The sequence below is a fragment of the Chryseobacterium gregarium DSM 19109 genome, from assembly GCF_000430845.1.
Lineage (GTDB): Bacteria > Bacteroidota > Bacteroidia > Flavobacteriales > Weeksellaceae > Chryseobacterium > Chryseobacterium gregarium.
In genome coordinates, this window is sequence record NZ_AUMU01000003.1 from 288,358 (window position 1) to 346,028 (window position 57,671).

Here is a 57,671-nt window from a genome sequence, read left to right on the forward strand (position 1 = left end):
CTCTGAACGTAAATACCTTTTCCGGAATGGAAGCATCTTCATTGGGAAGATCGTCCTGATCCTGATTGATATACGTTAATTCGTGCTCGTTTACTCTCTTGTGTAAATGAGGTTTTTTGTAAACAAATACCCAAAGTCCCATCCATACAAATCCCAGTGCGCCGATAATGATAAATGCCCACTCCCAACCCATTGATTTGGCAATGAACGGAATGGTGATGGGTGCTGCTAAAGCGCCTACCGTTGCTCCTGCATTCCATATACTGGTAGAAAACGCTCTGTCTTTTTTAGGGAAATATTCCGCCGTTGTTTTAATGGCGGCAGGGAAATTTCCTGCTTCACCGATTGCCAGTACGAAACGGGCAAAGATAAATAAGGTAACACTCGTGCTGATGATGGCAGAGGTATTGGAAACGGTTGCAATTAATTCTTTCGAACCGTGGAAGCCTGCCAGCCAGTTTCCGGTAAGGATTCCTGAGGTTGCCACTCCGCAGAATGCGTGCAAAACGGCACCGATCGACCAGACTCCGATGGCCCAAAGAAACCCTTTTTTGGTATCCATCCAGTCCACAAACTTTCCTGCGAAAAGCATTCCCACGGCATAGAATATGGAAAATAGTGCGGTGATGTTTCCGTAATCGTTGTTATTCCAGTGAAATTCGGGTGCGATAAAGTCTTTCCACGTCAGTGACAAAACCTGGCGATCCAGATAATTGATGGTGGTGGCAAGAAATAAAAGTAAACAGATTGTCCACCTGTATTGAGTCGGTTTAAGCGATTTAACTGAACTCATAGTTAATGTAAGAATTTAGTTATTATTTTAAAGCCTGAATGATGTCCAGTACTTTTTTGGTTTCATTTTCAATGGCGGCATAATCTTTTGCGGCCATGAGGTCTTTACTGACCAGCTTGCTTCCCATTCCTACGGCAGAAACACCGGCTTTGAACCAGCTTGCAATGCTTTCATTTGTGGTGTCCACACCACCGGTCGGCATAAATTTCAGATTCGGGAAAACATCTTTAATGGCATTCATAAATCCTGGTCCCAAAGCGTTTCCTGGGAATAACTTAATGAAAGTTACACCTGCAGTTTCAGCCGCAATAATTTCGGTTGGAGTCATACAGCCCGGGCTGTATAACAGATCTTTCGGAATTAAAAACGCAGCCACTTCTGCTACAAAACCCGGACTGATAAAGAAATCTGCGCCCGCTTTGTAATAATCTTCAGCTTGTTTTACATTTTTAATGGTTCCGATTCCGAGAAGCATTTCAGGCATTTCGGCGTTACGGATTTCTACCATTTTTGTGAAATTATGCAACGCAGCTTCTCCACGGCTGGTATATTCTACCGCACGGATTCCTGCTCTGTAAAGCGATTTTAATATTTCTAAAGTTACCGTTTCATCAGCATTGTAATACAGAGGCAAAGCTCCCTGATTGATAATGGTGTTGGTAACCAATTGAATTTTTGTCATTTTGTTTAATTATTTTGTTAAAATAATCTTTGATGAGGTTTTATCTATCCTTTAATATGCTGTACCTTCAAGGCCTTTATTAGCTTGATTTTTTTGAACTCAGAGTTCACTAAGGTTTTTTACTGCTAACTGTTTTTTTAGTTTCACAGAGCCGCTTCCCTTATAAAAGACCATTAAAATTTTAAATATGATGACTTGTTTTATTTTGAAAAACTTCTTAAGCCATTGCCAAAAGCTAACAGACAAAAGCTAAAATTACCTCTTGATGCGTCCTCCGGAATTTCCGGCCATGACTTCGAGAATATCTTCTGCACTGCAGTAATTGATGTCGCCTAGAATGGTGTGTTTAATGGCGCAGGCGGCGTTGGCGAAATTCAATGCTTTTTCGTTATCAAAATTTAATAAACCATAAATCAAACCTGCGGCAAAAGCATCTCCTGTTCCGATTCTGTCAACAACATTGTCTATTTCTAAAAATTTAGTTTCAAAATAATTTCCGTTAATCAAAGCTCTTCCCTGCGTTTGCTGGGAACTCGCCGTAACCCCTATTCTTATTTTGTCGAAAATTTTATGAATAGAAGGACACTGTTTTTTTAATTCTTCACAAGCTTCCATAAAACCTTGCTGATCTGATAAAAACTGAGTTCCCAAAATTTCATTGATCTCATTTACGCCGCCGATGAAAATTGTTGAGTAAGAAACCAGTTCTTTTAAAACTTCGTTTCCGTTTTTTCCATATTTCCAAAGGTTGGAACGGTAAGCCGGATCGGCAGTAACTTCAATTCCCATTTCACGGGCGGTCAACAAACCTTCTTTCAAAGTTTCGTAAGCACTTTCAGAAATTCCCGGACTGATGCCTGTCCAGTGGAAATATCCGCAGCCTTCCAGCGCTTTTTTCCAGTCTACCTGTTCGGGTTTGATGTTGGCAAAAGAACCGTTCAGCCTATTGTAAGCAATTCTGCTCGCACGCACTGAGGATCCTACTTCCAGGAAATACAGTCCCAGAGGATGTTCATTTTTATTGATAAAAGCAGTGTTGATCCCAAAACTTTTAATGAAAGACAATGCTGATTCTCCTACAAAATCATCAGAAACATTACTGACGTGGACAACATCGCAGCCCATGGTGGCCAGTGAAGAAGCAACGTTCAGCTCTGTTCCGCCAAAAAAGAATTCCATTTCGTGGCTCTGCTTCATGGTCCGGTTTCCCGGTGGTGAAAGCCTCATGATGACTTCGCCGAAAGTAAGTATTTTGCTTCCCATAAATTTCAGTTAAAAATCGAAATAATTTTTAGCATTGTGGTAACAGATATCGGAAATGGTTTTCCCGATCAGTTCCATATCGTCCGGCAGTTCTCCGTTTTTCATTTCTTCCCCGAAAAGGTTGCACAGCACCCTTCTGAAGTATTCATGCCTCGGGTAAGAAAGAAAGCTTCTGGAATCCGTCAACATGCCTACGAAACAGCTGATGAGACCCATGTTGGAAAGGGCATTCATCTGCCTGATCATGCCGTCTTTCTGATCCAGGAACCACCATCCTGAACCGAACTGCACTTTTCCTTTGATGCTGCCGTCATTGAAATTCCCGATCATGGTGGCGAAAATTTCATTGTCGGCAGGGTTTAAATTATATAGAATTGTTTTGGTCAGTTTGTCTTTTCCGTCTAAAGCATTTAATAATTTAGACAGCGTTTCAGCCTGCACGAAGTCACCGATAGAATCCCATCCGGTATCCGGGCCTAAAATTCTGTGCATTCTTTCGTTGTTGTTTCTCAATGCTCCCAGGTGGAACTGCTGCACCCATCCGAATGTATGGTAGGTTTCGCCCAGGAATAATAAAATAGCCGTTTTGAACTGGTTCACCTGTTTTTCGGCAATTACTTTTCCTGATAACTTATCCGTGAAAATGGTATTGACCTCTGCTTCCGAAGCTTCTTCAAAAGAAATATTGTTCAGTCCGTGGTCGCAGAGCCTGCATCCGTTTTCGTGGAAATATTCAATCCTTTTAAGTAAAGCGTCACATAAAGTCTGGTAAGAATTGATTTCAATTCCTGCCGATTCGCCTAATTTGGAAATATAATCTGCGAAATTGTGGTTTTCAATCAGGATCGCTTTATCCGGGCGGAATGCCGTGCTTACTTTAATCTCGAAATCACTTTTCGCCAGATCCTGGTGATAATTTAAAATATCAGTCGGATCTTCTGTGGTACACAGAGATTCCACATCCATCATTTTCAGCAAACCTCTGGTCGACTTTTCCGGGGTCTGAAGCTGTGCGGTGATGTTTTCATAGATTTCCGAGGCGTTGCTTTCATTCAGCAATTCGTCAATTCCGAAATATCTTTTCAGTTCCAGGTGGGTCCAGTGATATAAAGGATTTCTCAGCGTGTGGGGAACCGTTCCGGCCCAGGCCTGGAATTTTTCTTTGTCGGAAGCGTCTCCGGTAATGAACTTTTCGTTCACGCCCATCGTACGCATGGCTCTCCATTTGTAATGGTCACCGGCAATCCAGACCTTAGAGATATTTTCGAAAACGGTGTCTTCTGCAATATCTTTAGGGATGAGGTGATTATGGTAATCGATAATCGGCTGCTTTTCTGCGTAGTTGAAGTACAGTTCTTCAGCGTATTTATTCTGTAATAAAAATTGATCTGTTATAAAAGGTTTCATTCTTTTCTTGTTCTGTGGTTATTCATTAGCCGGTTTTCCGATGGTCGCCAGAATTCCTCCGTCAACGTAAATAATCTGTCCGTTAATGAACTTACTGGCATCGGAAGCTAAGAAAATAGCAGTCCCGGCAAGGTCTTCCGGGTTCCCCCATCTTCCTTCCGGCGTCCTGCTGATGATGAAATCATTGAACGGATGCCCGTCTACGCGGATAGGTTCCGTCTGGGAAGTGGCAAAATACCCGGGACCGATTCCGTTCACCTGAATGTTGTGTTTTGCCCATTCTGTTGCCAGGTTCTTGGTCAGCATTTTCAGTCCGCCTTTCGCAGAAGCGTAAGCCACTACATTATCCCGGCCCAGCTCGCTCATCATGGAGCAGATATTGATGATTTTTCCGGATCTCCTTTTGATCATGTGTTTGCCGACCAGCTTCGACATGATGAAAGGACCGGTTAGATCTACATCAATGACTTTTCTGAAGTCTTCTACTTCCATATCAATGGCCGGAACACGCTTGATGATTCCTGCATTGTTGACCAGGATGTCTATTTTTCCGTGGGTAGCTTCCATAAGCGCTACTTTCTGGATGGCTTCCAGCTCGTCTGTAACATCAAAAATATAACCTGTTGCACGGTATCCTTTACTCCGGTAATACTCCAGTGCGGCTTCTAATTTAGAAGGGGTTGTACTTGTGATGGCCAGTTCTGCCCCTGCTGCGGCCAGGCCTTCCGCCATGGCCATTCCCAAACCGTGGGTACCGCCTGTTACAACGGCTGTTTTGCCGGATAAATCAAATAAATTCATTGGGAAGTTACTTTAGTTCATTGGTTTTAACACCGTCCATATCGCCATAGTCCATATTTTCTCCGGCCATTCCCCAGATAAAGGTGTAGTTTGAAGTTCCGGCTCCTGAGTGGATTGACCATTCCGGAGACAGTACCGCCTGCCTGTTGGTCATAAAAATGTGGCGTGTTTCATCTGGCTGCCCCATAAAATGGCTTACCGTCTGCCCTTCTTCAAGATCGAAATAGAAATAGGCTTCCATTCTTCTGGCGTGGCTATGTGCCGGCATTGTATTCCAGATGCTTCCCGGCTGAAGTTCCGTCATTCCCATCTGAAGCTGGCAGGTTTCCAGTACGCTGTTGACGATTAGTTTATTGATAACGCGTCGGTTGGCGTATTTTTCTTCACCCAGCTCTACAATCTCAGCTTCGTTTTTGGTGATCTTCTTTGTAGGGTAAGTATGGTGCGCAGGTGCAGAGTTGATGTAAAAATAAGGCTGTTCATTGCCTGTTCTTTCAAAAATAACTTCTTTCGCTCCTTTACCGATGTATAAAGCTTCTTTATTTCCAAGCTCATATACTTCGCCGTCTACGCTTACTTTTCCGGCACCGCCGACGTTGATAATGCCCAATTCTCTCCTGTCCAGGAAATGTGCTGCTTTCAGATCATCGGTAGGTTCCAGTTTCAGAGCTTTTGAGGAAGGCATAATACCGCCTACAATAAGTCTATCATACATAGAATAAACCAGTTTTACCGTATCTTCATTAAATAAATCATGGATCAGAAATTCCCTTCTGAGATCTTCTGTAGTATACTTTTTAACATCTTCAGGATGATGGGCGTAACGAAATTCCGAATTTGTCATACTTTTTTTTACTTTCTTTATTGCGGTTTTATCAAAACCTGTTAAACATTGCGTAATCGATTGCATAAAATTACACTAAATTGAGCAGAAATACTTGTGGGATAAATATATAATTAATATTTAACCTGTTAACAAAAATTTAATTTTAATTTTCAATAAACTAAAAATCAATTATTTAAAACTAAAAACTAAAACAAACCAGGTAGAAATAATGCCTGAAAACATTATTTTCTTTTACCAAAATCGATATTAAGTTATGATACAGTTTTAAAATATGCATAATATTTTGCCATGGTATCGGACTGTTGATTTAGCAATAATAATATTATTTACATCATTATATAACTCATAATATACAATAAATTTAACAATCAGATAATCCTGAAGAAATTATTCAGAAAAAGATGATAAAAATCAGGAAAAAGTTAAAATACTTCCCTTTGAATGTTAATTTCGGGACATTATCAAAGCTAAAATCCATATCATTTTAAGGAAATTTTAATATGTTAAAAGTAAATTGATTGATTTTTATATTAGATTAAATAATATATTCATTATTAGTTTACGGTACATAATGTAATAAAAATCAATTATTTAAATATAATATTCAAACATTATTCTATCCGTTATGAAGTATCGAAAAAAATTATTTAATGAAAAAATAACATTTTTTTCTTTGCATATTGTAAAATAATATTAGTTTAGGAGGCATAATATTTACTGTGAAACATTACGCAATCGATTGCACTCTATGCGTGATTATTTTCCTGAAAATAAATACTACTAAAAAACAGCAGCATACTTAAAAAATCCACAACGAACAGAGATTGAAAAATCTTCAACCAAAAATTAAAACTATAAGGATACTTAAATGGATAAAAAAGTACATTCAATAAAATGGTTATATCTAACTGTTTTTCTACTTCCTGTCCTTGCCATGGCTCAAGAGAAAGGAACAAAGAAAGAAAAGGAAACCCAGATCGACGAAGTAGTTTTGGTAGGCTACACCAAGGTTTCTAAAAAAGATGTGACCAATGCCGTTTCTTCGGTGAAGGCGGAGGCAATTAAGGATATGCCGTCTACCAATGCGGCCGAAGCCATTCAGGGAAGAATGGCAGGGGTAAAAGTAGCATTAAGTGAAGGTGCCCCGGGCGCTGACGTAGATATCATCGTCAGGGGAGGAAACTCCATTACGGGGAGCAATGCACCGCTCTACATTGTAGACGGCATTCAGATGGATAATGCCCTGACGATTCTGTCACCGAAAGAAATCGAATCGATCGAAGTACTGAAAGATGCTTCTTCTACCAGCATCTTCGGAGCGAGAGGGGCCAACGGGGTGGTTTTGATTACCACTAAAGGAGGCCGTAAAAGAGCTAAAACATCCATTAATTACAATGGGTTTTTAGGCGTAAGAAAAATCCAGAATACGATTGATGTATTAGATCCGTATCAATATGTACTGTATCAGTATGAAGTGTACAACAAAGGAGGTGTACAAACTGATATTGATGCTTTTGTTACAAGATATGGCCCGTACGATCAGTTGGCAACGAAATACAGAGACATCAAGAAAAGAGACTGGCAGGATGAAGTTTTCGGCAGGGAAGCCTTCAACTTTACCCACAACGTTTCCGTTACCGGAGGATCTGACAATTCATCTTTTTCCTTATCACTAAACAATGTAAAGGAAGACGGGATTATGATCGGTTCCGGATTTAAAAGAAATATGGCCAACTTCAAATACGATTATGATCTTTCCAAGAAAGTAAGCATGACTTTGAATGCCAGATACAGCAGGCAGACGATCTTCGGAGCAGGGACCTCTTCTACCGGTTCCCAGAGTAACAACAGGCTGAGAAATGCAGTAAGGTACCAGCCTTTCGAAGGAGGTCCGGCTTCAAATATAGATGACTTCGACCCATTGTTTGCCAATGAAACCAATCTGGTAAACCCTATCCTTTTAGCGAATAACGAGGTGAGAGAAAACGGTAGAAACGATTTGCTCCTTAACGGAATCCTGGAATATAAAATCAGTAAAGACTTTACCTTCAGAAGTGTCATCGGATATGTACAGAGAGATGAAGAAATCAATCAGTTTTCAGGAACGATCACCAGCCTTGCAAGACAGAATAATGACCAGCCTGTCGTTTTCCTGAGCAAAACACAGTCTAGAAGAATCACCAATACCAATACCTTAAATTTCAGAAAGACACTGGGAAACCATAAATTAGATTTACTGGCAGGACAGGAAACGGTGAAAACAGATGCCGAGAGCTTAACAATGAATATCAAATGGCTTCCAAGATCAATAACTCCCCAGGAGGCGTTTGCCAACATCCAGTCGGTTAACGCACCATCAGGACTGGTTCAGGATGCTCCGCGAACCAACGTTTTACCAGACCGGATCGTATCATTTTTCGGGAGGGCCAATTATATCTATAAAAATAAATATATTGTAACCGCATCCATGAGAGTGGACGGATCCAGTGTATTCGGGCCCGGAAACAGATGGGGATATTTCCCTGCCGCTTCCGTAGCATGGAAAATCGGCGAAGAAAATTTCTTAAAAGACAGCAAAACGGTCAGTGACCTGAAGCTCCGTGCAGGATACGGTTTATCCGGAAACAACAGAATTCAGGCTTTTCTGTACAATACATTCTATACCACGTCATCTGATTACGGATATGCCTTCGGAAGTAATGTAACACCAGGTGCTACAACCGGAAATATTATGTCAAATCCAGCTGTAAAATGGGAATCGGCTTCTTCTAAAAATATCGGTTTGGATTTTGGTTTATTTAAAGGAAGAATATATGGCACGCTTGATCTCTATCAGACCGATACCAATGATTTATTGCTTTTGGCAAAAATCCCTCAGACTACCGGTTATGAATTCCAATTTCAAAATTCAGGAAGCACCACCAATAAAGGGATTGAATTCTCTGTAGGGGGCACCATCATCAATAAAGAGAACTTTAACTGGAAGATGGATGCGAATATATCCTCAAACAGAAACATTATCAAAAGTTTAGGAGCCAGCGGATCTGCAAGTGCTAATTTTTACTTTTATCCTTCAGGCTGGCAGAATAATTTAAATGACTTCCTGGTACAGGTAGGCAAACCGGTGGGTACGTACTGGGGCTATGTAACGGCCGGAAGATATGAGATCAGTGATTTCGATTATAATGCCACAACCCAGATATATACCCTTAAAGCTGGTGTACCGAATGCGTCAGCCGCTGCCAATGGGGCAAAGCCTATACAGCCGGGAGACCTTAAACTTCAGGACCTGAACGGCGACGGTGTTATCGACAATAATGACATGACCGATCTGGGAAGCGCTCAGCCTAAAGCCTACGGTGGTTTCAGCCAGACTTTCCGGTATAAAAACTGGGATATGAGCATGATGTTCAATTTCTCGATCGGGAATAAAGTATACAACGCCAACAAGATTGAATACTCCACCCAGTATTTATATCGGGACAACAACATGCTGGCTGAAGTGGCTGACCGATGGAAATGGTTTAACGATGCCGGGGAAAAAGTAAATGACCCGACAGCCTTAGCTGCATTAAATGCCAATACTACCGGATGGACTCCTCCGGCAGGTGCCTATTTCCTGCATTCTTATGCGATTGAGGACGGATCTTTCCTGAGATTAAACAACATTACGTTGGGATATTCCTTAGGGAAAGAATTTACCAAGCAGTTAGGCCTTTCAAATTTCAGGCTGTATTTTACCATGAACAACGTATTTACCATAACAGGATATTCCGGATATGACCCTGAAGCAAATACCAGAAGGAATCCTTTAACGCCCGGTGTAGATTATGCCGCATACCCACGCAGCCGGTTTATTTTATCCGGAGTTGATATCACTTTTTAAATTCTACTATTATGAAGAAAAATAAATTTTTAGCTATTCTATTTTCCGTTATCGGGCTGATATCTTTAAATTCATGTGAAGAATATCTGGATGTAGAAAGTTTATCCAATACCGCTGAGCAACAGCAATTCGACTCCGCATCCGATACGTTTTCAGCACTGGTGGGAGTTTACAACGCTACGATGGGTGACAACACCTACGGCCAGAGAATGAACCTGATCCTTACACAGTCCGGGGACGACTTCAGAACTTCCGGGGATTATAATGCCAATGACAGAAGAGGAATCAGCTGCTTCGGCGCGATACCTACCAATACAGAACTGATAAGACCGTTCTTAGATACCTATGCAGGGATTGAAAGAGCCAATCTTGTGATCAAGAACATTCCGCTTTCCCAAGTATACCAGACAGGTTCTGCAGCAGACAAAAAATTAATGGACCGTTATCTGGGGGAAGCTTTAACCCTGAGAGCCCATTTTTATTATGACCTGATTAAAAACTGGGGCGATGTCCCGTTTCAGGACATTCCGTCCGCAGACCTTCCTGATTTGTATCTTGCAAAAACGGACAGGGATATCATCTATGATAAAATTCTTGATGATTTATTAAAAGCAGAAAACCTTGTACCCTGGAGATCTGAAGGCGGAACGACCGCCCAAAGAATTTCAAAAGGCGCTGTAAAAGGTTTAAGAGCAAGGATCGCTTTATCAAGAGCAGGATATTCTTTAAGAAGAAACCCGCAGCAGATGTTACAGGGTTCCAATCCGCAGAAATATTATCAGATCGCTTACGATGAGTGCAAAGACATCATGACTTCCGGGCAGCACCAGCTGAACCCTAGCTATGAAGGATTATTCAGATCACTGCATACCAATACCCAGGATGCTACGAATGAAGTAATTTATGCCATCGGCGCCTTCGGAGGGAACTCAAGAACAGACAGTAAAATCGGGTATTACAACGGGGTGAGACATGATGATACCGACTGGAAATCTTCCGGCGGAATCAGTGCCATTCCTGTCTATTTCTATGAGTTTACCAAATATGATGTAAGAAGAGACGTAAATATCGCCATCTTCAGGGTGAACACCACAAAACAGGAAGAACTTCAGACCTCTATCAACTGGAATGACGGGAAATTCAGAAAATCCTGGTCATCGATTACCGGAACTTCACAGAACCTAGGAATCGACTGGCCATTGTTAAGATATTCTGATATCCTGTTGATGTTTGCCGAAGCCGATAACGAATTAAACAGCGGACCGTCTGCACAGGCAGTAAATGCCGTGTTGTCCGTAAGACAGAGAGCATATGCAGGAAACCTGGGCGAGGTGGGAACCATCCCTACAGATAAAACAGGATTCTTCAACTTTTTGGTAAAGGAAAGACAGCTGGAATTTGGCGGCGAAGGACTGAGAAAATATGACCTGATCCGTTGGAATCTTTTGGAAACCAAAATTAACGAAACAAAAACCAAGCTTACCCAGTTCATGAACGGTACCGGTGCTTATGCCAACGTTCCGGAATACATTTTCTATAAAAAAGTAGCGTATACGCCTACCAAAACAGCTCAGCAAAACGTTACGGATATCGATTTCTATACTGCAGCAGGCGTTGCAAAAACAGATATTTTCTACAGCCCTAACCAAAGTGTGGCAACGCCATCCGGATATACGAAGGTTAACTGGAGACTGGCGATGACGCAGCCCTACATCAGTGGAGATCCCGTAAAGAGTTATGCATATTATTTCCAGCCCAACAGGAAAGAACTGCTTCCGCTGGCTTTAGACGTTGTTAATTCCAACTATAATCTTACCCAGGATTACGGGTACTAGATAAAAATTACATTCATATTTATTTTAAGAAAATACAGGCTTTTCCTCTTTAAAAAGGATAAGTCTGTATTTTAACTAAAAAATCTTTCAATGAAAGCTTCCGGTTATATTAAAATTTTTAAAGTTATTTCAGCTTTTTCGATCGTGCTCATCAGCCCTCTTTCTTTTAAAACCAATGAGAAATTAATCGTGGTTTCAAAAGACGGAAAAAGCAATTTTACCACAGTACAGCAGGCCATCGATGCCGTTGAAAACGCTTCTTCCGCAAGAACGAAAATTTTTATCAAAGCAGGAATATATAAAGAGAAGATTATCATTCCCGAAACAAAAAGAGCCATTTTCCTGGAAGGAGAAGATCCTGAACACACCATCATTACTTACGATGATTTTGCTTCAAAAAAGAATCAGGAAGGCAAAGAAATCGGCACAACGGGTTCTTCAACCATTTTTATTTACTCAAATAATTTTACGGCAAAAAATATTTCATTTGAAAACAGTTCGGGAAGAGTCGGACAGGCCGTTGCGGTGCTGACTTCGGGCGACAGAATTTCTTTTGAAAACTGCAGGTTCCTGGGACATCAGGATACTTTATATTTAAAAGGTGTTCAGGATTCGCCGGATAAAACAAAACCTTCAAGGAATTATTTTAACAACTGCTACATCGAAGGCACCACCGATTATATTTTCGGAGCCGGAACAGCCGTTTTTGAAAACTGCACCATTTATTCCAAAGAAACCGCAAGCTATGTTACGGCCGCTTCCACTCCAAAGGAAAACGAATTTGGATTCGTTTTTATCAATTCAAAAATTACCGGAAATGCTAAAGAAAACTCCGTTTATTTAGGAAGACCATGGAGGCCTTTTGCCAAAACGGTGTATATTGACTGCGAAATTAATTCCACTATAAAGCCTGGAGGCTGGCACAACTGGAACAAGCCCGATACGGAAAAGACAACTTTCTATGCAGAATTCAATTCCAAAGGAGCCGGAGCCCATACTTCAGAAAGAGTTTCATGGTCACATCAATTAACCGAAGAAGAAAGAAAAAAATATACAGCAGACAATATTCTGAAAGGAAAAGACAACTGGAACGTAAAAAAGAGTTTAAAATAATCCATAAAAAACTTCAACACCAAAGAAATTTTTCAGGTATGAAAAAGCACTTCACAAATCTACTGACGATAGGGATTTTATGCGGAAGTCCGGCTTGTGCTGAAGCTCAGAATGTCCTGAGTTTTCCCGGCGCGGAAGGCTTTGGAAGATATACGACAGGCGGACGTGGCGGAAAGGTGTATATTATTGATAAACTGACAGACGACGGTTCCCAAGGTACTTTAAGATATGCTTTGGAACAAAAAGGCCCGAGATATATTGTTTTTAATACAGGTGGCACGATTTACTTAGAATCTCCGTTAAAGATAAAAGAAGGCAATGTCACGATTGCCGGGCAGACCGCTCCCGGAGACGGAATTACCGTTGCCAACTACGAAACTTTTGTAGCCGCAGACAATGTGGTGATCCGTTACATGCGGTTCCGGATGGGCGATCAGAAAAAGTTTGAAGGTGATGCGTTCGGAGCCCGTTTTATCAAAAACCTGATTGTTGATCATTGTTCGATGAGCTGGTCGACGGACGAAACCGTTTCGATTTATGTGAATGAAAATACCACCCTTCAGTGGTGCGTGATCGCAGAAAGCCTGAGAAATTCCGTTCATCAGAAAGGTGCTCACGGATACGGCGGAATTGCGGGAGGGAAATTCGCTACATTCCATCATAATATTTATGCGCACCATGACAGCAGAAATCCACGGTTGGGAGAATATGCGGGAAGTAAATTTGCACTGACCGATCTTACCGATTTCAGGAATAATGTCATTTACAATTGGGGACACAATAACATCTACGGCGGAGAAGGAATGAACGTCAATATCGTTAACAATTACTATAAACCCGGTCCTGCAACGATGACCAAACAACGCATCGTGGCCATTGATAAAAATGAAAAACCTGAAACCGAAGTCTACAATATCTGGGGTAAATATTACATCTCCGGAAATGTAATTGAAGGAAATCCGGAAATTACAAAAGACAATTGGACAGAAGGTGTTTTTGCTCAAATGAAATCTTCCTACAACCTGACGGATAAAGATAAAAACTCCATAAAAATCAATCAGCCGCATGATATTCAGAATAATGTAAAGATTCGATCGGCAAAAGAAGCATACGAAAACATTTTACAGATCGGAGGGGCAAGCCTGGTAAGGGATGCTGTTGATGAACATGTATTGAAAGATGTAAAAAACGGGAGCTTCACGTACAAAGGTTCAAAAGGAAGCACCAACGGAATTATTGATTCACAAAATGATGCCGGCGGATTTCCGGCATTGAACCAAGGCAAGGCATTACCCGATTCAGACAACGACGGAATGCCGGATGAATGGGAAATTAAGCATCAGTTAAACCCAAAATCAGCTGATGCCAACGGACGGGATTTAGATAAAAATTATGATAATATTGAAGTTTATTTTAATGATATTATTAAAAAAATAACCGAAAGACAATTCTGATAACTATGGAAATTCTTAATTCTACTATCTCATAAAGTATGATGAAATTCACTGTATTGAAAACAGCATTTGCAGGAGCACTTTTGAGTTCAACATTATATTGGGCACAGGCTTCTGTGATTGAAAAAATTAAGAAAAACCCCAAAGCTCCCTTTTCCTACGCGGAACTTTCCGTAAAGGAAGGCGGAAAATGGGAAGGCAACAAATACATCGGCGGGACATTTAAGAACATTCAGGAACTTGCCATTACGGCTTCGCACACCGACCACTCTTCTTACATCAGGTATGAAGGTGTCGGACTGGAAAACAACCAAATCGGCTACAGATTGTATCTGGACTGGAGAAATGCAACGGATATTTTCGGTAAGAAAGTTAATACTTTGGTTTTACCCGAAGTCGGACAGGACGGTTTTGAGTCTTACCATCATGACGCGCCCTGGGGGCAGGATATCCTGAAATCCGGACGCACCATCGGCATCGGTTCTTACGGAAGGTATGACGAGCAGAATGACTTTGTTGAGACCTTTAAAATCGTAAAAAGAACCTCCGTAAAAGTAGTTAAAGAAAAAGACCAGTCTTACGCTGCAATCGATTACATAGGCTGGAAAACCTGGGGCAATCCAATCGATCTGCAGTCTAAACTGACGATTTTCAATAAAGACCGTTTTGTGAAAGTAGATTTAAACCTGAGCAATACTATTTCTGGATTATGCACTGGAATTGTTGCCATTAAAAATATTCCGTTAAAACAGGGAATCAGCAAAAATAAAAAATGGGCGTATATAGCGACGTACGGCCAGCAGACATTAGCCAAAAAAGAGGACAACCTGGGAATGGCAGTCTTCTATCCTCTTGAAAACTTTGACAAATACGTACAGACAAAATCTACGCATACCGTAGTGTTTAAAAAGACAAAAACCGTTTCTTATTACTTTTTGGGAGCGTGGTCCCAGGAGCCCAACGGTTTGACGACGGAAGAATCTTTCTATCAGGATTTAGATAAAAAACTGGAAATTTTAGATAAAAATAATCAACTTTAAAATTTAAAACAATGAATATTATTAATCATACCATAAAAGCATATGCAGTGGCCGTTTTAGGTTCAGGAATGTTCTTAGCCTGTGCCCAGACAAAAACCGCAGCCGCCGCAAAATCCGCAACCGAAACTTCAGCATCAGAGAAAATAGTCCCTATTAACCTGAAATGGTCTGAAAGAATGATGCTTTCCGAAATGCAGCGTTTCCCGGAAGCGTGGATGCTTGATTTCAGCAAAAGCCCGAAGTGGACCTATCCTTCAGCCATTGTTCTGGACGGCGCCGAACAGCTTTACATCAAAACCGGTAAAAAAGAATATTACGATTACATCATCGGATTCGGTGAAAAACTGATCAAAGAAGACGGTACCATCCTTACCTACGATCTTTCCAAGTATAATATCGATATGCTGAACAGCGGAAATGTTCTTCTCTATCTGTATGAAAAAGAGAAAAAAGAGAAATACCTGAAAGCGCTCCAAACGTTGCGTTTACAGATCGACGGACAGCCCAGAACCCAGGAAGGATCTTTCTGGCATAAGAAAATATACCCTAATCAGGTCTGGCTGGATGGCTTGTATATGGGAATGCCTTTCTACACCCATTATACAAAGGACTTTACAAAAGGGGCCGATGCTGTAAAAGCGTATGATGATATTGTTTTCCAGTTTGATTCGGTTCAGAAAAATCTTTTAGATAAAAAAACCGGACTGTTGTATCACGCCTGGGATGAAAGTAAAAAAGAAGCCTGGGCCGATAAAGAAACCGGACTTTCACCCAATTTCTGGGGCAGGGCCATGGGCTGGTACGGAATGGCCATGGTAGACGTTCTGGACTATCTGCCTGAAGACCACCCGGGAAGAGCAAGATTAATTTCTTATATCAAATCGTATGCAGATGCTGTCATTAAAGTCCAGGATAAAAAATCCGGTCTTTGGTACCAGGTACTGGATAAGCCTCTGGCCAACGGCAATTATGAAGAAGCCACGGCATCAGCCATGTTTGTGTATACGATGATCAAATCGGTAAACAAAGGATATTTACCGGCATCTTACAAAGCGGCCGCTAAAAAAGGCTACGACGGAATCATTAAAAATTTAATTACCGTTGATGAAAACGGAGTGGTAAACTTAAATAAATGCTGTGCGGTCGCCGGTCTTGGCGGAAAACCTTACAGGGACGGTTCTTATGAATATTATGTAAATGAAGAGATCCGCTCCAACGACGGAAAAGGAACAGGACCGTTTATTCTGGCAAGTTTGGAATTTGAAAAATAAAGAGTAAACACTCTGTCATTCTGAACGGTGTGAAGAATCTCTTTTCATTAAATAGATTTTTCATAACGTCAATGCCAAGATTAATCTTTGCTGAGTATAACGTCTTTGCCTCAATTTATAAATTTATTTATTTGGACCGGCGAAACTTCGTTTTGCGAACTTAAAAACACCATAATTTAAAAAAATCTTTGCGCTCTTTGCGTTAAAATTACAACAGATTAAACATCTGATTATGAGGACAAAAATTTTAAATACAGCAGCCATTACCGCTTTATCGGTTGCTTCACTATATCTTAACGCACAGGAAAAAAACTACGTTTCCGAAGTCTGGACTTCCGATCAGAGAAAAAATTACAGAAACCCTATTCTGTATGCCGATTATTCAGATCCGGACGCCATCCGTGTCGGTGAAGATTATTATATGACGGCTTCAAGTTTCAATGAGGCACCGGGCTTGCCGATTCTTTATTCAAAAGATATGGTAAACTGGAAATTGGTGAATTATGCTCTTCCGGATGTTCTTCCAAATGAACATTTCTCCACGCCCAAAAGAGGTGACGGGGTTTGGGCACCGAGCATCAGATTCCATAAAGGCGAATTTTATATTTATTGGGGGGATCCCGATTTCGGAATTTACATGGTGAAAACCAAAGATCCGATGGGAGTCTGGGAAAAGCCTGTTTTGGTCATGGAAGGAAAAGGTTTGATTGATTCCTGTCCGTTTTGGGACGAAGACGGAAAAGCCTATCTGGTTCACGGTTGGGCCGGAAGCCGTGCCGGAGTGAAAAGTATTTTATCCATTAATAAAATGAATCCTGAGGGAACCAAAGTTCTGGATAAAGGCGTTCATGTTTTCGACGGTCATGATGCACATCCCACGGTTGAAGGTCCGAAAATGTATAAAAGAAACGGCTACTATTATATTTTCGCTCCTGCTGGCGGAGTTGCCACAGGTTGGCAATTGGTCTTGAGGTCAAAAAATATTTATGGTCCTTACGAAGAAAAAGTAGTGCTGGAACAGGGTTCAACAAAGATAAACGGACCTCATCAGGGTGCTTGGGTAGATACGTCTTCGGGTGAAGATTGGTTCTACCATTTCCAGGATATTGATGCAGGCGGAAGAGTTGTTCACCTGCAGCCGATGAAATGGGAAAAAGACTGGCCGGTCATCGGAATCGATAACAACAAAAACGGAATCGGGGAGCCGGTTTTAACATACAAAAAGCCAAACGTAGGTCAATCCTATCCTATTGTTACACCTCCGGAAACAGATGAATTTGACGGCGAAAAATTAGGCATTCAATGGCAATGGAGCGCCAACGAAAATATTGTGTGGTCTTCCAAACTTCCCGGACAGAAATTTTTAAGGTTATTTTCAATGAAAGTTCCTGAAGGCGAAAAAAACCTTTGGAACGTCCCGAATGTATTGACCCAGAAATTCCCGGCTCCCAATTTTGCAGCATCCACAAAAGTTAAATTAACACCGGAAGATGCCAAAGAAGGAAAAACTGCAGGACTTTTAGTCATGGGATTAGACCATGAATCCATCGTCATCACCAATAAACCGGACGGGTTTTATCTCCAGTTGAGAAGAGTCGAAAAAGCAGATAAAGGCGGTGAGGAAAAGGTTTTGTTTGAAACAAAATTAAAAGGAAACGAAGCGTATTTAAAAGTAAATGTGAACGAACCCAATGGTTTGTGCCAGTTCAGTTACAGCGAAAACGGAAAAAATTTCACAAAAGCGGGCGATGTTTTCCAGGCAAAACCCGGAAAATGGATTGGTGCCAAAGTGGGCTTATATTCTGTAAGTACACAGAAAGCAAGCCGTGGCGGCTATGCGGATTTTGATTGGTTCAGGATTACTAAAAATTAATTTCGTATAGAAACCTAACAGGTTTTAAAAATCTGTTAGGTTTGTTACAAAGAATAAATATTCCCACAGATTTTCACAGATGATATTACATAAACTTCTCTGTACTCTGCGGGAGAAAAATAAACATTAGGTTTTAAAATAAAATCAATGACAAAAAAAATAGAAAAGATCGTTTCCTTTTTATCCGTTGTTTTGCTGTTGTCTGCATGTCAGTCGCAGAATAATGTCCAAAATGCATCGGCAAAACACAATAAAAAAGTCACGCATATTTACCTTATCGGAGATTCCACGATGGCAGATTACACCGGAGATTACGAGCCCGGAAAAGATTATATGAAAGTCCGCTACCCGATTACAGGTTGGGGACAGGTTTTTCAGCCGTTTTTTGTGAAAGACAGCCTGGCTTCGTTGAAACCTGTGATCAAAACAGATTCTGTTGCCATTATCGACAGAGCGCATGGCGGAAGAAGCACCCGGACTTTTTTCCAGGAAGGAAGATGGCGATATGTCTACGAACATTTGCAGCCAAACGATTATGTCATGATGCAGTTCGGGCATAACGACGGCTCAGAAAAACATACAGAACGGTATGTAAATATTGAAGGATATAAAGAATTTTTACGGTTGTTCGTAACGCAGACAAGACAGAAAGGTGGAAATCCCATCATCCTTACACCGGTTGCCAGAAATTATCCATGGAAAGATGGAAAACTGGAGAATGTACACGGAGAATACGGACAGGCTCCGATTGATATTGCCAAAGAAATGAACGTTCCGTACATCGATTTAAATAAATTGTCCATGGAATATTTTACCAAAAAAGGACAGGATTTCACAACGAATCATTACTTCATGAATTTCCCTGAAAATGTATATGAAGCCTATCCCAAAGGACAAAAAGACAACACCCATTTCCAGCCGGAAGGGGCAAAAGCAGTGGCGTCGATGGTCTATCAGGAATTTAAAAAAATAATTAAAACTCAGCAAAAATAAAATGAAGAAGTCTCTTACAATAATAGGTTTAGCAGCAGCAATGATGTTTTCGGGACAGATGTATGCCCAGAATCTGGATATTTATAAAAATATTGAGTTTAAAATGCCTCAGGTTGCCGAAACTTCTTTTGCCGCCAATACGGTTTCCATTACACAATACGGCGGTGTTGCAGGTGGAAATGTAAAAAATACGGCAGCTTTCAAAAAAGCAATCGATGATCTTTCTAAAAAAGGCGGCGGAAAACTGGTTGTTCCAAGAGGAATGTGGTTGACAGGTCCAATTGAGTTGAAAAGCAACATCAACCTTCACGTAGAAGAAGGGGCTTTTATTGTCTTCAGTAAAGATAAAAATGATTATCCTCTGGTGGATGTCAGCTTTGAAGGGTTAAACACCATCCGCTGCCAGTCGCCGATTTCAGCAAGAAATGCAATCAATATTGCCATCACAGGAAAAGGCGTAATTGATGGAAGCGGTGATGCGTGGAGGGCCATTAAAAAAAGTAAAGTTTCAGAATCTGAATGGAAGGAAATCATAAAATCCGGCGGAATTGTATCGGCCGACGGTAAAAACTGGTATCCTTCAGAAAGCTATAAAAAAGGATTTGAAAGCAGTTCAAACTTCAATGTTCCTGACAAAATTTCTAAGGATGAACTGGCGACAGTAAAAGATTTCCTCCGCCCGGTAATGGTAAGCCTGGTAGGTTGTGATAAAGTATTGCTGGATGGACCGACTTTCCAGAATTCACCGGCCTGGAACCTTCACCCCTTGATGTGTACGAATGTCATTTTAAGGAATCTGACGGTTAGAAATCCATGGTTTTCACAAAACGGTGACGGCGTAGATCTGGAATCCTGTAAAAATGTTTTGATCTACGACAATACGTTTGATGTTGGCGACGATGCGATCTGTATTAAATCAGGAAAAGATAAAGACGGCAGAAACAGAAATATGCCGACAGAAAATGTGATCATCAAAAACAATGTCGTCTATCACGGTCACGGAGGTTTTGTCATTGGGAGCGAAATGTCCGGCGGAGCAAGAAATATCCACGTCTCCGACTGTACTTTTATCGGGACCGATATCGGTCTCCGTTTTAAAACAACCCGCGGAAGAGGCGGAATTGTAGAAAATATTTACATTAAAAATATTGATATGATTAATATTCCGACGCAGGTCATCGGGTTCAATATGTTCTACGAAGGGGCTTCACCGGTTTTGGAAGACGGACAGAAAAAAGAAGGCAACAAAGCTCCTGAAAAAGTATATCCAGTAACCGAAGAAACTCCGGTTTTCAGGAATATTTTCTTTAAAAACATCAATGCGGTTAATTCTTACGAAGCAATCACCCTATTCGGTTTAGTGGAGATGAACCTTAAAAATATCGTGATCGAAGATTCCCGGTTTGATACGAAAAAAGGAATGACCATCGTGGATGCAGACGGAATCCAACTGAAAAATGTAAAGCTGAAATATGCTGAAGGAACGGGAGCAACCGTTTACAACAGTAAAAACATCAATTTGTCAACGGTAAAATTTGAATCTGCAAACAAGCCGTTTGTAAAGGTTTTAGGAAACAAAACGGGATCGGTATTGTTGCCGAAAGAAGTAACGTCTGATAAAAATTCACTTTCTATGGGGACGGATGTTGCTAAAAATGCAGTTAAATAAAAATTCCATAAGCGAATGATTTTTAACAGAAAACGTACTTATATTTCTATTTTTTTTATGGGGACCATGGCATTCGGGCAGGTAAACCGACCGAATGCCACTCCTTATACAAATGAAGCAACGTATGAGAAATTAAAGAAAAAAAATCCTTTTATCACTCCGATAGACCGGCCGGTTCCGCAAAATATTAAGATTGATAAAAATGTTGAATATGCCAATATCAACGGACTCTCTTTAAAAGCCGATGTGTATTATCCTAGCGACCGGTCAAAAAAATATCCGGGCATTGCCATGGTTCACGGCGGTGGCTGGATTTCCGGAAGCAAGGAAAATGAAAAATTCATGGCCATGGAACTGGCTTCAAAAGGCTATGTTGCTATGGCAGTCGGTTACCGGCTGGCTGATGTGGCGAAATATCCTGCAGGCATTGAAGATATTGAAACTGCGGTTAACTGGTTAAGGAAAAACCATGCAACATATTCGCTGGATCAAAAGAAAATAGCTGTTTTGGGTGAGTCTGCGGGAGCACAGATGGCCACTTTGGTCGGTGTGAAGAAAAAGAATAAAATTAAGGCTATTGTTAATGTAGACGGAATTGTTTCGTTTATTCACCCCGAAGCTGAAGAAAGCACCTATGCTGCGTATTGGCTTGATGGCGACAGAACGGTCAATTTAAAAAGCTGGACGGAAGCTTCACCTCTTGAATATGTGGATAAAAATACACCTCCTACCCTTTTTATCAACAGTTCCCAGCCCCGTTTTCATGCCGGCAGAGACGATATGATGAAAAAATTAAAAAGCTATAATATTCAGACAGAGTTTCATGAAATCAAAGATACCCCGCATTCATTCTGGTCGGCAGAACCCTGGTTTACAGAAACATTGAATGATACAGTTGAGTTTTTAGATAAAGTTTTGAAAAAATAAATAATGATTTAAACGCAAAGATTTATAAATAATAATGTTGAAGTTTTAAGGAGGTAAAGAATGTGATAAGTTGATTTTAGGAAGTTGTTGTTATAGCTCCGCGAAGCAAATTTTATTTGCCTTTGCTTTCTAAAATTAGAAATTTCGTAAAATAAATCTTTGCTTCAAAAAATAAGAAATCAGTTTATGAAAAAAATATTTTTAGTTCTCTTCATTTCGATGGCTAATTTACTTCTGGCAGGAAATGATCCTTACATAAAAATTACCGTCGCCAAAGATGGAAGCGGAGATTTTACATCGGTTCAGAAAGCAATCAATTCGGTACGGGATTTAGGTCCGGCGGAAGCCTTGGTTTTTATTAAATCAGGTACGTATAATGAAAAAGTGATTATCCCATCTTCAAAACATAAAATTACGTTAGAAGGTGAAAATAAAGACAAAACCATCATCACCAACAGTGATTTTTCAGGAAAACCGGATGCTTTTAAGGAAAAAATGACGACCTTCAATTCCTACACGGTATTGGTGATGGGCGATGGTATTAAAATCAGCAATCTGACCATTCAAAACGCTTCCTGCAACGAAGGCCAGGCAGTTTCCCTGCATGTGGAAGGTGACCGTTTTGTGATTAAAAACTCGAAGATTCTGGGGTGTCAGGATACCGTTTATGCCGCCACCAATCACAGCAGGCAGTATTTTGAAAACTGCTATATTGAAGGAACAACCGATTTTATTTTCGGACAGGCAACCGTTGTTTTTAAAAACTGTACGATTAAAAGTTTAGCCGATTCCTACATTACCGCAGCGGCAACCGAAGCCGACAGGCCGTATGGTTTTGTCTTTTTTGACTGTAAACTCATTGCCAAAGAAGGCATCACAAAAGTATATTTGGGAAGACCGTGGAGACCTTATGCCAAAACAGTATTCGTCAATACTGAAATGGGAAAACACATCCTTCCCGAAGGCTGGAATCCATGGAAAGGCGACAAAATGTTCCCTGATAAAGAAAAGACCGCTTATTACGCAGAATCCGGAAGCAAAGGGGATGGCGGAAATACGTCAAAACGGGTAAGCTGGTCACATCAACTGACAAAAAAGGAATTGAAAAATTATACAATCGGGAAAATTTTTAATCACTGGAACCCGGATATAAGTAATTGGTAATAAGCAATTATAACCACAATAAAATCGACATAGGAAAATGGAGCGTTAAGAAAATTAGTTCTGTGAACGTTAAGAAAATTCTATTGTTTAAGCGCGGGATAGCTATTGAAATAAAACAGAAATATTCAATCCGCGCGAGTTTAGAATTTTTAGAGAAAAGAATTCATTTTTAGCGGAAGTTTCCAAGTCTTGAACTTTTGTTTCTTTTGTTTCAAGACAAAAGAATTTAATTAAAAAATTATATACAATGAATAAAAAACTTACTCTCCTATTTTTATTTTTATCAATAATCGTATTTGCCCAAAAAAAACCGACCCTGTTTTTAATCGGTGACTCCACTATGGCCAACAAGGAGAACCCCGATAAAAACCCGGAACACGGTTGGGGGCAGGTATTGCCTCAGTTTATGACATTGGACATCGAAATCCAGAATCACGCGATGAACGGGAGAAGCTCAAAAAGCTTCAGGACGGAAGGGAGATGGGATAAAGTGGAAAAGCAGCTTAAAAAAGGGGATTTCGTGATAATTCAATTCGGTCATAATGATCAGAAAGTCAATGATTCCACAAAATTTACCAATCCTTATACGCAATACAGAGCCAATCTGGAAAGATATGTGAATGAAGCGAGGGCAAAAGGGGCAACCCCCATTCTGATGACATCCATTGTCAGAAGAAACTTCAATGAAAAAGGTGTTCTGATCGATACGCACAAGGAATATCCTTTGGTGGTAAGAATGGTGGCCAATGACCTGAAAGTGCCTTTTGTGGATATGCAGTTGCTGACCGAACAAATGGAAATTGCGTACGGCCCGGAAAATTCCAAAAAGCTGCATCTGCATTTCAAGGAAGGGGAAGAACCCTATTATTCTAAAGCAAAAGATGACGACACGCATTTGTCGAGATTGGGTGCTGAAACCGTGGCGAAATTAGCCTTGAAAGATTTGAAGCGTTTGAAAATAGGATTGGAAAAATATATTAAATAATAATTCCGTGGTTCCCATAAATCATATGGATTTTCACAGATTCAAGAAAAAGATCTGCGAAATCTGCGGGAGAACATATTAATTTAAATACATCGTTTATATTCCTACGGAACGACAGTTATAAATAAAATTTAATTTAATAAAATTCAAAAAATAAAATATGAATTTCAAAAAAGAACCTTTCTTCGACGGCAATTCCGAATGGGAAGATTTAGGAGCCGGAGTTTCACGGCAATTCGTAGGATATAATTCACAGGTAATGATGGTGATTGTGAAATTTGAAAAAGATGCCATCGGAGCTTTGCATCAGCATTTTCATTCGCAGATTACGTATGTTGCTTCCGGAAAGTTTGAAGTAACGGTTGACGGTGAAGTTAAAATTTTACAGCAGGGCGACGGATTTTTCGCCCAGCCCAATATTTTCCACGGTGTAAAATGCCTGCAAGCAGGACAATTGATTGATGCGTTCACGCCGTTCAGGGAAGATTTCCTTAAAGATTAATTTCTTTTATTAAAACTTAATATTCTCAATTTTAAAAACCGGTTAGGTTGAGCCAATATACCTTCATGAAGAAATCCATTTTCATCTTAATCATTTTTCTTTTCACTCAGTTCCCTGCCCAGGAAAAAATCTCAGTCTGGCCAAAAGGCCAGATGCCGAACTCCAAAGGATTGCAGTTGAAAACCGAAGAAAAAGACGGCAGGATCGTACAGATCAAGGAAACCGAACTTTTTGCATTTTTGCCTCCCAAAGAAGACAGAAAACAGATGTCCGTCATTATCATTCCCGGTGGCGGATATTACAAGCTTACTTACGACCTGAACGGTTTCCAGATTGCAAAATGGTTCAATACGTTAGGGATTTCTGCTTTTGTTTTAAATTACAGGCTTCCGATTTCTCCTGATGTGAAGCAGAGTGAACTCGCGCCGTTACAGGATATTCAGGCGGCTATAAAATACCTCAGAAAAAATGCGGAACACTATGGCATTTCGCCCGATCAGGTCGGTGTTATAGGAACTTCGGCGGGCGGACATTTAGCCGCAATGGTGAGCAATATCCCTACAGATTATACCGGATTAAAAGGCGATTGGACAATGATTCCTACCATTCCGGATTTTGCGATTCTGGTTTCTCCGGTGATCGATATGGGGGAATTTGCACATGTGGGAAGCCGCAACAGTCTGCTGGGTGAAAATGCTTCTCCGGAAAAAATCAAAGAATATTCTATGCAGAACCGGGTGACGGAGAAAACTCCGCCTACCCTTTTGGTTCACGCACAAAACGACAAAACCGTTCCGGTAATGAACAGCATTTTGTACTATCAGTCCATGACAAAAAATAAAGTAAAAGGGGCCTTATTTATTTTCCCTGAAGGAGAACATAAAATCGGAATCATGAATAAAACCGAACTGACGGACAACTGGAAAACATTATGCTCAGATTGGCTTAAAACGATAATTAAATAGTAATTCTGAATTGGGTTAAAAAAAATTGTTGATATACAAGCGTCACTTCGATTTCTATGATATAAGCAAGCTATTTTCATACACAGAATTACTTTTTATCAAAGCATAAACTCTGTGTATATTTTATTTCTAATTGCATTTAAAACAGACATCTATATTATTGAAAGTTTTTCCTTGGGGAAAAACTTTTATTTTTTAACCTAAACCCCAAATGAAATCATTATATCATAAAATAAATAACATAATTTATAAATTGAATAATATGCAACCGATTTAACATATAAAATATTCAATATTATAATTATATAAATATAAACATGTTAAAATATAAAAGTTTTTAATAATTATTCTATAATTTCATGTATGACAAATAAAATAATACCATTATGAAAATTAACATCAAAGCTATTCTTTCTACGATGGCTCTAAGCACCGCTTTCGCATTTATTGGATGCGGACAGGAAGACCTTAAAAGTCAGCTTACCGAAAATCCTAATGAGGATAATCTCAGAAATTCACTGTCAGCCAGAACGGTTGTTCCGCTGGCCAACTGTGTGGCGCCGGGGTGGGCCTCATTAAACGGCGGAACGACCGGAGGCGGAACGGCTGCTGAAACAACGGTTACCAATTACGCCCAATTAAAAGCCGCGATTGAAAATACGGCTGTAAAAGTGATTAAAGTAACAGGAACCATCACTATTACTGCCCGTTTATCTCTTCAGGATCAAACCGGAAAAACGATTTACGGGACAAACGGGGCGAAATTGGTATCTGCCAATCAGACCAAAGACGGTTCGGGAATCATCAACATTAAAAGATGCAACAATATCGTTGTCAGAAACCTTATTTTTGAAGGTCCGGGAGCTTATGATACGGACGGTTGGGATAACGCAATCCTGGACGACTGTAAAAATGTCTGGATCGACCATTGTGAATTCAGGGACGGCGTAGACGGGAATTTTGACATTAAAAACAAATCCGATTATGTTACGGTTTCTTACACGAAATTCCATTACTTAAAAGCTCCAAAACCGGGAGGATCGGGTGGAACGGATGACCACCGATTTTCAAACCTCATCGGTTCCAGTGATGGTGCCACGGCTGATGCCGGGAAACTGAACGTCACTTTTGTCCGTTGCTGGTGGGCTCCGGGATGTAAAGAGCGTATGCCGAGAGTAAGATACGGGAAAATTCATATCCTGAACAGCTACTTCAACAGCTCTGCAAGCAATAAATGTATCGCAGCGGGAGTACAGGCTAATATTCTTGTGGAAAGAAACGTATTTGAAAACGTAAAAGAACCGATCAATCTGATGAGTGGCTTTACCGCTGTAACCCAGACAGGAAATAGTTTCATCAACGTAACCGGTAACACGGCAGGAAGCGGTACGGCATTCACCCCTTCCTACACCATTGTAAAACTGGCCGTAGGTGACGTGAAAGCAGAGGTGACGGCAAATGCAGGCGCAACATTAACGGGAAATATCTGTAACACCCTTTAAATCAATTTAAATATATTAAAATAAACAGGAAAGACTGAGAAATTCTCAGTCTTTTTTATGCAGATGCCTAATTTATTCAATATCATTTAACATTTCTGTCAATCTGAATGATCTATTAATCAGCAAGTTTATTCTTTTCCAGCCACTTCGGATATTCTTTATTAATCAGCTTGCCGGCAAAATCGCCGTACCAGCTGTATCCGTTTCTCCGTTCTTCGGAAACCTCGTAATAATTATATTTTACACTTCCGTCACGGTCGCCGAAAAGCGGTTTATTGGTTACTATATCATAAAACCTTGCCCAGATGACAGAATTTTTGTCTTCCGCCAATACCCTTATCGTTTTACCATTCTGTTTGGCCACATTGTAGCTGTACCCTTCGATATCATTTGCCGAAAACCATCGTATAGCCGATTTTACAGACTTTTCAATTTCAGGAGTCACGACAGGCTGCATCATCAGAAATCTTACAATGCCCACTGATTCTGCAGTGGCCAGTGAAACAGGCTCAAAAGCTCGGGCTTTATCGGGCTGCAGGGTAATTTCATTGTATTGGTCAGCCCAGATCGACGGAACCCCTTTCTGTAAAACCTGAGTCTTTAAGATGCATTCGATCCCTTTTTGGACGGCAATTTTTGATTTTTCTTTCAATTTAGGATCAATAATATCAAAACCATTTTTCCCTTCCGCAACATTATAGAGAACCGTCAGTGCGTTGATCATGGCATTGTCATTATACGTCACCTGTTTTCTGTACAGTCCTGTATTCGGGTAATACTGTGGGAAACCTCCGTTTTTATACTGCATCAGCAGAAGATAGCGGATTCCTTTTTCGGCAGACTTCAGATAATCCGGATTTTTTGTGGCAGCGTACGCTTTTATTAAAGCATTGATTTCTCTTGAAGTCGCATTGTTGTCAATCGTTGCATGATCGTCGCCCGTAGATTTTATCTTCTTCAGGAGCATTTTATCAACCGGCAGGTCATAATTCACTACCGATTTATCTTCAAGCTGCTTTCCCCAGCCTCCGACCGGAAGCTGATACAGAAGCATTTTTTCAGCCAGCGTATCTTTCTTTATCTGGGCGGAAAGATTAACGGCTATCAATCCTAAAGTCAGGGTATAGAGTTTAAATTTCATGATGATTTGATTATTTAATTTTTACCGATAAAGGGTTTGCCATGATCTGAGCCTGTTTCTGCAGCATCTTTTCCCAGTCTTCCTGTGTCTGAACCTCACCTGCTTTCTGCCATGCAAATCCTGCGTAATAGGTCAGCTTTTTCTGAGGTTTTGTTACAATCAGCAGGTTACTCTGGTCCGGAGTTTCAGATTTAAAAGCAACAGACTTTTCAATAATTCCGGGACTTACAACCACACCTTCCCCTACAAAAGCATCATCAATTTTCTCCCAGTGCAGGTAGTATCCGCTTCTGTCATTTAGTTTCGTAAGACCTTCATTTTTATGCAAACTGATGCCTACCGTGTAATTCGGGACCGGTTTCTGAGATTCAAATTGAGATTCAAACTTAGAAAAATGAGAACCCAAATCCAATGAAATCCGTTTCGTTTCTTTCACTCCAAATTCACTCCACGGACTGTAAGTTAATTCAAAAACTGTTCGCAGAGGACCTTCGGCAATAGTTTTGGAAGTGACAAAATTTTGGGAAACCTGCAGTTTATCATTCATCCAGATCCCGACTCCGCCTGTTCCACGGCTGTCTCCCACGTAATATGGGTCGTAGCCCTCGCCTCTCGTATCTTTGTGATAATACATAGGATCGGTAAGATATCCTCTGTACCATTTGTTGATAACCGGCTGGTCTGTTCTTTTAAGCCAGATATCAACCCCGCTGGAAAGTGTGCTTCCTTTCACGCCTGCCAGAGCTTCTTTCTGACCTTTCGGGCCGTATACCCTGAACGCCACTCTATCATTTTCCCAGGTATAATCGTCCGCTCTTTCCGGAACCAATCTTGAAAAGGTTGAAATCCTGCTTTCGGGGACCGGGTTTTTTACATCTGCAAATAAGGTATAGGTACTTGTCTTTTTAGCATCAATAATGGCCTGGAACAGCAGCTCATCATTTCTGCCGTCGCCGTCATAATCGATCCACTGCACAGGAAGTGAATTTCCGTTGCTGTCTTTTATCCTAAGGTCAGCTTCTTTGTTTTTATTTAAAAAGGATTTTAAATCTGAAACGGGAACGGCAACCACTTCATTCCGTGGAAAACCCAGATTATTTTTCACCTGAATTGAAGTCTGCCCATATAACACGCTAATATTCATGCAACCGATTGCACAAATACCAGTAATTATTAACTTTTTAACGATAACCATAGTTTGTTTCATTAATTGATCTATCAAAAATATAAATAATATGATAAGTATATCCATTAATTTTTATAAAATAAACCTGATAAATAATACATTAAACACTTTATGAATATTTATCAGTATTTAATATAAAACTCGAAACAGTATCCTCACTAAAAATATAACATATTTAATATCTTTGGAATTATGCAATCGATTAACTTTAATATACTGATAAATGACAGTACCGACAGTGCAGGATAATTTTTTATTCCAATTGATTTAGATTGCGATGAATAAAGGAATTAATTAAAGACAGACTCTTTTAAATCAAACCATTTGCAGACCTTATGAAAAAGCTTACCTTATTTCTCCTCGTATTTTTACTATCCATACCGCTATCGGCTCAATATCAACCGTGGACTTCCGCAAAGCAGCCTTTAAAAGAAATCAAAGCTTTAAAAAAGCAAATCAAAAAACCGAAATTCAGAAAAGTGGATTATCTGGTGACCGATTTTGGAGCAGTAGGTGACGGAAAAACCAAAAATACGGAAGCTTTCAAAAAAGCGATTGAAAAGTGCAGCGCTGAAGGCGGCGGAAGAGTTGTCGTTCCAAATGGTGTTTTCTTAACGGGAGCTATTTATCTGGAATCCAACGTCAATCTTCATTTAAGCGACGGCTCAACCATTTTATTTAGCCAGGCCAGCAATGACTACCCTATTGTTTTCACGCGTTGGGAAGGAATGGAATGTATGAACTATTCATCCTTAATTTACGCTTACGAAGAAGAAAATATCGCCGTAACCGGAAAAGGAACGTTGGACGGAAATTCTGACAACGACCACTGGTGGTTCTGGTGTGGTGCCACAAAATACGGCTACAATGAATCGCGTCCGGGAAGACAGAATCCTGCCCGTGCCAAGCTTCACGAATATATGGCGCAGAGAAAACCTGCCAGAGAAAGGATTTTCGGTGACGGGTATTATTTGAGACCCAATTTCGTTCAGCCTTACAAGTCTAAAAATTTCTATATGGCGGATGTTTTGGTGAAAAATTCACCGATGTGGAACCTGAATCCTGTTTTGTGTGAAAATGTTTTGATTGAAAGGGTAAAAGTTATCAGCCACGGCCCCAACAACGACGGTTTCGACCCTGAAGCCTGCAAAAATGTGTGGATTAAAGACTCCTATTTTGATACCGGAGACGACTGTATCGCCATCAAATCAGGCAGAGACGAAGACGGAAGAGACATCGGAAGACCTGCCGAAAACCACATCATCGAAAACTGTGAAATGAAAGACGGTCACGGCGGTGTCGTGATTGGAAGTGAAATCGCAGGCGGCGCGAAAAATATTTATGCCATCGGAAACGTAATGGACAGCAAGAATCTTGACCGTGCTTTGAGAATTAAAACCAGCTCAAGCCGTGGCGGAATCATCGAAAATGTGTTTTTCTACAACACAAAAGTAGGAGCTTACAAGGAAGCAGCGGTTCGTTTCAATATGCATTACGAAAAGCCTGGAAATCATATTCCGACCATCAGAAATATCTGGGTGGAGAATTTAACTGTGGACAAAGGCGGAAAGTATGCCGTATTTTCTGATGCCTACGAATCTTCTCCGGTAACGGATTTCACAATGATTAATGCTAAAATGACCGGCGTTGAAATTCCTTATAAAGTAGATTACTTAAAAAATGTAACTCTTAAAAATGTAACCGTTAACGGACAGCCATTAACCGAGTTAAAACCGTAAAATGCGAAGAAAAACCATTTTCGCCGGACTTCTGGTTTTATCGGCATTCTCACTCTCCTATTCCCAGTCGAAACACTGGCAGAATAACGAGCGTGAGTTGCATTACAAAGAAGACAGAGGCGATTTTTTATTGGTCAACGGAAAGTACAGATTCAACCGTGCTTTGTACGGAGATAACCGTGCTTCAAGAGTTGAAACCGGAGATTTGCCGGAATTTGCACTCTATCTTCCGGGAATGGGCGGCAATCTTCAGTTTGTGATTCAGAAAGGAAATTCGATTAAGAAATTAATTCAGGCTGATCAAATTGAAACACGTTACCGACCGGGTTCGATGCTGTATGAAATTAAAGACCCGATTCTTGGAACCGGAACTTTAAAACTGACCGTTTTGGCGCAGGCCAAGGAAGAAGGTTTGGTTTTAAAAATGGAAACTGTGAACGTAGATTCTTCAACAAAAATTTACGCAGTTTACGGTGGCGCTAGTGGAACAACTTTCAGCAGAAACGGCGACATCGGCGCAGACCCGGAATCCGGATTTTATCTGTTGCCCGAATATTGTCTGAACAATCAGTTTCAGTTGAATAAAAATCAGTTTCAACTCAATTATTTAAATAAGAAAAAAGAAACTCAAACCGTTTACGGAAGTTTTTCAAATGTCAGTTCATTACAGCAAACCGATGCGACGACTTTAGAAAAATTAGCTGAGTTTACTCAAAATAAAACAGACAAATATCCGATTGTCTACGCTTTGTATTCTTCACAAAAGCAACCGGTTCATATTCAGGTTGCCAAAGGAAAATCAGATAAAAATTTTTCGGATGAAGATTTGAAAAACATTTTCAATGAAGCGAAACAATCCCGTTTGACATTAACGAATAGAATTCAGCTGAGAACTCCGGATGCCGATCTGACTCAGTTCGGAGCCAATTTAGCCGTTGCTGCGGACGGAATCTGGGAAAGCCCAACCTTTCTTCACGGTGCTGTTGCCTGGAGAATGCGACTGAATGCGTGGCGTGGTGCGTACACAGCCGATGCGTTGAACTGGCACGACAGAGCGAAAGAACACTTCGAAAGCTATGCCAATTCGCAGGTTTTAAAACCCGATTTTGCACCGGTAGAAATGGATACGATGCGTCATCTTGCCCGACACGAGGAAAAAATGGGAACTTCCGTTTTTTCAAGCGGCTATATTTCCAGAAATCCGAATGACAACACAAAACCGCATCATTACGATATGAACCTTGTGTTTTTTGACCAGATGTTTTCGCATTTCAATTACACCGGCGACAAAGAATTTTTGAAAAAAATGTGGCCGACGATGGTTCGCCATATGGATTGGGAAAAACGAAATTTCAAGCGCGGTGATTTGTATGACGCCTATGCTGCAATTTGGGCGAGTGATGCACTGCAATATTCGGGTGGAAAAGTAACGCATACTTCAGCCTATAATTACAGAGCCAACCGTGAAATGGCAAAACTGGCAAAAATTATTGGCGAAAATCCACAGCCTTATGAAAAGGAAGCTGATGTTATTTTAAAGGCAATGAAAAACCAACTTTGGATTAAAGATAAAGGTTATTTTTCTGAATACAAAGATGCCTTGGGCAATCAAATTGTTCACGACAAACCGGGAATCTGGTCGATTTATCACGTTTCCGATGCATTTATTCTGAATGAATTTGAGGATTATCAAAACTTACAGTACATTAATAATTATACGCCTAAAATTCCGGTGACTGTAAAAGGAGAGAAAGATAAAAACTATTATACACTCTCCACAACCAATTGGCAACCATACGATTGGTCGATTAACAATGTGGCTTTGGCGGAAAATTTACAGACCGCTTTAGCGTATTGGCAAGCAGGAAGAAACGAAGATGCCTACCGACTTTGGAAGGGAAATCTGGTGGAGTCGATGTATTACGGCATCAGTCCGGGGAATTTTGAGCAGCTTTCTTATTACGATGCGTTTCGAGGAGAATTGTACAGGGATTTTGCCGACCCGATTGGTGTGGCATCAAGAACTTTGACAGAAGGACTTTTTGGCGTTAATCCTAATTTGTTGGAGAATAAAATCAGCATCAAACCGGGTTTCCCTAAGGACTGGAATTCTGCCAAACTGAAACTTCCGGATTGGGAATATCAGTTTACGAGAACTTCAAAAAAGACCGAGTATTTATTTACATCAAACTATCAAAATCCGGTGGTACTGGAAATGCAGATTCCTGTGAATGAGTCCAAAATCAAATCGGTGAAAGTAAACGGTAAAAAAGTGGATTGGAAGATTAAGCCCAATTCCATTCTGCAACCATTTGTTCAGTTTGAAACACCGAAAGGAAAAGATTTTAAAATTGAAATCTTTTATTCCGGAGAAGAATTAAAAAACGAAAAAACCGATTACATCAATTATATTTCTGAAAATCTTCAATTAAATTTCGATTCAAAAAAGAGAATTAAAAATATTTACGACCCACAAGGACTAATTAAAAATTCCCCTCCTCTGGAAATCGAGGAACGAGATTCGCCGAAACAAAACAAACAATCAATAAATAGTGAGGCACTGATGGAAAAGCGACCGAAGGGAGAAGACGGGGTGGTTAATCACAAGTTTGAACTTAACCAACAAGAAAGAAAAGGAACTTTCTTTGTTCAGTTTGAACAAAACGGAACAACCTGGTGGCAGCCTGTGAATGTGGATATCCGTTTTCCTTTGGAGGCAAAATGGGTAAATAAAAAATTGCAGATTCAATCCAAATCTTCCAATGTAATTAATGGAAAACTAACTGTTAATGGTTTAACTCAAACTTTTTCAGTTCAAAAAAATCAGAATACATCGATTGAAATTCCAACCAATATTTTAAGCAAAGGAACCAATTCAATTGAACTTGATTACAACGGAATCAAACAGAATATTGAAATCACCGACTGGAACATTGAGAATCAGGGACAATTTAACACCGTTTCATTAGCATCAAAATACAACGAAAAAGTGACTGAGATTTTCAATCAGAAATACCTTTCGCCAAGGATGGAAGTTCCGACTTTACAGCTTCCGTGGCAGGGAATCGGAAACTGGTGTTATCCGTTAATCACGGCTCAAATTAATGACAGCGGATTGATGAACAAAAGGAAAAACGGCAAAGTGGATTTCCTCGGCATTCCTTTTTTAATCGATAAAACCGACAAAAATATCACATTTGTGAGTCAGTGGGACAACTATCCGGTTTCTGTTGAAATCCCGGTTTCGGGTAAAGGAAAGAAAATCTATTTCCTGATGGCGGGTTCTACCAATCCGATGCAGTCGCAGATGGTAAACGGAACAATCACCGTTGAATATGCGGACGGTTCCACAACAAAACTGGAACTGAAAAACCCAACCAATTGGTGGCCGATTGAGCAGGATCTGTTTGATGACAATTTTGCATTTGAAATTCCGGATGATAAAATCCCGTACCGGGTACAACTAAAGACGGGAGAACTGTACAAAGGCGGAACTTTGAGCAAATATTCGAGTATCAAAGGGTTTACAGACCGACAGGTAGATGGCGGTGCCGCAACAATCCTGGATGTACCGATTGATCCGAATAAAGAATTGAAAACCATAAAACTAACGGCAGTGAGCAACGATGTGGTCATCGGAATAATGAGTGCCACTGTTCTTAAATAAATTTAAAAATGAAGAAAATTGCAATATATCTGAGTCTTTTCTGCATGGGATTTTCATCCTTACATGCCCAGAAGATTGACCGTAAAAAAGTGGTTCAGCGCCATAATGTGTTGAACACCAAAGCCGATACGCTTTCCACTTTGACGGTCGGGAACGGAAAATTTGCGTACACGGTGGATATCACCGGAATGCAGTCTTTTCCTGAATATTACAAAAATGGGGTTTCACTGGGAACCCAGTCTGAATGGGGATGGAACAGTTTTCCGAACAAAGAAAATTATAAGTTTGAGGAGACGCTAAAATCTTACGATTTTAATAATGACGGGCGTAAGGCCTTATACAGTGTGCAGTTGAAAGAGCCGGAACGGAATAAAGGAGCCGTTGAATATTATCGGGTGAATCAGTACCGCCTGCAGTTGGGGAACATCGGGATTGAATTAGTTAAAAAAGACGGTCAGAAAGCGAAAATTTCAGACCTGACCAACATCAATCAGAAAATTGATTTGTGGACCGGAATTATTACAAGCGAATTTTCATTGGAAGGAACTCCGGTAAAAGTCTCAACGGCTTCTTTCCAGAATTCAGATAAAATCGGAGTGAAAATTGAATCTGATTTAAATTCTCAAAACAGGTTAAAAGTTTTCGCCCGCTACCCTTCTCCGACCGGACAGTTTCTGGATGATGCCGCTTTTTACGGAAATGAAAATGATCACACTACAAAAATTATTTCCTCACAACCGACGCAGGGACTGATTCAGCATACGCTGCAAAGCACGGATTATTATACGCAGTTTAATTTTACGGAAGGAAAACTTCGTGAGGCCGGAAAACATTACTTTGTTTATGAGCCGTCTTCTAAAAACAAAACCATAGAGTTGAGCGTTGAATTTTCGGCAAAGCAACCGAAAAGCAGCAGAACTTTATTTGCCGATGCAGAGAAAGAAAGCATTTCAGGCTGGAAAAACTTTTGGGAAAGCGGTGCGGCCGTTGATTTTGAAGGAAGTACAGACCCGAGAGCCAATGAGCTTGAACGAAGAGTTGTGTTATCAGAATATTTAACCAAAGTACAGTGCGGCGGAAGCAATCCGCCTCAGGAAACAGGTTTAACTTTTAACAGCTGGTACGGAAAACCACACACCGAAATGCATTGGTGGCACGGCGTTCACTACGCTTTGTGGGGAAGGCCGGAAATTCTGGAGAAGCAGCTGGATTATTATTTCAGGACCTATGACAAAGCTAAAAAATTAGCCGAAAGACAAGGCTACAAAGGCGTACGCTGGATTAAAATGTCGGATAATGAAGGCAATGAAAGCCCGTCTTCCGTTGCTGCCTTCCTGATCTGGGAACAGCCGCATATCATTTATATGACCGAACTTCTGTACCGCAACAGCAAAGACAAAAAAGTGTTGGAGAAATATAAGGATTTGATTTTCGCAACGGCCGATTTTATGGCTGATTTTGCAACGTATGATAAAGAGAAAAACCGTTACAATTTAGGGAAAGGAGTCATTCCGGCACAGGAAGTTTTTCCTGCAAAAGATACGTACAATCCGACTTACGAAGTGGCATACTGGGACTGGGCACTGAAGACGGCTCAGCAGTGGAAAGAAAGACTGGGACAGCCGAGGAATAAAAAATGGGATGAGATAATCAATAAACTGGCTCCGCTTCCGGTTCAGAATGGCGTTTATTTATCGACAGAATCGGCAAAAGATTCTTTTACCTATCCGAAATGGATGACCGACCACCCGGCTGTATTGGGCGCATTGGGGATGGTCCCGGAATCTCCGAAACTGGACAAAAAAATAATGAAAAACACATTGGATATCGTTTGGGAACGATGGAACTGGGAGCATACCTGGGGCTGGGACTTCCCGATGACCGCGATGAATGCAGCAAGATTGGGGCTTCCGAATAAAGCTTTGGATGCTTTGTTTATGAATATCCAAACCAACACCTATCTGAAAAACGGTCATAATTTCCAGGACAAACGTCTTCGTATTTACCTTCCCGGAAACGGCGGCGTTCTGACGACCGTTGCGATGATGTTGGAAGGCTGGGACAATTCAACAGGACAGTTCCCCGGTTTCCCGAAAGACGGAAGCTGGAAAATAAAAGCGGAAGGATTTAAAAAAATGCCTTAAACAATTTCACATTCATATAGTTTTTTTTTAAGTCTGTCCTGAAAAGGGCAGGCTTTTTTGTTTGGGATTCCGGGATCGGGACCATCATTTATGCTTACCGGTAAAATGATGAATTAGCCATTGATACCATTTTCGTGAATTTTAAATAACTATTTAATATGGATATACGAAACCGTAAGAATGCAGCGTTTATATGAGAATAACATCCTGAATTTCCGGCTTCACTTTCAAAACCGGCATTTTCTGAACCTTAAGCACACATCAACACAAAAATATAATCTATTTAAAATGAATAACTTACCTCTATAATTTGATTTAATCAGGGTTATGTATCACATAACATAAATTTTTGTAACTTGTCTTCACTCATCATACGGTCTTGTTAACAGATTTTTTTAACTGAAACAATATCTTCTATCTAAAATATCATGTCAGATACACTTGAAATCAACATCAACGAAAACTCCAGGGTTCCGAAATACAAACAGATTGTAGATTCTATTCTGAACGGAATTGACGGAGGACAAATAAAAATCGGGGAAAAAATACCTTCCATCAATGAACTGAGCGAATCCTGTTTCCTCTCCAGGGATACGGTGGAAAAAGCCTACAAAGAACTTCGGAGAAGGCAGATCATTGAATCTGTAAAAGGTAAAGGATATTATATTTCCCGCATCAATAAAAACGATATCATCAATATTTTCTTTCTGATCAATAAGCCGAGTACATACAAAATGATGATCTACAATTATTTTGTCAATGCAATCGGGACCAAAGGTAATGTTGAGATGTACATTTACCACTGTGATGAAACGCTTTTCATCAACGCACTGAAAAAAAATCTTGGCGGCTTCGATTATTATGTCGTGATGCCGCATTTTCGGGACGAGCAGTCTAAGCATACAAGCTCTACCCAGGAAGTCCTGGACATGATTGAGCAGATCCCTAAAAACAAATTGCTGTTGCTGGACAATACCAAGCCCAACATTTCAGGGGAATACGGTTCTATTTTTCAGGATTTCGAACATGATATCTACAATGCTTTGGAAGAAGGCCTGGAGAAAATAAAGAAATATGAAAAAATCATTCTGGTGTATCCGGATAAATCCATTCATCCCTACCCTTTCCGTATTGTGCGGGGCTTTGAAAAATTCTGCGAGGATTTTAAGCTCGATTATGAAATTCTTGATGAAATTTATCCCGACATGGAGTTACAGGACAAGGATATTTTCATCACCATCCGCGAACGTGACCTGGTGAACCTGGTGAAACAGATCAGGCAGAAGAACCTGGTACTGGGGCAAGACATCGGAATCATTTCCTATAACGAAACGCCGCTTAAGGAACTGCTTGGAATTACAGTAATTACAACGGATTTCAAGGCGATGGGAGAATCTGCCGCCTATATGATTTTAAAGAACAAAAAAGAACAGGTAAACAATGTATTTAAATTTATCCAAAGAGATTCTTTATAAATTATTTTTTTAAATTTATTGAGCAATCGATTGCACTAAGTAACCGACCTTACTGTATGCTATTACTTAAGATCAATGTTACAAACTGAACATTTAAAATATATAAAGCTTAAAAAATATTTCATTATGATTAAAAAATTAATTTTTGCCATGGGTTTTCTGATGGTCATTATGGTATCCGGGCAGAAAAAGAATGACCGAGATGCGGTAACGGAGGCTGCTGAAAAGCTGAGATCCGCGATGATCAGCGGTGAAAAGTCAGCGTTGGAATCTTTGATTTTACCGGAGTTAACGTACGGACATTCCGGTGGGCATATCGATGACGCTACGGAATTTGTTGAAAAACTAGTCAGTAAAAAGTCAGATTTTCTGACCATTGATATTACCAACCAAAACATACAAATTGTTGGGAATACTGCGATTGTCCGCCACCATTTTTATGCGACGACTGCTGATTTGGGAAAAGCACCGGGCGATGTGACGCTGGATATCGTATTGGTTTGGGTAAAGGTCAAAAAAGACTGGAAGTTGCTGGCGAGACAGGCGGTAAAATCGGAGAAGAAAAAGTAAGTCATATTAAATTCGCAAATTTAGGTTTGCGAATTTTTTATTTTAAAACTTTATTCAATCATGGTTTTTAAAGTTAACGACAACCCGAATTGTAAGTTTTTCCAAAGTCTATCCTCTGAAATACAACAACTAACATTTGAACGAATAAATGAACGAAGAATATCCATTATACTTATTCTGAGATTCTTCCTTCGTCAGAATGACAAGCTGACTAAAATTGGTTTTAAAAAGCTACTTCACCCTAAAATTCTGCAGTTCCTCCGGTTTTTCACAGCAAACCTGCTCCATCACCTGTCTGAACTGCATTTTAAGCATTTCGATAATATGATCGCCGCCTTTGTCGCCCAAAGCTCCGACGGCATACATAAAGGTACGTCCCATAAAGGTAAATTCGGCACCGCAGCTTAAGGCACGGGCAATATCCGGACCGGTCCTTACGCCGCTGTCCATCATGATCTTGATCTGGCCTTTGTACTTTTCGCTGATTTCTTTGACCACGGCAATTGTGGATTCTCCGGCATCCAGCTGTCTTCCGCCGTGATTGGAGATGATCATTCCGTCAAATCCCAAGCGTACCGCTTCTGCGGCATCTTCATCGGAAGCAACACCTTTGATGACCAGTTTCCCTTTCCACTGGTCGCGGATAGCTTTGATCCTGTCTGAATTTAACCTGCCGGAAAACGTAGAGTTCATAAACTGTCCCAATTGCTTCACGTTCATGTTTTTATCCATGTATTTTTCCATCGTTTTAAAACTTGGAACGCCGTGTTTCAATATTTCCAGGCACCATTCGGGTCTTGCCAACGCTTGGGAAACATTCCTGAAATTCAGTTGCGGAGGCATAGCCAGGCCGTTCCTGATTTCTTTTGCCCGGTATCCGAAAGTCGGAACATCAGCCAAAACAACGAGGACATCATAACCCGAAGCTTCGCAGCGGTGGAGAATATCGTCACGAAGCCATTCTTCTCTCGGATGGTACAGCTGGTACCAGGCTTTTCCTTCGGTCAGTTCAGCAATTCTTTCCAGGCTGCTGGTCGTCACGGTGCTTAAAATAAAAGGAATATTGTGTTTAAAAGCTGCTTTTGCCAGAATTTCAGGTGCATTGGGCCACATCAACCCCTGCAGTCCGACAGGAGAAATCCCGAACGGGGCGGAATATTTTACCCCGAATAATTCCGTTTCCATATTGGCTTCCGCATAATGGTTGTTGAGGTAACGCGGACGGAGCAGAACTTCCCTCAGTTCGTTGGTATTCCGGTCCCTGTTGATGTTTTCGTTACAGCCGCCATCCAGATATTCGAAAGCGAAACGGGGCATTCTTTTTTTTGCTTTTTCGATCAGCAGTTCGAGGGAAGCATAGTTGGTATCAAATGGAAATGCCATGTTTTATAAATTAAGGATTAAGGGTTGGAGCACTTTCATCTGATAATGCTGCTGTAAAAAAGTTTCGTCTATTTTCTTGTTGGAAATCACCATCGACGCGCCCAATGCCGATCCCAGCGGAGAATGGGTTGACATCACATGGTAGTGCTGGAAATGGTGGGACATCAGTTTCATAAAGACATCGTTGTCCGTGAAACCACCGTCGATATAGATGTTTTTGATTTCTGAATTTCCGATGGCATTGGTAATCGTGTGAATCTGGAGATCCATCAATTCAATCATCAGTTGATGGTAGGCTTCTTCAAAGGTGGTGAATGAATTTAAGTCGGTTGCGGTAATCATTTTCCGCTTTAAGATAATCCCTTCAAAACGGAAATAGATATTTTTGTTTTTCATTAAACGCAGATACAGATCCTGGTCAAACTGTACTTCCCTGTGGAAACCGTATTCTTTTCCATAATAGGCACACAGCTTTTCAACCTGGATCTTATATTCATTCCCCATGAAAAAACGGGACGCTTTTACACGTTTACCGTCGATCCGCATATAATTCAGGCAGTTGTTTTCAATATCTTCATCCGTCAGGCTTTCGTCGTTAAAAGGATTCAGGGAAATACTCCAGGTCCCGGTTGAAAGCAGTAAAAACGGTTCTTTTTTACTTAAAATATAAGGGAGCAATGCGGAAGAACTGTCGTGAATCCCGACACCGATTTTCATTTTTTTATTTCTGTACGAGGTATTGATGCTCGCAGAAGTCGGGACAATAGGACCCAGTAAAGCATCGATCCCTTCTTCGTATACCCAGTCGTGATAATCTGCTTTATCGTAATCCCACAAATTGGTATGGCAGCCGATTGAAGTAAATTCCGAAACACAGATCCCGGTAAACAGATACGATAAATACTGGGGCAGATGAAGGCTGTACCGGATCTTTTTGAAGATTTCCGGATGCTTATATTTCAGCCAGAACAATTGCAGCCCTGAATTAAGCATTCCGGTCTGGGGCGATGCCGTTTCACGGGCAATTTTCAGCTTGCTTCCATGCTTTTCATAAAACAGGTCAAGGATTTCCTGATCCATCGGTTTGGTATAGTTATATAAAGGCGTCAGGACATTTCCTTTATGGTCCAGGTGCACAAAGCTGGCTCCGTATGTGGAAAAATTGATGGCTTTTACATCAAAGTTTTCATCTTCAAGCATGGCATTAAAATTATCCTTGATCCAGTTCTGCAGTGCGGCAAGATCTTCAGTGGGGTAACCATCTTCATCAGCAGTAAGAGGAAGCTCGGTATATTCACGCACCACTTCTTTGTAATTTTTATCGAATAAAAAAAACTTTTTATTGGTTTTCCCAATATCAAATACGATGGTTACCTTCTTTTTTTTGGACATTCCTGAGATGAATTAAATTTATAATAGAATGGGATTAGTTTTAGTAATGTTAAAACCATTAAGGAGTGTTTAGACAACAAAAATGCTGTAAGAAAAAATCCACTGATTCTTAAGCGGCAAGCAATGCCTGAAATCATGTTCATCTAAACACTTTCAACCTTAATGATAAAAATATAAGGATACCTATAATTAAACTTCCGGTTGCACCCGAAAGTTGAAATTATCAAAATTTAACAGGTTTATAATCCGGTCGCTTTGGTTTCAAAACCTCTTTCGGTAATTAAGTTTTCTCTTACCTTCAGGTTTCTGTAAGCCGCAATAGGATCCAATGCAGCACCGGTTTGTAACCTTGCCGCCTGTAACAACGGACGGACATCCGTTCTGTATGCGTTCTGCAAAATATCCTGAGCAGCAACCACATCATTGTTTAACTGTGCTGTTTTCAGGGCTTTCTGATCTACCAGAAGGGCCTGTGCATACGCAATAAGGATCGCTTCCAGAGACTGTAACAGATCTTCCAGAGGATCTTTGATGTTATGGCTTGCATCGATCATCCAGGCCGGATAAGGATTGTCCGGGTTATTTTCCATTCCGTACACCAGTTCATTGAAAATCAGGAATAAGGCATAAGGTTTAATAGATCCAACCGTCAGATCATCATCGCCATATTTGCTGTCGTTGAAATGGAAACCACCCAATTTACCTTTGTACATCAATGTTGCAACGATTTGTTCGATGTTGGTATTCGGTAAATGATGACCTAGGTCAACTAACGTGAAAGCTCTTTCGCCACAAGCGTTTGCCAGCATAAAAGAAGTTCCCCAATCCTGGATGGTGGTTGAATAGAAATTAGGTTCTTAAGGTTTATATTCGATGAAAAGCTTCCAGTCTTCCGGCATATCTGCATAAATTTCCTTTAAGCTTTTTTCCGTATTTGACAAAGCCGTCTGGAAATTCAGTTGCCCCGGAAAGCTTGCGCCGTCTGCCAGCCAGACGGTAAGGCTTTTGGAGCCCAGTTCTTTTCCGATCCTGATCACTTCTTTGTTATGTTCTACCGCAAACGCTCTTGCACCTTCATTCACCGCATTCAGAGAACCGAATTTATAAGATTGTTTTGCTCCCGGCTGGTCCTGGAATGTATTGGAATTCATGGCATCGAACAAAAGACCATGGGCCTCTGCTTTTTCTTTTATCGCTTTGATATCAGTCGGGATATCCCAGGGAATATGCAGAGAAACCGCTCCTGCAGAATGCGTTAAAGCGTGAATCAGCCCTACATCATCCAGTTTTTGTTCTAACGATGAAGGTTCGCCGCCGTAAGAAAACCTCCCGAATCTTGTTCCGCCTGCGCCTAACGCCCAGCTCGGAATCGCTACCTGAAAGTTGGCAATTTTATTGACAATTTCAGTAACGTTTGCTCCTGATTTTGTTAATTTATTCTGCAGAAAATCAAAGTCTGAATTAAAGTTTTCAACTTCGTTTTTATTGTATTGTTCAATAGTATCTTTTCCTATAATCATAGTTTGATTTTTAAAGTTTTAAACTGAAAATTCAGCCTTAAACAAAATTTATTTTAAACCATCAAGAATTTTTAAGGCCATAAGTTTTATTAAGAGAAATAAATCTCATCAGACTTACATTTGCCTGCACGTATTAACTTTACTTAATTCCAAGTTATTCTTAATGGTTTAACTTTTTATTTCAGATTAAACCGCAATTTAATCATTATCTATTTTAAAATTACCTCGGGAAAGCATTGGCCATTCCTCCGTCTACATTGATGATGTTTCCTGTGCTTTTGTCTAAAATAGCAACGCAGGCAAATACCCCGTTGGCAATATCTTCAGGAAGGATGATTTCATTCAGTAAATTTCTTTTTGCATAAAATGCAGGCAGTTCTTCCACGGTAATTCCGTTTGCTTTTGCACGGCCTTCCGCCCAGGAACCTTCCCAGATCTTGCTTCCTACGATGACGCCGTCAGGGTTCACCACGTTTACACGGATCTTATCTGCGGCCAGTTCTGCGGCCAGTAATCTGGTCATGTGCTGTTGCGCCGCTTTTGCAGTTCCGTAGGCTACATTATTAGGGCCTGCTACCAGGCCGTTTTTACTTGCAATGTTAACGATGTCTCCTCCTAGACCTTGCTTTTTCATAATTTCCACCCCGCTTTTCGCCATTAAAAACTGTCCTTTTACCAGAACATTTTCCAGCAGATCCCAGTCTTTTACCGTAGTATCCTCCAAAGATTTGGAAATCGCCAGGCCGGCAGAATGAACGATGATGTCTACTCCACCGAAAGCCAACACCGCTTCTTTAAATGCATGGGCAATCGCTTCTTCATCGGTTACATCACACGGAACGGCAACCGCCTGGTCTTTGCTGTATTTCGCCGTCACAGCATTTACCGCTTCCTGATTAAGGTCTGTGAAAACAACCACAGCGCCTTCCTGAACCATTTTATCGGCAATCGCCTGCCCGATTCCGCCGCCTGCGCCGGTTACGATCGCAATTTTCCTTGACAGCGGCTTTTCTTTCGGCATTCTCTGAAGCTTGGCTTCTTCCAGCAACCAGTATTCGATATCGAATGCTTCCTGTCTTGGCAGTGAAGTGTACTCGGAAATTGCTTCTGCACCACGCATTACGTTAATGGCATTCACATAAAATTCGTTGGCCACACGGGTAGTCTGCTTATCTTTTGAGAAACTGAACATCCCTACTCCCGGATAAATGATGATCACCGGATTCGGGTCACGCATGGCAGGACTGTTCGGATGTTTGCAGGTTTCGTAATATTCTTTGTATTCTTTTCTGTATTGTTCGAAAAGCGGAGTCAGTTTTTCAAGGACAGCTTGAGCATCCGTTAAATCTTCATTCTTATCCAAGGTCAACACCAAAGGCTGGATCTTTGTTCTCAAAAAGTGATCCGGACAGGAGGTTCCCATGGGGGCCAGGCGCTCCAGATCGTTGCTGTTGATGTATTCCAACACCGCTTCACTGTCGGTAAAGTGGCCTACCATCCTGTTTTCAGAGGAAGCCAGACCTCTCAGCAAAGGCATCAGCTGAGCCGCTTTGTTTTTACGTTCTTCAGCGGGAAGCGATTCCACTTTCTGCCCTCCGAAAACCTGTCCGTTTTCTTCTATTTTTTTAGCGATATATTCAGAAGCCGTTTCGATTACTTCCAGACTGTTGATGTAACATTCGTACGAAGTATCTCCCCAAGTGAACAGTCCGTGGCTGCCTAAGACAATTCCTCTGATTCCGGGATTATCGGCTAAGCATTTTTCCAACTGTAAACCTAAATCAAAACCGGGACGCTGCCAGGGCACCCACCCCATGGTGTCTCCCCAGATCTCTCTGGTCACGGCTTCGCTGTCTTTAGCGGCAGCTACTGCAATTAAAGCATCCGGATGAAGGTGGTCGATATGTTTAAACGGAAGCAAGCCATGCAGCGGCGTATCAATAGAAGGCGCTTTGCTGTCCAGGTCAAAAATACAGTGATCAAACAGGCCTACCATTCTGTCTTCGTCTGCCAAACCTCCGTATACATTTTTAAGGTTTCTCAGTCTTTCCGTATATAATCCGGCGATTCCTTTTCTGGTCAGGGTTCCGATGTCGCCCCCTGAGCCTTTCACCCACATGACCTCAACTTCTTCGTTGGTTAACGGGTCTTTTTCAATGGTCTTGCAGCTGGTGTTCCCTCCGCCGTAATTGGTAATTCTTAAGTCTGCTCCTAATATGTTTGAACGGTATAAAAACAAAGCCACCTGGTCATCCCCAAAAGAGGCAGCTTTATTTTCGTCCCATAAATAATCTACGTATCTGAATGTTTTTACGTTTTCCATTTGTTTTCTTTTGTTTCTGAATTTTAACCCAAATTTAGACTGTAGTAATGTGTACAGCATCCCGTACTATACTGCTGAACCGATTATTTAAAGATCATTTAACAATGATATTTATCACGTGCGTCCAGCGGTACGGTTATTATCATAAGGTTAAGATTGATTTGATATTTTTGATGGTGCTTGGTTTAGTAATGATTAGTATCCGGGAAGCTGGGTCAGGTTAGGGTTATCCACCAACGGATGTCCTGCAGAAGCGGCCGCAAAAGGAAGCAGTTCTGTTTTATTCGGTACGAATCCGTAGAAAAGACCGTCTCCGTTACCTTCGATCCAGGTTGGATACACGCCTCCGTTTTCAAATGATCCGGTTGGTTTCGTGTAAATAATATTACCGATCTGAAGCTGATTGAATCCTTCAACAAACCCGACGGCTTTTCTTGCGTTCCCGTTAAATGTACTGGTGTATGCCTGGAACATGTTCACGGGATACCATTTGTCATCAGCCGTTGAAGCCTGTCCGTTCGCCAGGGCTATATCTTTCAACGTTGTCTGATAGGCTGCATAGCCTGATGAATTGGCAGGAACGGCCTGTACCTGTGCGATCTGTGCAGGATCTGTTAAATCAATATAAGTAACGGCCAAGAACGGATCTCCGTATACCTGTGTATTTTTGTGATATTTGTAAAGTCTGTAAATTGGCGTTGACGCAAATTGGCCTGTGCGGCTGGATAAGTTTTTCATCGCCTCCTTTGTCGCATCAATTTCACTGGCGAGACGGTTCATCCTGATTAAATCGGTGCGAAGCATAAATTCATCTGAAAATTCCCACTTACGCTCCTGGACAATAGCCGATTCGAAAGCCTGCTGCCCGCTTGGTATGGCTAGCGAGCCTATCCCTGCACGGTTTCTTACCTGCTGTAAAGCAGCAATACCTAATGCAGTAGGGCCTCCATTCAAATAATTCTGTGTTTCTGCATACATCAATAAAACATCAGCATATCTTATAATCGGGATATTCAGGTTACGTGCATCTGCCGCCTGGGGCTCCACGCACCAGGAAATCCTGAACTTGCCCGGCATAATACAGGAATACGTAGTTCCTACATCTACCCAGGTATCACTTGCATTACCTGTTCTTAAGAAGTACACACTGTAAGACGTCGTAGCAACATCCCTTCGTTTATCTGCCGGATTAAAAGACAGGTAATAACTCGGAAGGATAAACTGCAGGGCTTTACGGGAACCGTAAGTTCCCCCTCTGGAACCCGGATGTGCATACACTCCGAATGCTGAATTGGTATTAGGGCCGTATTCAGCGATGTGCCAGAGCATTTCCTGGTTGACCGCTGAAAAATTCCTTCTGTCAAAATTAAACCAAAGCGCTTCAAAGCCGCTTTTGCCGCCCTGGGCCTGCACCAGACTGTTGGTGCCGCCGGTGATTACAGAAGCGGCCGCTGCATCGGCGATCTGGTAAAGCTGCTGGACTCTTGCGTTATCCGGGCGACGGGACATGGTACCCGCTGCTCCGGTATTCAGGTCCCAACGGAGAGAATATCCCGCTGCATACAAAGCAATTCTTGCTAAAAGTGCGTTGGTCGACTGTTTGTTAAGCCTTTCCGGTGTCCCGTTGGAAGCCGGCATATTGCTGATGGATTCCTGGATATCACCAATTACTTTATCATAAATCACATCACGTGACGTACGTTTCGGATACAAGGTATTGGGATCATTGGGATCTGCTTCTTCCAAAGGGATCCAAATGGCAGGCACGTCACCGTAAACCCTGATCAGGTTATAGTAGCAAAATGCACGGATGGCTTTTGCTTCTGCCAATAACGCATCACGCTTCGGGCTGGCCGGCATGCCCGGTAGCCGGCTAATCGCAATGTTGGTCCTTTCGATCACCGCATACATGGCAGCATATATTCCTGTCACGGTATTCGGCGTATAGGCATCATACTGGTAGTTGGCAATATTGTATTTGGAATTATTGGTTGTTCCGTCTTCGGCAGAATGGGTAACGGTATCTCCTGCCCCCAGCTGGTAGAACATCTCTGTCGGAACCAGGCCTCTGTAAAGGCCCTGAACAAATGCATCCGCGGTTTCTATATTGGTAAAGACCGATTCTGTGTCGGAAGAGTTATAAGCAGGCTGATTTAAAAACTCGTCGCTGCAGGAATTGATGCTGAGCCCGCCGATCAGAATAGATGGGATTATGATTAATCTCTTAATGAAATTGTGTTTGTTAACTATATTATTCATGACTGAAACAATTAAATATTAAAAAGTAAGGTTGATACCCAGGACATAACTTCTGGATCTTGGAAATGAAGAACTGTCATATCCCGGAGTAATTGTAACGCCGCCGGCTGCTGAAACTTCCGGATCATATCCTGAATAGCCCGTAATGGTGGCTAAATTATTAACCGTTGCATAAATACGTGCATTGGTCAGTTTTACGGTACTTAAAAATTCTTTAGGAAAAGAATACCCCAGCGTAACCATTGAAATTCTTAAATAGGAACCGTCTTCAACATAATAGGAAGAAGGATACGTGATGTTAGCCGTATTGGTATTGCTTAAGCTCCAAAGTCTTGAGTCTTCGTTAGGGTTAAGTTCTTTTAATCTTTCCAGATTGGTTGTTGCCTGGCCGGTATTAGGATCAATAAGATGATAGTAATTATCCCCGAATTCTGAAGGCACATTCTGGAAAATCCCGTAAGGGCTCAGACTCTGTTTGGTGGCATTATAAACATCACCTCCTACGCTGAATTTCATAAACACCGCCAAATCAAATCCTTTATAAGAAAAATTATTGCTGATCCCTCCGATAAAGTCCGGCGTACCGTTCCCTATTTTCACTAGTTTTCTTGTAAACTGGTCCCCTGCTTCATTATCGGCAGCAAATTTCATATCTCCGGGTTTAGGAGTTCCGGACGAAGGCTTCACCACACCGGGTTTCAGGATAAAGGTTCCGTTCGGACCCTGGGTAAAGTCATCAGTCGTATAAATTCCCTGGTAAACATAGCCGTACATATCCCCTAATTCTTCTCCAACGGTGGCATAATATGTGACCATCCCGGCTCTTCCGCCCCCTGCATTGAACGGTCTGAAGGTTCTTCCCTCATCTAATGAGAGTACTTTTGATTTATTAAATCCGATGTTGGCATCAGTAGACCATCTGAAATTTTCAGATTTTAAATTGATAGAATTTAAGGTAAATTCCATACCCGTGTTTTTCATGGAACCTACATTTTTAAACTGGGTTTTATATCCTGTAGAGGCAGGAAGTACGGTCTCCAGCAGCATGCCGCTTACATTGTTGTTATAGAATTCACCGGTCAATTTAATCCTGTTATTAAACATCGCTAAATCCACTCCTATGTTGGTAGATTTCATTTCTTCCCAGTATACACTGCGGTTACCCAGAACACTGTTCGTTACTAAAGCCAAGTTACCTACTGTATTATTGGAAGGATAATCCGTACCTACTACATTGGTTCTGAATACATTATTCGGGATACTGTTATTTCCCACGATCCCGTATTCAAATCTGAACTTCAAATCATTGACATAATTCTCAATTTTAGAGTTTTTCCAGAAACCTTCTTCGGAAACCCTCCATGCCGCAGCTACTGATGGGAATACTCCATATTTTTTATCCGTTCCAAATTTTGAGGAACCGTCTCTTCGGACAGTACCTGTTAATAAATAACGGTTATCATAATTATAGTTTACACGTCCGAAATAAGAAATTAAAGCATTTGATTTCCTGTCTGTACTTTTATCGGCTACGGTGGCATTTGATATATCATCTAACCCGTAATTTAAAATAGACGGGAATTTTATCAGCCTCATACTGTTACTTTCATTGTTGTCATAAACAATTTCATGTCCGATTAACCCGGTAATCTTATGTTTTTCGCCTAATGTTTTATTATAGGTCAAAGTATTGGTAATCTGGTATCGATAAGCTTCAGCATTTGCAATGCTTCCATTGATTCCTGTATTGATAGGGTCTGTAAGAAAGGCACGGGAATTTTTATCTGAAAATGCTGTTGACTTACTGTTCGTCCAGTTATAGGAGCCCGCGGTCCTGAAAGTGAAATCTTTCAGCAGATCAAATTCCAGCCCGACATTAGCCAAAAATGTCCTGTTACGCCTGTTTTGGGTGGATGCAGCTGTTTCGATGTACGGGTTTTCTGTATCAAAACTGGAATCTAAAGCAGAAAAGTCAGGGAAAGTCTGTGTATTAAACAACTGATCTTGTGTAAACAAAGTTCCTCCCGTAATAGGCTGCTGCAATATTTTCTTCATTCCGGAATATTCTCCCCCGCCGTTTGTAGAATTGGAAGTAAACATCGAACTGAAATCCAAACGGATGCCTTTATATAATTCTGAATTGACATTGGCCCGCAATGAATTTCTGGTTTCGCTGAAATTCTGCAGTAAACCGTCCTGTTTGTTATAATTATAGCTGATGAAGGTCTGGGTTTTATCGGTACCTGCGGAAACGCTTACGTTATGGTTCTGCGTAAGCCCTGTCCCTCCCAGCATTTTTTCCTGCCAGTCCAGTGCAGGGGCCGATCCGTACCTGTTGCTGATCCTGTTGTAGGCTCCGGTATAAAACCCGGGAGAATCCGTTCCCAAACTGTTGTCAAATACATTGCTCCATTTGGTGGCTCCGCCTCCCAACTGGGCCAGCTCATACTGATATTTCACATACTGCTCTGCACTGGAAACCATATCCAGCTTCTTCGACAGCATGTCAAATGACATAAAAGAATTATAGTTGATGGTTACCCTCCCCTTTTTTCCGGTTTTTGTTTTGATAACAATAATACCGTTGGAACCACGGGCACCATAGATGGCGATGGCGGAAGCCCCTTTCAGTACATCAATGCTTTCAATATCATTAGGATTGATGATGTTCAGTGCATTATCGAGCTGGAACCCGTCCACAATATACAACGGTTCCGTACCCTGGGTTATGGAAGCCCCTCCGCGGATCGTAACGTTTGCGCCTGCTCCCGGGGCACCGCCTTGCGTAACGATATTCAGTCCGGATGCCCTTCCCTGTAACGCCTGCAAAGCATTCATCGCCGGTGTTGCCGCCAGGTCTTTTGCAGAAACCGAAGCGACCGATCCTGTCAGGTCCGATTTCTTAACTTTACCGTAACCGATGACCACTACTTCCTCAATATCTTTTACATTATTTTTTACCGTATCGTTTGCCGCCTTTTGCCCCCAGACAAAACTTGTTGAAAGCATAAATGCAGGAAACACGATTCGCTTTATGTTCTTATGTTTAATTATCAAAGACATATATTAATTTTTATTAGCATTTAAATATTTCACAATGTACACTGTTACAAAAATTCCGGCATCCTGCCATATCCTGCATTATACAATTCATAATTTATCTTAATTATTTACATTAATTTATATTAAAAAAGGAATATTACAATCATTTAAATAAATATACACCTATAATATTTAAAATCCTATATTGAAATTACACCATCAAAATGTGGAATTATCCGCTATTCCGTTTCACCGGAATATCAACCGTCAGCAGAAAAAAGACACTGAAAAAAATCAGTGCCTTACAAAAATTGAACTATATAAATATGAATGAAACTTTAAATGATACAAACGGAACCATGTTTTCTCTACCTCAAAGAATTTCCGTATCCTACAATCAGGATAGAAATAAAGATGACCATCATTCCCGCCGTAATGGTGGCAACGGTTTTTTTTGAGACGCCCTTCCATTCTTTAATAATGATGCCCCATAAATTGGCAATGAAGATAATAAAGGCCATATGTAAGATCCATGAGCTCGGCCCGTTCCCCATCTTGCTTTCTCCCATTCCGTAGAAAAAGAACTGCAAAAACCACATGGTTCCTGCCAGTGCGCAGAAAATAATGTTTTTTACCACAGGGACATTTCTCCTGGTATAATCAGCATACGATTTATTTTTAAAAGCCAGGTACAGGCATCCGATCAGATTGACTGCCATTCCGCCCCAAAGGACCACCACATACGTGACATTATTCTGAAAAAGGAATTCCCCCTGGTCCGGATGGGTAAGCTTCCAGGCTTCGTTGGCTACATGGGCCATCGGCTTTCCGGCTTCCAGTCCGAAATTAAAACAGGCACTCAGGACGCCTGATATGATGGAAACAACCAGGCCTAACCCGAATTTATATTCCGTTTTTACCGGGGTGCCGTGAGGATCTGCAGATTCGGTCTGCAGTTCTTTTTCCTTCATCATCCCCGCTTTTCCGCTGATGATAATCCCTATCACACAAACAAAAAGCCCCAGCAATACGAACTCCCCCCATGGACTTGACATCATCAAACCGATGGTATCTTTTCCCGGCTGCGGGGAAAATTCATAAAAAACGGAAGGAACCAGTGATCCGAAGACCATGCAAAGCCCTAAAATAATGCTGCTCCCCAGCGCAACCCCTAAATAACGCACCCCCAGGCCATACGTAAAACCGCCGATTCCCCACAGCGCGCCGAACAGAAACGTCAGTCCTAATATGGATGAACGCTCACTCATGATGATCTCCCAAAAACCGGGAATGGTAAGAAAGGCGGCCAAAGGCGGAACAATGATCCATGAAAAGACACCGCCAATCAACCAATAGGTTTCCCACGACCATCCTTTTACTTTTTTATACGGCAGATAAAAACTCCCTGAGGAAAAGCCTCCCAAAAAATGAAAAAAAACCCCTAATAGTGCATTCATAAGTATCGTATTGGTTGAGTCTGAAAATTAGCAAGATGTAATCGATTGCGCATCTTGTAGTGTCATGTAAAACAGTTTGAAAAAGTAATAAAATTAAAAGGAATCCGCAAGAATTGCTTAAATGCTTATTTTTAAGAACCTTGTACGGATGTCATTCTGTTTCAGACGGAATTTTTCTTCCGGAATTTAACCCTGTGTTTAACTTTACAAGTAGATATAAAAAGATCTGCTGATTTTTAATGTTTAATTTGAACGGTAAGTTTATAATCCCGGTGACTTCAGCTTACCATATGTGGAGGAAAAACAAAAACCTAACAGATTTTAAAAATCCGTTAGGTTTGAGTAGGGTACTGTAAAAATCCCATACAATATATAGATTGATTCATAAAATCTACGCTGATCCGCGAGAAATCAGTCTCAAAATTACACCGCAAAGATTCTGTAAGTCGTTAAGGTTTTGCTTCGGTTTTTAGAAGGGTACTCATTAAACGCCCCCGGCTTTCCTTAATATCTTTAAGCTATTAATACTCTTAACGGTTAAATATTTTACTTTAATTTGTAAACTTCACTCCCCGCAAGCAACAGGCACCCTAAACCATAGTCTTCGAAATCGGGTTCTTTGCTTACAGAAAGGGGCTGGCCGTCTTTCGGTTCTTTCCCGGTTCCCTGTACCCAGCCTAAAAATCCGTTGGGCTGCACAGAATCTTTGGCGATGGCATTCCAGGCTTTCACCAAAACCGGCAGATAAGTTCCTCTGTCGATTAATCCGTTATTCACACCATATGCCATTCCGTAAACGAAAAGTGCTGTTCCGGTCATTTCCTTTCCTCCGAAATTGTTTGGGTCATGCAAGCTGACATTCCAGAACCCGTCTTCTCTCTGAAGCGGAAGCAAAGCCGCCAGAAGATCTTTATAGTCCTGTAAATATTCCTGGTAATGCGGATCAGATTTCGGAGTATCCTGTAAAGTTTTCGCCAGAGCGGCCACTACCCAGCCGTTTCCTCTGCTCCAGTAACAATCTTCGCCATTCGGTTCTTTATATGGCGGAACGAAGCTTTTGTCTCTCCACCAGATTTTGTCTGCCTGATTGTACAACCCGTTTCCTCCGTGCTTGTATTTGGTGTAGGCATACATTTCGTAATTTTTATCAAAATATTTTTGCTCACCGGTGATCCTGCCCAGTTTTGTAAAAATAGGCATTGACATTTGCAGGGCATCGATCCACCACCAGTCATCTACTTTCGGAGTGGCAATCATGCTGTCCATTGAGGCTTTAACCGCTTTAATTCTTTCAGGGTGTTTCCTTCCGTCAATTTCGTAAAGGTCGATGTAGGTTTGTCCGCAGGCCTGATGGTCGGCATTTCTTGTATACGTTCCGCGCATCAGGTCCCATTTATGGTGATTGGCCCATGACATTGCGTAATCATAATATTCTTTTTTCGGATCCACTTGGTACAATGCCATCAATCCTTCATAATACACCGCTCTTGTCCAGAGATTGCTGGGCCACACTTTCTTGCCGACAATGTCTTTCCCGGTGTCCGGCCATTTGTTCATGAAATACTGATTGGCTCTTCTTGAAACTTCCAGAACCTCTTTTTTATCGGGAATTTCAATCTTGCTTACAGAGTTGTGTTTCTGAACCGAACAGGAAGTCATCCCCCCGATGATCAGTGCAAAAAAACCTGCTGTTAATAATTTTCGCATATTGTTTATTTTATATATTTTTTCAGTTCGCTGCCTTTCAGTTTTTTAATCCCTTCTGTCACCAGTTCAGCGTTGAGAACGGCGCCCGCCTCGTTGGTATGGGTATGGTCTTTCGGGAAGAAAGCTTTTACCTTTTCGGCTCCCATTTTTTGATATTTTTCAATAACCATTTCATTTAAATCAATAAAGTAAGCTCCGGTTTGTTGGGCGACTTCCTGAGCCCAGACTCCGTACTGGTCTTTTTCAATTTTGCCTTTCTCATCAAATTTATTTCTTGGAACCGGCGAAACAATAATGGGAATTGCCCCTTTGGATTTCGCCTCATTCGCATATTTCCTCATGTAATGCCCATAGGTATACACCGTCTCATTCACTTTCCGGATTGGGTTGTAGATATCTTTTGACTCCTCTCCGATTCCTTTAATCGTCCCTCTTGCCCTTAACGTATCAGCCAGTTTGCCGCCATCGTTGTGACCAAACTGCATCAAAACGTAATCTCCTTTTTTAATCGTTTTCATCACCGAATCCCAGCGGCCTTCCGTCAGGAAAGTCCGGCTGCTTCTGCCGCCTTTTGCATGGTTTTGAATCTCAATTTTTGTCGTGTCTAAAAAGAGATTCATAAAACTTCCCCAACCCCAAAGTGAATCAGAACCTTTTCCCGAACCGTTTTGTACCGTAGAATCCCCGATAATATAAAGGACCGGCTTGTCCTGAAGTTTCTGAAATGACGCTCCGATAAGCATGATCAAAGCAGCCACAGGAATGATGAATTTGATTTTCATTAATGATTTATTTTTTTGGAGTTATCGTTTTAATATCCGGTTTCGGCATTCCCTTGATCGATTCATCCAGGTAATAATCAGTGTGCGGAGGCTGATTGTAACCCACATTTTGCCACACAATGCTTAATCGGTACTGCGGATTGTGCATCAGAGTGTACAACCTGTGTTTTGTCGGAATTGTTGTGGAAAAAATCCTCAATTCCTGATTGTCGGAAGTTCTGTACATGACTTCTTCCCGCCAGTCTCCGAACAAATCGGCAACCAAAGCCGGATTTTTCTTGGTTCCGTTGTTTGATTCACACTGGAAATCTTTAGCATCAAAAATTAAATTGGATTTCTCGTTTTTCCAGTCCCATTTTGAGACATTGGTTCCGTCTAAAATTTCGCTTAAAAAATCGCCGTCCCAGTAGATCCCCATATTGGCCGGTGGATTTTTATCACTGATTTTTTTTCCTTGGGTATCGTAAATTCCTTTCAGCCCGGCTCCGGCGGCCCAGGATTCCGAACCTTCATAACGAGGGTCGATATTCAAAGACAATCCTCTTCCCGGACCCTGATACTTTCCCTGTTTACTGTAAACGGTAGACGGTAATTTCCATAAAACTTTTCCGGTTTTCCCGTCTCTGAAATGCGCGCCCGCATCATCAAACCTCTCCTGAATATCAAAAATCTCCAGCCCCGGATTGGATGGGTCGAGATCTCCGACGTGTAACGCATCGCCATGGCCAAAACCCGTGCTGTTCAACACTTTTCCGTCATCATCAACGGTCATTGCACCGAAAACAATTTCATCTTTTCCGTCGTTGTCGACATCCGCAATGGTCAGGTTATGATTTCCCTGTCCGCGGTATTTTTTATTTTCTTCTGAACTTTCGGTATCAAAAAGCCACCGCAGACTGAGTTTTTTATCTTTATAATCCCAGGCTGCAATCGCCGTTCTGGTGTAATACCCTCTCGACATCACCACACTCGGCGTTTTGCCGTCGAGATAAGCAACCGCTCCCAAAAATCGGTCAATCCGGTTTCCTTTGGCGTCGCCCCAGGTTTCGGTCATCTGTTCATCGGTCGGGTTTAAACTGCCGGCAAATCTTGGAACCTGGTAATTGACCGTATGAATTTCAGCGCCGGTCTGACCGTCAAAAACCGTCAGATATTCCGGTCCTGAGAGAATCATTCCGTTTTCGTTGACGTAATTTTTTGCCGGGTCGCCGATGAATTTCCCTTCGCCGTCCCTGCTTCCGTCGGCGGTTTTCATGACGATTTCCGCTTTGCCATCCTGGTCTAAATCATAAACTAAAAACTGCGTATAATGTGCTCCTTCCCGTATGTTTTTACCTAAATTAATTTCCCACAAAAGCTTTCCGTCCATGGTATAAGCCTGAATGACGGGCGGGTCGGTCTCTCCTTTCTGGCTGTTGTCTTTGGACCTTCCGGTCTGATGAAGAATGATTTCGTATTCACCGTCACCGTCCAGATCGGCAACTGATGCATCATTGGGCGTGTAACCCTGTGGTGTTCTCAACGGAATTGAAAAATAGGGTTTCTGATTCGCCCTATAGTTGGCAGAATCCATGTCTACCGACTGGTCCTGCGTGTTTGATTTGACGAAATACGTATAATTCTTTGCTTTGTCAGCAGTTTTATCTAAAAAATGAGTCTCATTAAGAAGTGGTTTTCCGTTCAGCTTTTTGGTAACATTATTTTCAGTCCGGTACAGATCAAAATGGGTGTTCTGAGCTTCTGTGCCGAGCAACCGCCAGCTTACAAAAATACCCGAATCTGAAGGCAGGGCAACGATTCCTCGTTTCAGGTATTCCATTTGTCTTTGGGCAGAAAATATCTGTGAAAGGAAAATGGAGGATGTAATGAAGATATATTTAATTTTCATATTTAAAATCTCTTGCTTTTATAAGTTTTGGCTAAAGCCTAATTTGAAGAAGCATTTCTTAAACGGGCTAATGCCCGTTACTATTGATTAGTACACCTTACAAGGATTTTTTGCGCTGAATCTCTCGCAGCCCGACTTGAACGGAGCTCTTTTTGTGAGGAGGAACGACGAGCAAAAAAGCGGGAGTGGAAGGCGGATTAAGCTGCCCAAATAAATCTTCTCAGACAGATTCAACCGATCGCACTTCTACTATTATTTTCTGGAAGTTTGCTTCAGCAACCATCTTACCCACTCTTCAGTGCCCTGGTAATTGGTAAAGTCAGCGGGTAATTTTTTGCCGTCGATGTACTCGTTGTAGCACCACGGGTCTCCCAATGCGAAAACCGTCCCCTTGCCGAATTTTGCAACCGCTCCGATGTTTTTTCCTTCTGCCGTTAAAATAGCTTTGGCAGGGGATTTCACGTCGATGGAACTCACCTCTTTCATATACAATTTCTGCTCAGAGAAAATTTCATTGCCGGCCGGAACCACCACTTTTCCCTGCTCGAATTCTCTTTTCTGGACGCGGTTATAGCTGTCATCATTGAAATGAATCCCGAATTCGCCCGCCAGTTTATTGAAATGTTCGAATTCTGAGTTGCCGTTGTCGTTGCTCATTAAGACCAGAACACCCCCTTTCTTTACCCAATCCGTCAGGTTCTTAATGCTTGCCGGGTCTATCAGATTGGCCTTTCCGCCATACGCTTCTTTGTCAATATCCGCATCCACGATGATATAAATATGGGCGTTTTTCAAATCCTTTTTGGTCGGAGCCACTGTCAGCGTACTGATTTCTGCACCCTGTTTTGTGAAGATTTCGCCGAGCAGCGAAAACCCGCCGTTGCTGGTGTCGTTCCAGGTGTAATGCCAAGGTTCCAGGATTTTGGTTTCCTTGTTTTCCTTTTTTTCGTTATTGAAAAAGTTGTCTAAAACAACTTTCGGTTTCTGCTGGGCATTGGAAAAACCGAACGTCAGCAAAGTTCCT

General features: G+C 41.2%; 38 protein-coding genes and 1 pseudogene (2 of these 39 only partly in view). 20 read left to right on the forward strand and 19 right to left on the reverse strand.

The window, feature by feature from the left end; translation table 11 throughout:
* The 6 genes from H561_RS0106420 to kduI all read right to left on the reverse strand — a co-directional run.
* Positions 1-793, reverse strand: the 5' portion of a protein-coding gene (locus H561_RS0106420) for an MFS transporter (RefSeq protein WP_027386257.1). Its footprint begins 737 nt before the window's first position; only the first 793 of its 1,530 coding nucleotides appear in the window; it begins with the start codon at positions 791-793; its stop codon lies beyond the left edge, outside the window.
* A gap of 22 nt (positions 794-815) precedes the next feature.
* Positions 816-1,475, reverse strand: a complete 660-nt coding sequence (locus tag H561_RS0106425; protein WP_027386258.1) for a beta/alpha barrel domain-containing protein — start codon at positions 1,473-1,475, stop codon at positions 816-818.
* A gap of 255 nt (positions 1,476-1,730) precedes the next feature.
* Entirely contained in the window at positions 1,731-2,738 is a 1,008-nt protein-coding gene (locus H561_RS0106430; protein ID WP_027386259.1) for a sugar kinase, read from the reverse strand.
* Between the two features lie 9 nt (positions 2,739-2,747).
* A complete protein-coding gene (gene uxaC / locus H561_RS0106435; protein ID WP_027386260.1) occupies positions 2,748-4,145 on the reverse strand; it encodes a glucuronate isomerase in 1,398 nt (465 codons plus the stop codon).
* Positions 4,146-4,163: 18 nt separating this feature from the next.
* On the reverse strand, positions 4,164-4,946 hold the full coding sequence (locus H561_RS0106440; RefSeq protein ID WP_027386261.1) for a gluconate 5-dehydrogenase: 783 nt from the start codon (positions 4,944-4,946) through the stop codon (positions 4,164-4,166).
* Between the two features lie 7 nt (positions 4,947-4,953).
* Positions 4,954-5,790, reverse strand: a complete 837-nt coding sequence (kduI, locus tag H561_RS0106445) for a 5-dehydro-4-deoxy-D-glucuronate isomerase (RefSeq protein ID WP_027386262.1) — start codon at positions 5,788-5,790, stop codon at positions 4,954-4,956.
* Between the two features lie 871 nt (positions 5,791-6,661).
* Here kduI and H561_RS0106450 point away from each other — a divergent pair.
* From H561_RS0106450 to H561_RS0106525, 15 genes are all read left to right on the forward strand, one after another.
* Positions 6,662-9,679 carry a SusC/RagA family TonB-linked outer membrane protein gene (locus H561_RS0106450; protein ID WP_027386263.1) on the forward strand — a complete coding sequence of 1,006 codons (3,018 nt, stop codon included), beginning with the start codon at positions 6,662-6,664 and terminating at the stop codon, positions 9,677-9,679.
* Between the two features lie 11 nt (positions 9,680-9,690).
* On the forward strand, positions 9,691-11,514 hold the full coding sequence (locus H561_RS0106455) for a RagB/SusD family nutrient uptake outer membrane protein (RefSeq protein WP_027386264.1): 1,824 nt from the start codon (positions 9,691-9,693) through the stop codon (positions 11,512-11,514).
* Positions 11,515-11,604: 90 nt separating this feature from the next.
* Complete coding sequence (locus H561_RS0106460; RefSeq protein WP_034761490.1) at positions 11,605-12,627, forward strand: pectinesterase family protein; 1,023 nt, start codon at positions 11,605-11,607, stop codon at positions 12,625-12,627.
* Positions 12,628-12,665: 38 nt separating this feature from the next.
* Positions 12,666-14,081, forward strand: a complete 1,416-nt coding sequence (locus tag H561_RS0106465) for a pectate lyase family protein (protein WP_027386266.1) — start codon at positions 12,666-12,668, stop codon at positions 14,079-14,081.
* Between the two features lie 38 nt (positions 14,082-14,119).
* Positions 14,120-15,121 (forward strand): DUF4861 family protein, encoded by a 1,002-nt coding sequence (locus tag H561_RS0106470; protein WP_228372228.1) that lies wholly within the window; start codon positions 14,120-14,122, stop codon positions 15,119-15,121.
* Between the two features lie 11 nt (positions 15,122-15,132).
* A complete protein-coding gene (locus H561_RS0106475) occupies positions 15,133-16,392 on the forward strand; it encodes a glycoside hydrolase family 88/105 protein (RefSeq protein ID WP_027386268.1) in 1,260 nt (419 codons plus the stop codon).
* A 232-nt stretch (positions 16,393-16,624) separates the two neighbouring features.
* Entirely contained in the window at positions 16,625-18,265 is a 1,641-nt protein-coding gene (locus H561_RS0106480; RefSeq protein ID WP_027386269.1) for a glycoside hydrolase family 43 protein, read from the forward strand.
* Between the two features lie 147 nt (positions 18,266-18,412).
* Positions 18,413-19,258 (forward strand): rhamnogalacturonan acetylesterase, encoded by an 846-nt coding sequence (locus tag H561_RS0106485; protein WP_027386270.1) that lies wholly within the window; start codon positions 18,413-18,415, stop codon positions 19,256-19,258.
* Position 19,259: 1 nt separating this feature from the next.
* Complete coding sequence (locus tag H561_RS0106490) at positions 19,260-20,927, forward strand: glycoside hydrolase family 28 protein (RefSeq protein WP_027386271.1); 1,668 nt, start codon at positions 19,260-19,262, stop codon at positions 20,925-20,927.
* Between the two features lie 15 nt (positions 20,928-20,942).
* Complete coding sequence (locus tag H561_RS0106495) at positions 20,943-21,854, forward strand: alpha/beta hydrolase (protein WP_027386272.1); 912 nt, start codon at positions 20,943-20,945, stop codon at positions 21,852-21,854.
* A 186-nt stretch (positions 21,855-22,040) separates the two neighbouring features.
* Entirely contained in the window at positions 22,041-23,018 is a 978-nt protein-coding gene (locus H561_RS0106500) for a pectinesterase family protein (RefSeq protein WP_034761493.1), read from the forward strand.
* Between the two features lie 247 nt (positions 23,019-23,265).
* On the forward strand, positions 23,266-24,003 hold the full coding sequence (locus H561_RS0106510) for a rhamnogalacturonan acetylesterase (protein ID WP_027386275.1): 738 nt from the start codon (positions 23,266-23,268) through the stop codon (positions 24,001-24,003).
* Between the two features lie 160 nt (positions 24,004-24,163).
* Positions 24,164-24,505: a cupin domain-containing protein gene (locus tag H561_RS0106515; RefSeq protein WP_027386276.1), complete on the forward strand. Its 342-nt coding sequence runs from the start codon at positions 24,164-24,166 to the stop codon at positions 24,503-24,505.
* Between the two features lie 65 nt (positions 24,506-24,570).
* Positions 24,571-25,470 (forward strand): alpha/beta hydrolase, encoded by a 900-nt coding sequence (locus tag H561_RS22140; protein ID WP_034761496.1) that lies wholly within the window; start codon positions 24,571-24,573, stop codon positions 25,468-25,470.
* Positions 25,471-25,856: 386 nt separating this feature from the next.
* Entirely contained in the window at positions 25,857-26,972 is a 1,116-nt protein-coding gene (locus H561_RS0106525) for a pectate lyase family protein (protein ID WP_027386277.1), read from the forward strand.
* Between the two features lie 115 nt (positions 26,973-27,087).
* Here the strand turns inward: H561_RS0106525 and pelA are convergent, their stop codons facing one another.
* Both pelA and H561_RS0106535 read right to left on the reverse strand, forming a co-directional pair.
* A complete protein-coding gene (gene pelA / locus H561_RS0106530) occupies positions 27,088-28,113 on the reverse strand; it encodes a pectate lyase (RefSeq protein ID WP_027386278.1) in 1,026 nt (341 codons plus the stop codon).
* A gap of 10 nt (positions 28,114-28,123) precedes the next feature.
* Entirely contained in the window at positions 28,124-29,257 is a 1,134-nt protein-coding gene (locus H561_RS0106535; protein WP_228372229.1) for a DUF4861 family protein, read from the reverse strand.
* 377 nt (positions 29,258-29,634) lie between these two features.
* Between H561_RS0106535 and H561_RS0106540 the strand changes: the two genes are divergently transcribed.
* The 5 genes from H561_RS0106540 (at position 29,635) to H561_RS0106565 (ending at position 38,894) form a co-directional block, all read left to right on the forward strand.
* Complete coding sequence (locus H561_RS0106540) at positions 29,635-31,038, forward strand: glycoside hydrolase family 28 protein (RefSeq protein WP_027386280.1); 1,404 nt, start codon at positions 29,635-29,637, stop codon at positions 31,036-31,038.
* A 1-nt stretch (position 31,039) separates the two neighbouring features.
* The gene (locus H561_RS0106545; protein WP_027386281.1) at positions 31,040-34,705 is read left to right on the forward strand and encodes a DUF4450 domain-containing protein; all 3,666 of its coding nucleotides are present in this window, start codon (positions 31,040-31,042) and stop codon (positions 34,703-34,705) included.
* 8 nt (positions 34,706-34,713) lie between these two features.
* Positions 34,714-36,849 (forward strand): glycoside hydrolase family 65 protein, encoded by a 2,136-nt coding sequence (locus tag H561_RS0106550; protein WP_027386282.1) that lies wholly within the window; start codon positions 34,714-34,716, stop codon positions 36,847-36,849.
* A 428-nt stretch (positions 36,850-37,277) separates the two neighbouring features.
* The gene (locus H561_RS0106560) at positions 37,278-38,324 is read left to right on the forward strand and encodes a GntR family transcriptional regulator (protein WP_027386283.1); all 1,047 of its coding nucleotides are present in this window, start codon (positions 37,278-37,280) and stop codon (positions 38,322-38,324) included.
* A gap of 126 nt (positions 38,325-38,450) precedes the next feature.
* Positions 38,451-38,894: a nuclear transport factor 2 family protein gene (locus H561_RS0106565; protein ID WP_027386284.1), complete on the forward strand. Its 444-nt coding sequence runs from the start codon at positions 38,451-38,453 to the stop codon at positions 38,892-38,894.
* 231 nt (positions 38,895-39,125) lie between these two features.
* Here H561_RS0106565 and H561_RS0106570 read toward each other — a convergent pair whose 3' ends face one another.
* The 11 genes and pseudogenes from H561_RS0106570 to H561_RS22150 all read right to left on the reverse strand — a co-directional run.
* On the reverse strand, positions 39,126-40,277 hold the full coding sequence (locus tag H561_RS0106570; RefSeq protein ID WP_027386285.1) for an alpha-hydroxy acid oxidase: 1,152 nt from the start codon (positions 40,275-40,277) through the stop codon (positions 39,126-39,128).
* Between the two features lie 3 nt (positions 40,278-40,280).
* Positions 40,281-41,669 carry an FGGY-family carbohydrate kinase gene (locus tag H561_RS0106575; RefSeq protein WP_027386286.1) on the reverse strand — a complete coding sequence of 463 codons (1,389 nt, stop codon included), beginning with the start codon at positions 41,667-41,669 and terminating at the stop codon, positions 40,281-40,283.
* Between the two features lie 239 nt (positions 41,670-41,908).
* Positions 41,909-43,189 (reverse strand): annotated as a pseudogene (locus H561_RS22145) (TIM barrel protein).
* Between the two features lie 220 nt (positions 43,190-43,409).
* Positions 43,410-45,512 (reverse strand): bifunctional rhamnulose-1-phosphate aldolase/short-chain dehydrogenase, encoded by a 2,103-nt coding sequence (locus H561_RS0106585; protein ID WP_027386287.1) that lies wholly within the window; start codon positions 45,510-45,512, stop codon positions 43,410-43,412.
* Between the two features lie 195 nt (positions 45,513-45,707).
* On the reverse strand, positions 45,708-47,771 hold the full coding sequence (locus tag H561_RS0106590) for a RagB/SusD family nutrient uptake outer membrane protein (protein WP_027386288.1): 2,064 nt from the start codon (positions 47,769-47,771) through the stop codon (positions 45,708-45,710).
* A gap of 18 nt (positions 47,772-47,789) precedes the next feature.
* The gene (locus H561_RS0106595; RefSeq protein ID WP_027386289.1) at positions 47,790-50,834 is read right to left on the reverse strand and encodes a SusC/RagA family TonB-linked outer membrane protein; all 3,045 of its coding nucleotides are present in this window, start codon (positions 50,832-50,834) and stop codon (positions 47,790-47,792) included.
* 347 nt (positions 50,835-51,181) lie between these two features.
* Entirely contained in the window at positions 51,182-52,270 is a 1,089-nt protein-coding gene (rhaT, locus tag H561_RS0106605; protein WP_027386290.1) for an L-rhamnose/proton symporter RhaT, read from the reverse strand.
* Positions 52,271-52,816: 546 nt separating this feature from the next.
* Positions 52,817-53,977 (reverse strand): glycoside hydrolase family 88/105 protein, encoded by a 1,161-nt coding sequence (locus tag H561_RS0106610; RefSeq protein WP_027386291.1) that lies wholly within the window; start codon positions 53,975-53,977, stop codon positions 52,817-52,819.
* 5 nt (positions 53,978-53,982) lie between these two features.
* The gene (locus H561_RS0106615) at positions 53,983-54,759 is read right to left on the reverse strand and encodes a GDSL-type esterase/lipase family protein (RefSeq protein WP_027386292.1); all 777 of its coding nucleotides are present in this window, start codon (positions 54,757-54,759) and stop codon (positions 53,983-53,985) included.
* 7 nt (positions 54,760-54,766) lie between these two features.
* Entirely contained in the window at positions 54,767-56,647 is a 1,881-nt protein-coding gene (locus H561_RS0106620; RefSeq protein WP_034761500.1) for a rhamnogalacturonan lyase, read from the reverse strand.
* A gap of 252 nt (positions 56,648-56,899) precedes the next feature.
* A protein-coding gene (locus H561_RS22150; RefSeq protein ID WP_034761502.1) for a DUF4350 domain-containing protein crosses the window boundary here: on the reverse strand, positions 56,900-57,671 show its 3' portion. The gene runs 35 nt beyond the window's last position; 772 of the gene's 807 nt are visible here — the last part of the coding sequence; its start codon lies off the right edge, out of view; the stop codon is at positions 56,900-56,902.

Coding starts and splice junctions, on each gene's coding strand:
- H561_RS0106425 (WP_027386258.1), bottom strand. CDS start 1,475: ATGACAAAAATTCAATTGGTTACCAACACCATTATCAATCAGGGAGCT.
- H561_RS0106430 (WP_027386259.1), bottom strand. CDS start 2,738: ATGGGAAGCAAAATACTTACTTTCGGCGAAGTCATCATGAGGCTTTCA.
- uxaC (WP_027386260.1), bottom strand. CDS start 4,145: ATGAAACCTTTTATAACAGATCAATTTTTATTACAGAATAAATACGCT.
- H561_RS0106440 (WP_027386261.1), bottom strand. CDS start 4,946: ATGAATTTATTTGATTTATCCGGCAAAACAGCCGTTGTAACAGGCGGT.
- kduI (WP_027386262.1), bottom strand. CDS start 5,790: ATGACAAATTCGGAATTTCGTTACGCCCATCATCCTGAAGATGTTAAA.
- H561_RS0106450 (WP_027386263.1), top strand. CDS start 6,662: ATGGATAAAAAAGTACATTCAATAAAATGGTTATATCTAACTGTTTTT.
- H561_RS0106455 (WP_027386264.1), top strand. CDS start 9,691: ATGAAGAAAAATAAATTTTTAGCTATTCTATTTTCCGTTATCGGGCTG.
- H561_RS0106460 (WP_034761490.1), top strand. CDS start 11,605: ATGAAAGCTTCCGGTTATATTAAAATTTTTAAAGTTATTTCAGCTTTT.
- H561_RS0106465 (WP_027386266.1), top strand. CDS start 12,666: ATGAAAAAGCACTTCACAAATCTACTGACGATAGGGATTTTATGCGGA.
- H561_RS0106470 (WP_228372228.1), top strand. CDS start 14,120: ATGATGAAATTCACTGTATTGAAAACAGCATTTGCAGGAGCACTTTTG.
- H561_RS0106475 (WP_027386268.1), top strand. CDS start 15,133: ATGAATATTATTAATCATACCATAAAAGCATATGCAGTGGCCGTTTTA.
- H561_RS0106480 (WP_027386269.1), top strand. CDS start 16,625: ATGAGGACAAAAATTTTAAATACAGCAGCCATTACCGCTTTATCGGTT.
- H561_RS0106485 (WP_027386270.1), top strand. CDS start 18,413: ATGACAAAAAAAATAGAAAAGATCGTTTCCTTTTTATCCGTTGTTTTG.
- H561_RS0106490 (WP_027386271.1), top strand. CDS start 19,260: ATGAAGAAGTCTCTTACAATAATAGGTTTAGCAGCAGCAATGATGTTT.
- H561_RS0106495 (WP_027386272.1), top strand. CDS start 20,943: ATGATTTTTAACAGAAAACGTACTTATATTTCTATTTTTTTTATGGGG.
- H561_RS0106500 (WP_034761493.1), top strand. CDS start 22,041: ATGAAAAAAATATTTTTAGTTCTCTTCATTTCGATGGCTAATTTACTT.
- H561_RS0106510 (WP_027386275.1), top strand. CDS start 23,266: ATGAATAAAAAACTTACTCTCCTATTTTTATTTTTATCAATAATCGTA.
- H561_RS0106515 (WP_027386276.1), top strand. CDS start 24,164: ATGAATTTCAAAAAAGAACCTTTCTTCGACGGCAATTCCGAATGGGAA.
- H561_RS22140 (WP_034761496.1), top strand. CDS start 24,571: ATGAAGAAATCCATTTTCATCTTAATCATTTTTCTTTTCACTCAGTTC.
- H561_RS0106525 (WP_027386277.1), top strand. CDS start 25,857: ATGAAAATTAACATCAAAGCTATTCTTTCTACGATGGCTCTAAGCACC.
- pelA (WP_027386278.1), bottom strand. CDS start 28,113: ATGAAATTTAAACTCTATACCCTGACTTTAGGATTGATAGCCGTTAAT.
- H561_RS0106535 (WP_228372229.1), bottom strand. CDS start 29,257: ATGAATATTAGCGTGTTATATGGGCAGACTTCAATTCAGGTGAAAAAT.
- H561_RS0106540 (WP_027386280.1), top strand. CDS start 29,635: ATGAAAAAGCTTACCTTATTTCTCCTCGTATTTTTACTATCCATACCG.
- H561_RS0106545 (WP_027386281.1), top strand. CDS start 31,040: ATGCGAAGAAAAACCATTTTCGCCGGACTTCTGGTTTTATCGGCATTC.
- H561_RS0106550 (WP_027386282.1), top strand. CDS start 34,714: ATGAAGAAAATTGCAATATATCTGAGTCTTTTCTGCATGGGATTTTCA.
- H561_RS0106560 (WP_027386283.1), top strand. CDS start 37,278: ATGTCAGATACACTTGAAATCAACATCAACGAAAACTCCAGGGTTCCG.
- H561_RS0106565 (WP_027386284.1), top strand. CDS start 38,451: ATGATTAAAAAATTAATTTTTGCCATGGGTTTTCTGATGGTCATTATG.
- H561_RS0106570 (WP_027386285.1), bottom strand. CDS start 40,277: ATGGCATTTCCATTTGATACCAACTATGCTTCCCTCGAACTGCTGATC.
- H561_RS0106575 (WP_027386286.1), bottom strand. CDS start 41,669: ATGTCCAAAAAAAAGAAGGTAACCATCGTATTTGATATTGGGAAAACC.
- H561_RS0106585 (WP_027386287.1), bottom strand. CDS start 45,512: ATGGAAAACGTAAAAACATTCAGATACGTAGATTATTTATGGGACGAA.
- H561_RS0106590 (WP_027386288.1), bottom strand. CDS start 47,771: ATGAATAATATAGTTAACAAACACAATTTCATTAAGAGATTAATCATA.
- H561_RS0106595 (WP_027386289.1), bottom strand. CDS start 50,834: ATGTCTTTGATAATTAAACATAAGAACATAAAGCGAATCGTGTTTCCT.
- rhaT (WP_027386290.1), bottom strand. CDS start 52,270: ATGAATGCACTATTAGGGGTTTTTTTTCATTTTTTGGGAGGCTTTTCC.
- H561_RS0106610 (WP_027386291.1), bottom strand. CDS start 53,977: ATGCGAAAATTATTAACAGCAGGTTTTTTTGCACTGATCATCGGGGGG.
- H561_RS0106615 (WP_027386292.1), bottom strand. CDS start 54,759: ATGAAAATCAAATTCATCATTCCTGTGGCTGCTTTGATCATGCTTATC.
- H561_RS0106620 (WP_034761500.1), bottom strand. CDS start 56,647: ATGAAAATTAAATATATCTTCATTACATCCTCCATTTTCCTTTCACAG.